Here is a 42807-nt window from a genome sequence, read left to right as displayed (position 1 = left end):
TCTATTTCATGGAAATGAACACCCGGCTGCAGGTCGAACACCCGATCACCGAAACCATTACCGGCGTCGACATCGTGCAGGAGCAGATCCGCATCGCCGACGGCCAGCCGCTGCAATACAGGCAGGAAGACATCGCGCACCGCGGCTACGCCATCGAATTCCGCATCAACGCCGAAGATCCGAAAAACGAATTCCTGCCCAGCCTCGGCCGCATCACGCGCTACTATTCGCCGGGCGGCCCCGGCGTGCGCGTCGACGCGGCGATCTACACCGACTACGTGATTCCGCCCTATTTCGATTCGATGTGCGCCAAGCTCACGGTGTGGAACCTGAACTGGGAGGCGACCGTCGAGCGCGGCCGCCGCGCGCTCGCCGACATGCTGGTGTACGGCGTGAAGACGACGATTCCCTACTACCAGGAAATTTTGAGAAACCCCGAGTTCCGCAGCGGGCGCTTCAATACCGGCTTTGTGGACGAACATCCGGAACTCACCCAGTACACTGAAAAGAAACCGCCGGAAGTGATCGCCGCCGCCATCGCCGCCGCCATCGCCGCTCATCAAGGGTTGTAAAAATGACCAAAGTATTCGTTACCGATCTCGTCCTGCGCGACGGCCACCAGTCGCTCATCGCCACCCGCATGCAGACTGCCGACATGCTGCCGATCTGCGGCAAGCTGGATCAAGTGGGCTTCTGGTCGCTGGAAGCCTGGGGCGGCGCCACCTTCGACGCCTGCGTGCGTTTTCTGCGCGAAGACCCGTGGGAACGCCTGCGCAAGCTCAGGAAGGCCCTGCCCAACACGCGCATCCAGATGCTGTTGCGCGGGCAGAACCTGCTCGGCTACCGCAATTACTCCGACGACGTGGTGCGCGCCTTCGTGCAGCAATCCGCCGACAACGGCGTCGACGTGTTCCGCGTGTTCGACGCGATGAACGACCTGCGCAACCTGCAGGTGTCGATCGAAGCGGTCAAGGCGGCCGGCAGGCACGCCGAAGGCGCGATCTGCTACACCACCAGCCCGGTGCACGACATCCCCCACTTCGTCGAGCTGGCCAAGGGGCTGGCCGAGATGGGCTGCGACACCATCGCGATCAAGGACATGGCGGGCCTGCTCACGCCCTACTCCGCGTTCGAGCTGGTGCAGGCGATCCGCGCCGCGACCCAGCTGCCGATCCACACGCACAGCCATGCGACCTCGGGCCTGGCGCACATGACGCACCTGAAGGCGGTGGAAGCCGGCGCCAGCATCATCGACACCTGCGTCGGCGCGTTTGCCGAAGGCGCCAGCCATCCCACCACGCAAAGCCTGGTCGCCGCATTGGCGGGCACCGAATACGACACCGGCCTGTCGCTGCCGCTGATCGAGGAGATCTCGGCCTATTTCAAGGAGGTGCGCAAGAAATACTGGCAGTTCGAATCGGCCTTCACCGGCACCGACACCCGCGTGCTGATCAACCAGGTACCCGGCGGGATGATTTCCAATCTCGCCAACCAATTGAAGGAGCAGGGCGCGATCGACAGGATGGACGCCGTGCTCGAAGAAATTCCACACGTGCGCGAAGACCTCGGCTACCCGCCGCTGGTCACCCCCACCTCGCAGATCGTCGGCACCCAGGCGGCGTTGAACGTGCTCACCGGCGCACGCTACAAATCGATCACCAATGAAGTGAAGCTCTACCTGCAGGGCCGCTATGGCAAGGCGCCCGGGCATATCAACGAAGAAGTGCGCAAAATCGCCATCGGCGACCTCGACGTCACCGCCTGCCGGCCCGCCGATCTGCTGGCCGACGAGCTCGACAAGCTGCGCGGCGAAATCGAGGGCCTGGCCAAGTCGGACGAGGACGTGCTGACCTATGCCATGTTCCCCGAAATCGGCAAGACCTGGCTGCAGGAGCGCGCGGCGGGCACCCTCAAGCCCGAAGCGCTGCCGCCGCCGGGCGCCGCGCAACAGGACAGCGCGCCGCGTTATGCAGCCGACGAATTCAAGATTACGCTGCACGGCGAGACCTACCACATCAAGTTGTCGGGCAGCGGCCGCAGCGACGCCTCGCAACGGCCTTACTTCGTGTCGGTGGACGGCATCTCGGAAGAGGTGCTGGTCGAGCCGCTGAACGAAGTCGCCGTGGCCGGCAGCGACAGCGCCCAGCGAAAAACCGCGGCCGCGCCCGGCGCATCCGGGCAGAAACCGCGTCCCAGCCACCCCGGCCACGTCACCGCAGACATGCCCGGCACCATCGTCGACGTGCTGGTGAGCATCGGCCAGGCGGTCAAGGCAGGCGACGGCGTGCTGGTGATCGAGGCGATGAAGATGGAAAACGAAGTGCAGGCGCCGATCGCCGGCATCGTCATCAGCGTCTTCGCGAAAAAAGGCGACGCGGTGACGCCCGACATGGCGCTGCTCGAGATCCAGCCGGAATGACGCTGGTCCTCGCATCCACCTCGCGCTACCGGCGCGAGCTGCTGTCGCGCCTGGAGATCCCGTTCGAAGTGCTGGCGCCCGACATCGACGAAACGCCGCTGCCCGGCGAAACCCCCGCGGCCACCGCCCTGCGGCTGTCGGTGCAGAAAGCGCAGGCCGCCGCTGCGGTTTATCCCGACGCGCTCATCATCGGTTCGGATCAGGTATTGATGCTGGACAGCGAGCAGCTTGGCAAGCCCGGCGATTTCGACAAGGCCTTCGCCCAGCTGAAAAAAATGCAGGGCCGCGCCATGGTGTTCCATACCGCGCTCACGCTGCTAAACAGCCGCAGCGGCCGCATCCAGACGCGCGACGTGCCGACTGTGGTGCATATCCGCGCGCTCACCGACGCGCAGATCACCGCCTATCTGCACAAGGAGCAGCCCTACGACTGCGCCGGCTCGGCCAAGAGCGAAGCGCTCGGCATCGCCCTGATGGAACGCATGGACAGCCCCGACCCCACCGCCCTGATCGGCCTGCCGCTGATGGCGCTGACCGAAATGCTGATGGACGAAGGCATCGACGTCCTGACATGGCACGCGGTGTGACTTGACGTGGCCACCCTCTACCTGATCCCGGTTCCGCTGGGGCCGGTCAGCCCCGAAGCCTGCCTGCCGCCCGACACCCTCGCGGTCGCGCGCCGGCTCGACCGCTTCGTCGTCGAACGTGCCAAGACTGCGCGCGCGCACCTGAAAGCCATGGGCCATCCGCAGCCGCTCCAGGCGCTGCAGATCGAGGAGCTCAACGAGCATACGCCGGCGGCCGCCATCGAATCGCTGCTGGCGCCGCTGAAGGCCGGGCACGACGTCGGCCTGCTGTCCGAGGCGGGCTGTCCCGCCGTGGCCGATCCCGGCGCTGCCCTCGTCATGGCCGCGCATCGCGCGAATATCCGGGTGGTTCCGCTGATCGGCCCATCGTCGATCCTGCTGGCGCTGATGGCCTCGGGCCTGGGCGGCCAGCGCTTCGCCTTCCACGGCTACCTGCCCGCCAAGGAGCCGGAGCGCAGTCAGGCCATCCGCGCGCTGGAAAAAACCGCGCGCACGGAAAAAGCCACCCAGTTGTTCATCGAAACGCCCTACCGCAGCGCCGCCTTGCTGGACGCGCTGGTCAATGCCGTGAACCCGGATACGCTGATCAGCGTCGGCGCCGATTTGAGCCTGCCCAGCCAGTTGATTCAGACCGGGCGCGCACGCGACTGGAAAGACAGAACAGACCGGGTGAAAGACCGGCTGGTGGTGTTCGGCATCGCCACCTGACACCCCGTCCGAGACGGCGTTAAAACGTCAGGGCATCCAGCCTCAAGGTCAGCATTGCGCCCGATTCGGTTTGCGCATCGAGCCATTCCGCGCCAGCGCGGGTGTACACATCGAGCGGCAGCAGACGCTGCCTCGCGCCGTCCACCCCCAGTTCCAGCCACTGCCGCGTGAGCGCGGCAAACTCCAGCCGCTCGTGGTCGGCACAGGCGATCGGCCGGTAGTCGCTCAACGCAGCCTGACGCCGGCTTGCTCGAACGGCATCAGCGCCTTGCCCACGGATGCGCCCAGGCGGCTGGCGAGGCGTGCAGCCAGACCTTCGCGCTGGGTGTAATCGACGATGTCTTCAGCCTTGATCACGTCGCGCGCGACCGACTCGACATTGCCCAGCGCGTCGGCAAGGCCGAGCTGGATGCTTTTTTCGCCGCTCCACACCAGGCCGCTGAACATCTCGGGGGTTTCCTGCAGGCGCTTGCCGCGGCCTTCCCGCACCACGCCGATGAACTGGCCGTGGATTTCCTCGAGCATCTGCTTGGCGAACGCCGCCTGCTTGGGGTCCACCGGCGAGAACGGATCGAGAAAACCCTTGTTTTCGCCCGCGGTGAGCAAGCGGCGCTCGACGCCGAGCTTCTGCATGGTCTGGGTGAAGCCGAAACCGTCCATCAGCACGCCGATGGAGCCGACGATGCTGGCCTTGTCGACGAAGATCTTGTCGGCGCCGACGGCGACGTAATACCCCCCCGAGGCGCAGATGTCGTCGACCACGGCGTAGAGCGGGATTTTCGGATGCAGTGCGCGCAGGCGCCTGATCTCGTCGTAGATCTGCCCCGCCTGCACCGGGCTGCCGCCGGGGCTGTTGATGCGCAGGATCACGCCCTTGGTTTTCTTGTCCTCGAACGCGCCCTGCAGGCTGCCGATCACCGAATCGGCGCTGGCCTGATCGGAGGCGATCACGCCCTGCAGATCGACCAGCGCGGTGTGCTCCTTGATGGACACTCCGTCGGAACCGAACCATCCGGCCGCCAGGAACAATACGATGAAGAGATACAGGAAGCCGAGCGTCTTGAACAGAATGCTCCAGTGGCGGCTGCGGCGCTGCTCCTGAATTGCCGACAGCGCCAGTTTTTCCAGCACGCTTCGTTCCCAGTTGGCCGGGGCGGGTTTGTCTTGGTCGCTCATCGTTCTTCCATCAGGCTGTTTCAATCACATACACTTGGCCGTCGCGCTCGACGACCGGGACCGGGATCAGGCCGCGTCCCGCGCAGCGTCCACCGACGCAAGACCCGCTTGCCGGGTGGTAAAGCGCGCCGTGGGTAGAGCAGATCAAGTATAACCGCGTGCAATCGAAGAATTCGCCTTCCTGCCAGTCGAGTTCAACCGGTACGTGGCCGCACTGGTTGAGGAAGGCACGCAACTGGCCGTCGAAACGCACCACGAAAGCCGGTTGCGATTTTCCAAGGCGTTCCAGTTCGAACCGTACGCCTCGCCCCAGTTCAACCAGTTCGCTGGCGGCGCAGATCAGGCGTTCGCGTTCAGCCACGCATGCACCTCGGCAAAACTGTTCATCAGGGCCAGCGGCGCATGCGGATACAGATCGTCCGCTTCATGCGCGCCGTAGGTCACGCCGAGGCTGGCGACGCCGGCATTCGACGCCATCAGCAGGTCGTGGCTGGTATCGCCGATCACCAGGGTGCGCGCGGGGTCGGCATCCAGTTCGGCCATCAGTTCCAGCACCATCGCCGGATGCGGCTTGGAATGCGTCTGGTCGGCGCAGCGGGTGGCGGCGAAGCGGGCCTCCAGCCCGCTGGTTTCGAGCGCGCGGGACAGGCCGAGGCGGCTTTTTCCGGTGGCCACCGCCAACTGGAACCCGCTTGCATGCAACTGGCAGATCCCTGTATCGACACCCTCAAACAGCGGAATCTGGGTGTCGCGGCCCAGATAATGATGGCGGTAGCGTTCGACCAGCCGCGGGTAGGCGTCGGCCGGCAGGTCCGGCAGCAGGGTTTGCAGCGCCTGGACCAGGCCGAGGCCGATGATCTGCCGCGACGCGCGCTCGCCCGGCGTCGGCAGGCCGATATCCTCGCAGGCACGCTGGATCGAATCGACGATCACCCCGGCGGAATCCATCAGGGTGCCGTCCCAGTCGAAAATCAGTAAATCAAATTGCTTGGGCATTGAGGTTTTCCTGAAATCCAGCCAAATCAACGGGCAGCGGCGCTTCGATCAGCATGCGCTCGCCCGAAACGGGATGCTCGAACACCAGCCTGGCGGCATGCAGGAACATGCGCTTGAGTCCCTGCCTGGCCAGCCGCCGGTTGAGTTCGAAGTCGCCGTATTTGTCGTCCCCCGCGATCGGAAATCCCAGATGCGAGGTATGCACGCGTATCTGATGGGTGCGCCCGGTCTTCAGTTCCGCTTCCAGCAGGGTGAAATTCTGGAATACCTGCAGGCGGCGGAAGATGGTGTGCGCGGTCTGGCCCTCGTCGCGCACCGTGACGCGCTTTTCGCCGTCGTCGGTGACCCGCTTGTGCAGCGGCAGCTTCACATGCTGGACCGGATTCGGCCAGCGTCCCGCCACCAGCGTGAGGTAGCGCTTTTCGATCCTGCCGTCGCGCATCGCCGCGTGCAGGCCGGTGAGCGCGCGCCGCTTCAGCGCGATCAGCAGCACCCCCGAGGTTTCGCGGTCGAGCCGGTGCACCAGCTCCATGTAGCGGCATTCCGGCAGTTCCAGCCGCATCTGCTCGATCACCCCGCGCGAAATGCCGCTGCCACCGTGCACCGCCATGCCGGACGGCTTGTTCAGCGCAATCAGCGCGTCGTCGCGGTACAGGATATGCGGCAGCAGGCGGATGCCGCCTTGCGGCAAATGGGTGGCGGGGGTGATCACCGGCACCGCCAGGCGCACCGGCGGGATGCGCACTTCGTCGCCCAGCTTCAGCCGGTAGCCGACCTCGGTCCGGCCGCCGTTGACCCGCACCTCGCCGCCTCGCACCAGCTTGTAGATGCGGCTTTTCGGCACGCCTTTCAGCCGCGCCAGCAGAAAGTTGTCCAGACGCTGGTTATCCGCGCTGTCGTCTATCCTCAATCGCCGGACCGAATCTTTCTCTAAGTCATTCTTTTTCATATACACTACCGCCGGTTCGGGCAGGATTTTGCCTGACCTTTTGCCCGGCATGCATGCCGGGAATTTTAGAGATCACGCCGGTTAATTTCGCTCACCGGCCGCCGCCAGCCCGGCCCGTCTGGATTCCTGCCGCCCAGCCAACCTTCAGTTTGGCGCGGCCAGTCGAAGCCACCCGCCCCGCGCAATCGGCAAAGCAGCGATGTTATCAATGACGCGACAACAAGCATACGAAATCAGCATTCACGCTCGGCCCACGCCAGCGGGAATCGGGAAGACGATCCCGGCCTAGCCGGCGACACGCCCCAGGAACAGGACACCTTAATCCCCATGCCTTTTCACCTAATTCAACACGTGATCGCATGAGCCGCCCGCTCTAGGCGGCAGTCTGGCCTGTCCCGTATGCGCGCGCGCGGGAGTAAACAATGAAGCGCATGCTTTTCAATGCAACCCAGGCGGAAGAACTCCGGGTTGCCATCGTCGACGGGCAGAAGCTCGTCGACCTTGACATCGAGTCCGCCAGCAAGGAGCAACGCAAGGGCAACATCTACAAGGGTGTCGTCACCCGCGTCGAGCCCAGCCTGGAAGCCGCGTTCGTCGACTACGGCTGCGACCGCCACGGTTTCCTGCCGTTCAAGGAAATCGCCCGTTCCTGCCTGCCCGGCAACGGCAAGGTTCCGGAAAACCTGAAGGAAGGCCAGGAACTCCTGGTCCAGGTGGAAAAGGACGAGCGTGGCAACAAGGGCGCCGCCCTCACCACCTACGTCTCGCTGGCCGGTCGCTACGTCGTGCTGATGCCGACCAACCCGCGCGGCGGCGGCGTGTCGCGCCGCATCGAGGGCGAGGAGCGCAACGAGCTGCGCGACACCCTGGCGCAGCTCGACATCCCCGAAGGCATGAGCCTGATCGCGCGCACCGCCGGCATCGGCCGTTCCGCCGAGGAATTCCAGTGGGACCTCAACTACCTGCTGAGCCTGTGGAAAGCCATCGACGGCGCGTCGACCTCGATGTCCGGCGCCTTCCTGATCTATCAGGAGGGCAGCCTGGTGATCCGCGCCATCCGCGACTATTTCTCTGCGGACATCGGCGAAATCCTGATCGACACCGAAGACATCTTCGAGCAGGCGCAGCAGTTCATGGCGCACGTGATGCCGGCCAACGTCAACAAGGTGAAGCTCTACCGCGACGACGTGCCGCTGTTCTCGCGCTTCCAGATCGAGCACCAGATCGAATCGGCATTCTCGCGCCAGGTCAACCTGCCGTCGGGCGGCGCCATCGTGATCGACCATACCGAAGCGCTGGTGTCGGTCGACGTCAACTCGGCGCGCGCCACCAAGGGCAGCGACGTCGAGCAGACCGCCTACAACACCAACCTCGAAGCGGCCGACGAAATCGCCCGCCAGATGCGGCTGCGCGACCTCGGCGGGCTGATCGTGATCGATTTCATCGACATGGAAAACCCCAAGCATCAGCGCGAAGTGGAAAACCGCCTGCGCGATGCCCTGCATCACGACCGCGCCCGCGTGCAGACCGGCAAGATCTCGCGCTTCGGCCTCCTCGAAATGTCGCGCCAGCGGCTGCAGCCCTCCCTCGGCGAGACCAGCTACAACCCCTGCCCGCGCTGCCACGGCACCGGCCACATCCGCGGCACCGAATCGTCGGCGCTGCACATCCTGCGCATCCTGCAGGAGGATGCGATGAAGGAAAACACCGGCGCGGTGCATATACAGCTGCCGGTCGACGTGGCGACCTTCCTGCTGAACGAGAAACGCGTCGACATCCACACCATCGAATCGCGCCTCAAGGTCAATGTGGTGTTGATCCCCAACATCCACATGGAAACCCCGCACTACACCATCACCCGGCTGCGCCACGACGAGCTGAACCAGCGCGACGCCAGCGAGCCGAGCTACAAGATGGCAACCCTACCGGAGGCCGAAGCCGTCTACCAGACCGCCCAGTCCGCCGCGCCGGCGCGCCAGGAAGCCGCGGTCAAGTCGATCGCGCCGCCGCAGCCGGTGCCGGCCGCGCGCCCGGCCGTGCCGGCCGTCGCGCCGGCCCAGGGCGGTCTGTTCGAGCGCATCTTCGGCTGGTTCAAGAAACTCGGCGAAGAAGCGCCTGCCGCCGCAGCCACCCCGGCGGTTGCCGAACCGGTTGCCGCCATTGCACGCAACGAACGCCCGAGCGAGCGCCGTGAACGCAAGCCCGGCCAGCGCCGCAGCCGCGGCGAAGGGCGTGGCGAAGCCCGCAACGGCGAAGCCCGCCAGCCGGAATCGCGCCAGGCCGAGCCGCGCCAGAGCGAGGGCCGTGCCGAACCGCGCAACGGCGAATCGGCAAAGCCCGCCCGCCCGCCGCGCCAGCCCAAACCGCGCCCCGAGGCGGAAGCCGCACCGCGCATGGCAGAGCCGGCGGAAGCCCCGCGTGAGGCCGGCAGCGAGGAAAAACGCGAACCGCGCAGCCGTCGCGGCCGCGGCAATCGCCGCCCGCGTGAAACCCGTCCGGAAACCGCGGCCGGCAATGGCGGAAGCACACCGCAGGCCATCATCGAAATCGCCGGTTTCCACGCAATCGTCGAAATCGCGGGCAAGCCCAAGGCGGCGGCCCCTGCCGCCCCCGCGCAGCAGGCCTTGCAACTGGAAACGGCCGCCCTGCCGAATGCCGCGCCAGCCGATAGCGTCACCGCCTCCCCTGCCGCCATCCTGGCGGATCTGGCGGCCAGCACTGCCAGCCTGCAGCAGGTGGAAACCCAGGCCGCAGCGGCAGGCACGAGTGAAACCGGCGAGCCGGGCCGTCCGCGCCGCCGTCGCCGCCCCGCAGCCAAGCCGGCGGACAGCGACAGCGTCGGCCTGATGCAGGTCGAGACCAGCGCGCCGGCCGTCGAGGTTGCCGCGGCATCCACGCCGGCCGCAGCCCCCCACCCCACACGCCGGCGTGCACGTCCGCAGGCGAGTGCGGCAGAGGGCCCGCTGGTGCAGGTGGAAACCCAGGCGGAATAAAGCCTGCGCCACAACAACAAGGGCCGCTTGAAGCGGCCCTTGTTGTTTGCTGCGAACGGCAGAAGCGATCAGCTACCTGAACGCATTTTCACCTGGGTGTCGCCGGTGATTTCCCGGATCAAGCCCTGCACCGCATCTTCGATCATGTCGAGGTTTTCCTCGAATCCCTGTGTGCCGCCGTAATACGGGTCGACCACGTCGAGATTGGGGTACTTGCGGCTGAACGACAGCAGTCGCCGGATCTTGCCATGGTGGTGCGCCGGCGCACGCTGGATCAGCCTGTTGTAATTGTCGCCGTCCATGACCAGGATGTAATCGAAGCGCTCGAAGTCATCGTCCGCCACCTTGCGCCCGCGCAGTCCGCTGATGTCCGCCCCGCGCTGCCGCGCCGCCTGCCGCGCGCGCGGATCGGGCGCCGAGCCGATATGGTAGGCGTGGGTCCCGGCGGAATCCGTCTCCACATCCCGGTCCAGTCCGGCGTCCTGGATGGCCTTGCGGAACATGCCTTCCGCCATCGGCGATCGGCAGATATTGCCCATGCATACGAAAAGTACTTTAGTCATGAATCGTGTTCTTCCACTCCGAATAATACCTGCTTGAGTGCCTTCAACTGGTCGCGAAGTTCCGCAGCCTTCTCGAATTCCAGGTTCTTCGCCGCATCGAGCATGGCCTTTTCCAGCTTCTTGACCTTCCTGGTCAGCGTCTTTTCATCCTGTACCTTGTATTCGGCCACCGTCTGCGCGGCCTTGAGTTCCTGACGCGTGGCGTCGGCGTCGTAGACGCCGTCGATGATGTCCTTGATGCGTTTGACCACGCCGCGCGGGACGATGCCGTGCGCGCTGTTGAAGGCGAGCTGCTTGTTGCGGCGCCGCTCGGTCTCGTCCATCGCCCGTTTCATCGAGTCGGTGATGCGGTCGGCATAGAGGATCGCGGTGCCGTTGAGGTGGCGCGCGGCGCGGCCGATGGTCTGGATCAGCGAGCGCTCGGAGCGCAGGAAGCCTTCCTTGTCGGCGTCGAGAATCGCCACCAGCGACACTTCCGGGATGTCCAGCCCTTCGCGCAGCAGGTTGATGCCGACCAGCACGTCGAACTCGCCCAGCCGCAGGTCGCGGATGATCTCGACGCGCTCGACGGTGTCGATGTCCGAGTGCAGGTAGCGCACTTTCACGCCGTGCTCGGCGAGGTAGTCGGTGAGGTCTTCCGCCATGCGCTTGGTCAGCGTGGTGACAAGAACTCTTTCGCCGACGGCGATGCGCTTGCCCGCCTCGCTCATCAGGTCGTCGACCTGGGTCGCTACCGGCCTCACCTCGACCAGCGGATCGACCAGTCCGGTCGGGCGCACCACCTGTTCGACCACCTGCCCCGCGTGCTCTGCCTCGTACTTGGCCGGCGTCGCCGAGACGAACACGGTCTGCGGCATCAGCGCCTCGAATTCCTCGAACTTCAAAGGCCGGTTGTCGAGCGCCGACGGCAGGCGGAAGCCATAGTCGACCAGGTTTTCCTTGCGCGAGCGGTCGCCCTTGTACATGCCGCCGACCTGGGTCACGGTGACGTGCGATTCGTCGATGAACATCAGCGCGTCCTTCGCCAGGTAGTCGATCAGCGTCGGCGGCGGCTCGCCCGCTTTGCGCCCAGACAGATGGCGCGAGTAGTTCTCGATGCCCTTGCAGAAGCCCAGCTCGACCATCATTTCGAGGTCGAAGCGGGTACGCTGCTCCAGCCGTTGCGCCTCCACCAGCTTGCCGTTGGCGTAGTACCACTCCAGCCGCTCGCGCAGTTCGACCTTGATCTGCTCGATGGCGCGCAGCGTGGTCTCGCGCGGCGTCACGTAATGGCTCGACGGGAACACGGTGAAGCGCGCCACCTTCTGCAGGACCTGCCCGGTGAGCGGGTCGAACAGGTGCAGGGTTTCCACCACGTCGTCGAACAGCTCGACGCGGATCGCGGTCTCGGCGTGTTCCGCCGGGAAGATGTCGATGACGTCGCCGCGCACGCGGAACACGCCGCGCTTGAATTCGATGTCGTTGCGGTCGTACTGCATCTGCGTCAGCCGCGCGATGACCTCGCGCTGGCTCATCTTCTCGTTCTCGCGCAGGAGCAGGATCATGCTGTGGTAGTCGGACGGGTCGCCGATACCGTAGATCGCCGACACGGTGCAGACGATCACGGTGTCGCGCCGCTCCAGCAGCGACTTGGTCGCACTCAAGCGCATCTGCTCGATGTGCTCGTTGATGCTGGAGTCCTTCTCGATGAACAGGTCGCGCGCCGGCACGTAGGCCTCGGGCTGGTAGTAGTCGTAGTAGGAGACGAAATATTCGACCGCGTTTTCCGGGAAGAACTCGCGCATCTCGGCGTAAAGCTGCGCCGCCAGCGTCTTGTTCGGCGCCATGATCAGCGCCGGCCGGCCGGTTTGCGCGATGACGTTGGCCATGGTGAACGTCTTGCCGGAGCCGGTAACGCCGAGCAGGGTCTGGAACGACAGGCCGTCCTCGATCCCCTCGACCAGCCGGGCGATCGCATTCGGCTGGTCGCCGGCCGGCGGAAACGGCTGGAACAGACGGAAGGGACTATTGGGGAAGGTGACGAACACAGGTAAAATCGCGCGGCTAAAACTTGTCGATAGTAGCATCCCGCCGGGGTGCATGAAGGAACCATAGTGGAACTCTCCCGCCGCGTACAGGCCATCAAACCCTCGCCCACCCTGGCCGTCACCGCCCGCGCCGCCGCGCTCAAGGCATCCGGCCGCGACATTGTCGGCCTCGGCGCCGGCGAGCCCGACTTCGACACCCCGCAGCACATCAAGGACGCGGCGATCGCAGCGATCAACGGCGGCTTCACCAAGTACACCGCAGTCGACGGTACCCCCGGCCTGAAGGCGGCGATCGTCGCCAAGTTCAAGCGCGACAACGGGCTGGACTACACACCCAGGCAGATCCTGGTGTCGTGCGGCGGCAAGCAGAGCTTCTTCAACCTGGTGCAGGCGGTGATCAACCCCGGCGACGAGGTCATCGTCCCCGCGCCGTTCTGGGTCTCCTACCCCGACATCGTCATCCTCGCCGACGGCAAGCCGGTGATCGTCGAGGCCGGCATCGAGCAGGGCTTCAAGATCACCCCGGCGCAGCTGGAAGCGGCGATCACGCCGAAAACCCGGCTGGTCGTCATCAACAGCCCGTCCAACCCCACCGGCGCGGTCTACAGCGGCGACGAACTGGCCGCGCTCGGCGCGGTGCTGCGCAAGCATCCGCAGGTGCTGATCGCCAGCGACGACATGTACGAGCACATCCGCCTCGACGGTGCGCCCTTCGTCAACATCCTCAATGTCTGCCCCGACCTGTACGACCGCACCCTGGTGCTGAACGGCGTGTCCAAGGCCTATTCGATGACCGGCTGGCGCATCGGCTACGCTGCCGGCCCGGAAGCCATCCTGCGCGCGATGACCAACGTGCAGTCGCAGTCGACCTCCAACCCCACCTCGATCTCGCAGGTCGCCGCCGAGGCCGCCTTGAACGGCGACCAGGGCTGCATCACCCCGATGCTCGACGCCTTCAAGGCGCGCCACCGCTACGTCGTCGACGCGCTCAACGCCATCCCCGGCTTCCATTGCGTCGACAGCGGCGGCGCCTTCTACGCCTTCCCCGACGTCCGTCCCGCAATCCAGAACCTGCTGGCGCGCGACGTCATCGAGCAGGGCACCGACATCGCGTTTTCCGAATACCTGCTGGAGTCGGCCGACGTCGCCGTCGTCCCCGGCTCGGCCTTCGGCGCCGAAGGCTACATCCGCCTGTCCTTCGCCACCTCGCAGGCCAACCTCGAAAAGGCGCTCAAGCGCATCGCCCAGGCGATGGCCTGAGCGCGGCACCCGGGCGCGGGCAGGCCATGTTCCAGAAACTCGCCGCCCTGCCCCCTGCCCGCGGCACGCTGAGCTGGCTGCTCCAGCTTGCCTACACCACCTGGCGCCTGTTCGGCCAGAACGGGCTGCAGAACCACGCCGCGGCGACGGCGTTCTACTTCCTGCTGTCGGCCACTCCGCTGCTGCTGCTGCTGAGCTACGCCCTGCAACTGCTGGGCCATGTTGCCGAGAATTCGATACCGGCCACCATCCTGATGGCCGCGCTCTACGATCAGATGCAACTGGACAGCCTCACCGCGCTCGGCTTCATCCCGCGGCAAACCCAGCTCGCGGCCGGCGGCGTCGGCCTCGTCACCCTGGTGCTGTCGTCGCGCGGGCTGGTCAACACGATGCAGGGAGCTTTCCGCATCATTTTTCCCGACCGGAGCAAACGCAATCTGGTGGTGTCGTGGGTGCTGCCGCTGATCATCCTGCCGGTGCTGTTCCTGCTGATGGGGGTGGCCGCGCTGGCCCAGGTCACGCTGTCGTTCCTGGCGCAGAATGACATCATCGGCGCGGGCAACGCGCAGGCACTGCGGACGCTCAACTCGCTGTTCGCCTTCGCCATGGTGTGGGCGCTGCTGTTCGCCGCCTACTGGCGGCTGCCGCGGCGGCATCCGCGCGCGCGCGACGCGGCGGTGTTCGCGCTCGCTGCCACCGTGAGCCTGGGCCTGCTGTTGCTGCTGTTCGGCGCCTTCTTCAAGCTGGAGAACTACCGCAGCCTGTACGGCACGCTCGGCGGCGTGGTGTTCGTGCTGATCGGCGGCTATTTCGCCTTCCTGCTGCTGTACCTGTGGGCACAGGCGCTGTACGCCTACGGCAAGGCCGACATTACCGCGCTGGAAAAACTGTTCCTCGGCGGTAGCGGCGAGGGCGCCGGCAAGCTCGAAGGCTACGTCTTCAGCGACAGCCACCGCCTGCTGGAAAAATACGGCCAGGTGCACCCCGCCGGCCACGCGCTGATCGAGGAAGGCGACGACTCGAAAACCGCCTATTTCCTCTACGCCGGCCGCGCCGCGGTATACAAGAACACCGACGGCGGGCGGCGCCGCCTGGGCGAACTCGGCGAAGGCCAGCTGTTCGGCGAAATGGCCTATCTGCTGAACGAGAAGCGCACCGCCTCGGTCGTCGCCGACGGCGAGATCACCGTGCTGGCGCTGCCGCCGCAGACGCTGGAAGAACTGATGCGCCATTCCGCCCCGCTGTCGCGCCGCATCATCGACATCCTGTGCCAGCGGCTGGAAAGGATGAACCTGGCGAACCCGGGCTGAATTGATTGAACATGGTGTATGGATATACACTATGTTCAACATCCGTCGTCGCCCCGGAAAAACCGGGCGACGACGGCGTGTTCCCCCGGAGCACCCCATGGCCCTGCATTCGCTTTACGTCGACCTCAATTCCTTCTTCGCCTCGGTCGAGCAGCAACTGCGGCCCGAACTGCGCGACCGCCCGCTCGGCGTGCTGCCGGTGATGGCCGACACCACCTGCTGCATCGCCGCCAGCATCGACGCCAAGCGTTTCGGCATCCGCACCGGCACCCCAGTGTGGCAAGCCCGCAAGCTGTGCCGCGACATCGTTTTCGTGCAGGCACGGCCGTCGACCTACGTGGAAATCCACCACCGCATCGTCGCCACCGTGGAATCGTGCACCCCGGTCGGCGCCGTGCTGTCGATCGACGAAATGGCCTGCGACCTGCTGGGCAGCGACCGCGAGGAAGCCAAGGCCATCCGGCTCGGAAAACAAATCAAGCAGGCGATCTACGATCAGGTCGGCGAGGTGCTGCACAGCTCGGTCGGCATCGCGCCCAACCGCTTCCTCGCCAAGACCGCATCCAACATGCAGAAACCGGACGGGCTGGTGGTGATCCGTCAGCACGAGTTGCCACAGCGCCTGTACGGCCTCAAGCTCGGCGCCCTGACCGGCATCGGCCGCGCCATGGAACAGCGCTTCAACCGGCTCGGCATCCACACCGTCGAGCAACTCTGCGCCGCCAGCCGCGACACCCTGCGCCATGCCTGGGGCGGCATCGAGGGCGAGCGCTACTACGCCAAACTGCGCGGCGAAAACCTCGCCCCTGCCCCCACCCAGCGCTCCAGCGTCGGCCATTCGCACGTGCTGGCGCCCGAGCTGCGCGATCCCGATTCCGCCATTGCCGTGCTCTACCGCCTGCTGCACAAGGCCGCGATGCGGCTGCGCCACTACGGCTACTGCGCCGGCGGCCTCGGCCTGCACCTGCACTACATGAAGACCGCCGCCGGCCACCCCCGCTGGGGCGACCAGGCGCGCTTCGCGCCGCACGCCGACACCCTCCGCTTCAACCCCGTGCTGGCCGAACTGTGGCAGCGCCGCCCGCCCGACCCCGGCCCCCTCCTCAAGGTCGGCGTCACCCTCACCGACCTCGTCGAGCACAGCCAGGCCACGCGCGACCTGTTCGACCCCGACGACCACCACGCGGCCCTCAACGGCGTGCTCGACCGGATCAACCAGCGCTACGGCCCCAACACCCTGTACTTCGGCGGCGCCCACCATGGCCGCGGCGCCGCGCCAATGCGCATCGCCTTCAGCCATGTGCCCGAATTGCAGGTGGAAAAAGACGGCTAAGGGTTGACCGAATCGCGCGTCATCACTAGAATGCGCGCTTCCCATTCCCCGATAGCTCAGTCGGTAGAGCGACGGACTGTTAATCCGCAGGTCCCTGGTTCGAGCCCAGGTCGGGGAGCCAGACACAGCAAGGCCCGCAGCGATGCGGGCCTTGTTCATTTCCGGGTTTTGTAGACGGAATTGTAGACAGTTGTCTAATAAACCGCTCCAGGCGCGCTGATCAACACGTCAAAGGAATCGAGATGCAGACAGACCAAATCCTAAGCCACCTGAAAAAGCATGGGCAGTTGCTCGATCTGGAGATCGCGTCGGCAACCGGGATTGCACTGGTTCAAGTACGCAAGTCACTGGCTGATTTGACGGCACGCGGCGAAATCTCCCAGTGCAGCGTCACCCACTTCAATGGCGACAAGCGTGTTGATGGTTTTCAGTGCAGGATTTCGGGCTATGTGCCGCCCGCCGCGCCAGGCCGAAAGGCCGGGCCTACCAAAAGCGTCGCGTCAGACTAGAAACGGGACAGCCATTGAAGAACAGCTCAGAGTGATGTCCTGGCGGTCCAGGAGTCCAGCGGGAGATCCCTTCAGCGAGGGGTGATCCCAGTGGGTTTCAACCAATATCATGGAGCAATACCAGTGACCAACGCACAACGCCGGGCAGCATTGCTCGCCAGCCGCAAGGCCGAAATGGATTCGTCAAGCAACGACAGCAAGCCAGCGCCCAAGCCCGGCAGCGCATTCCACCCCCATGAGGCTAGCGCGTATTACCTTGCTGACGTGAATACGGTCGGCACGTTCAAGATGTTCGCCAGGGACCGCACGCCGCCCGTTTACACCTACGACATCATTACCGTTCACTTTGAATTGAATCCCGACACCGGCACATGGATCTGGTTTGACGGCAAGAAAAACCAATTCCCGCGCAAGACCCAGGATGGCTGGCGTCTTGGCAGCAGAAAGCTGCACGACACCCGCGAAGGCGCAGAAGCCGAGCTTCAGCACGCGATGGCCAAGAACGGCGACCGGGTGACCAAGGTGCATGACCTGCCCGACGATATGACTGCGCTGAAAAAGATCCGTAGCGCCCACCATCCGGACCGCAACCCCGCTGCCGACCAGGACCTCTATCAGGCGGTAGTCGAGAAGTTGGACAGGATGCGCGCGCAAGCCCAGTGAACCATAACGAAGCCTGGCAGAACCTAAACCACATAATTCCTAATATGCCGGCTTTTCGAGAATTGGAAGCTGGACTTGTTCAGGGCTTCCCCGGCGTCTCGGTGTAGCGCGCCAGGATCAGCGAACCGGCAGCCTCCGCCGCGAGTGGCGGCGAGAAACGGTAGCCCTGCACCTTGCGGCAGCCCAGCGCGATCACGCGTTCGAGCTGCCCGTCGTTCTCCACCCCTTCGGCGATCACGCCCATGTTGAAGTTGCGGGCGATGGCGATGATCGTCGACACCATCTCCACGTCCTCGATCCCCGGGGTCAGGCGATTGACGAAGGCGCGGTCGATCTTCAGCGCATCGAAGGGGAAGTTCTGCAGATAGCTCAGCGATGAATAGCCGGTGCCGAAGTCGTCGACATAAAGATGCAGTCCGCGCGCCTTGAGATCGAGCAGGATTTTGTGCGCGGTTTCGCGATTGTGCACCAGCACGCTTTCGGTGATTTCCAGAGCAAGGCAATGCGGATCGACCCCGGTTGCGGCGATCGCCGCGTCGATCCGCTCCACCAGGTTCGGCTGCAGGAACTGCTTGGCGGACAGATTGACGCTCATATACAGATCCGGCCGCTGGGGAAAATCCCGGCGCCACGCCTGGAGTTGGCGGCAAGCCTCCGTCAGCACCCAATGGCCGATGTCGTTGATGAGCCCGGTTTCTTCCGCCAGCGGGATGAATTCGGCCGGCGAAACCAGGCCACGATCGGGGTGGGCCCAGCGCGCCAGGGCCTCGAAGCCGAGCACCTCGCCGCGGATTGCGTCGACGATGGGCTGGTAATGGACGCGCAGTTCTCCGCGTTCCACTGCCCGCCGCAGTTCCGATTCCAGCGTCAGTTGCGCCACGGCGCGCAGATGCATGCGTTCGTCGAACAAGACCGTGTGCCCCGTGCCCGTGGATTTGGCGCGGTACATCGCGGTGTCGGCGTCGCGCAGCAGGTCGGCGGCGTTGTGGTCGCCCTGTGCGCCGACAACGATGCCGATGCTCACGGAAACAAATATCTCGCGGCCTTCGAGCATGATCGGCGGCTGCAACACAGTATGCAACCGGTCGGCTACGCGCAGCGCGTCGGCGGGTTCCGCCACATCTTTGAGCAGAATCGTGAACTCGTCGCCGCCCATGCGGGCGATCGTGTCCTCGGGCCGCATGCAGGCGTGGATGCGCTCGCCCACTTCGAGCAGCAGTTGATCCCCCAGCGTATGGCCGAGGCTGTCGTTGACTGTCTTGAAGCGGTCGATATCCAGGTAGAGCACGGCGCAGCGCAGCGCCGGGTGCCGCTCGCCGTGGCGCAGGCGCTGTTCCAGGCGGTCCATGAACAGGGTCCGGTTCGGCATCCGGGTCAGGCCATCGTGATAGGCGTGGTAGCGCAGCTGCTGTTCGGCCTGGTGCTGCTGGATCATGCCGCCGACGGCATGCGCGGCGGCAGTGATGAACTGCAGTTCCGCCGGCGTCTGCCGATGGTGTGCGTCCACATAGAGATTCAGCACGCCCAGCAGCTTCTCGTCGAACAGGATGGGCGCGCAATAGTGCCCGTGCTCCGACATGCCGGGATAATGGACCTCGTGCCGGTCATCGACGCAATCGACGAACAGCAATTCCTGGGTCGCCGCCGCCCGCCCGCACAGGCAATGGCCCATCTCGACGGTATCGCAGGCCTGCACGATGTTCGCGGACAATTTGTGCCGAGCGGCCATGCGCAGCTTTCCGGATGCCGCGTCGGCCAGGAAGATGCTGCCGGTACCGTGCAGGGACAGCCAGGGCGTCGAGAGAATCAGCTCCAGCGCAAACTGCAGGCGCTGCTCGAAGGGCGCCGGACGCATCGAGGTTTCCAGCAATTCCGCCAGAACCCGCTGCGTGTGATAGTCCCGGTTGATCTTGTCCTCCGCCGCCTTGCGCTCGCTGATGTCGCGCACACAGGCGCTGAAGCAGGGCGTCCCGGCGACACTGATGCGGGCGATGAAGACTTCGATGGGAAACTCGTGGCCGTCGCGGTGCAGGCCGGTCAGTTCGACGCGGCGGCCGATCAGTATTGCCGCATCGTTCTCCAGGCTGCGCTGCAGGCCCGTTTCGTGCTGGACGCGGAAGCGCTCCGGGATGATGGTTTCCGAAAGAGAGCGGCCCAGCACCTGGGTGCGCGGCCAGCCGAAGGTCTGCTCGGCCTGGAAATTCCAGTCGATGATCTCGTTTCTGGCATTGATCGCGACAATGCCGTCGAGCGAGGCGTCGAGGATTGCGCGCGTGCGCTCCTCGTGCTCTTCCAGCGCATCGTGGACAGCGCCGTTCTCGTCGATCCGGCGCCGCAGCTGGCGGGCAGCGGCGCCGATGCCGACCAGGCCAAACAGCCAGAGCCCGCCATGACCGGCCACCAGCGCGTTGACGCGCCGGTCGGCGGCGGCATTGAGCGGAGCAAGCGGCACCGACACACTGACGCCGCCGGCCAGATCGCCTTCCCGATATCCCTGCTGAATATGGCAGGCGAGGCACTTTCCCCCCATCCTCATCGGCCGGATCAGGCGCAGATAGGGGGCTGCGTCGATTGCGGCGATTCCCGTGACTTCCTCGACCCCCTGCTGGAACTGCGCCAGCGCTTTCGCTTCCCAGGGGTCGGGCCGGTTCTGCGGATTGATCGGCCTGAGACCGCTCAGATGGCCGCGCACACGATGGTGCTCGGCTGCGAGTTCGTTGAACTGGCGCACCATCAGCGCCGGATTGATGAGCGTCAGCACGCGCCCGGAGGGCGTGCGCACATCGCGCTCCGGAAAATTGGTCCCATAGGGGTCGACCGGATTCTCCGGGGTGACGGGCACATACACGCCGCCATGCCGGGAGGCCCAGTTGCGGAAGGCCCAGTCCTTGAAAAAATTCGCCCGCAGCTCGACCCTGGCCTGTTCGAGCACCAGTTCGCGCACCTGCACGATGTTCCACGCCAGGGACAGCACGGCTACCAGCGTCCAGAACGCCGCCAGCACGATCGCCCACGGCACCACCGGCACCCCGCCGGTGCGGATCGCCGCGGCACGACCGCCGTTGTCCGTTAGCGCTACGTCCATCGTCCAGTGCCCAGTCGCTAGATTGATTCCCCTATTGCGACAAAAACACCGATGACTTTAAGGTCTTGCAAACCGCCCCGCGGCAGCATGCGCCCGCACAACCGGTCTTGTTCAGGCCCAGTACTTCGCCTTGTCCGGCAGCACCCAGCGCACCCCGCCGCGCGGGTCTTCCTTGTCGCCGCGGTAGCGCGGGATCAGGTGGATATGCAGATGCGGCACGGTCTGCCCGCCGGCCAGGCCATGGTTGATGCCGATGTTGTAGCCGTCCGGCTGGTGGTGCTTGTCCAGCAGGTCTTTCGCCTGCGCCATCGCCTTCAGCAAGGCGGCCTGCTCGGCTTCGCTGGCCTCGAACAGGGTGGCGAAATGGCGGCGCGGGATGACGACGGTGTGGCCGAGCGAAACCGGGAAGCCGTCCCGGTAGGCGACGACAAGCTCGTCCTCGACAAGGATGCGGCGGGGGTCAAGCGTGCAAAAGGGACAGGGTTTGGGATTGGATGGGGACATGCTTTGGGTGTGCTCGTCTTGCGGTCGGAAAATGGGCAACGGGCCGGGCGCGTTGCCTGCCCGGCCGGAAGTGCGGCCGGGCGCCTCTTCTGAACCGAGTGTAACCGATGCGGCTGGCCGGTTCAGCCGCTGGCTAGGCAGGCCACGGCAGCTTGCCCGTCACCTGAAACACGCCGAGCGGGAAATCATGGATATCCCGGCCGCGGGCCGCGCGAAACCGGACGCGTTCGCCGGTAAGCTCGCACAGCCAGACCTCCTGGGAAACCGGTTCGGGTTTTGCCAAGGCACGGGGCGTAAACAGCGCCAGGTTGATGCCACCCTCCGGATCGCGTGCAGAAAAGAATTCGAACGCTTCGATGCCGGCCGCGCGCATGCCGGATCCGAGCGCCTGACTTGCACGGTAATCCGATGGGCCGCTGAGCGCATCCCGATACCGGGCAAAAGGCGACGCTTGCAGTCGCAGGCCGGCGGCCGTCCGGTATTCCGCCCCGAACAGGGTGTGCTGGGTGTCGAGTTTGCCCGCGGGCGGCGTGGCCATGCCGAACCAGAAGACAAAGCGGTAGTAGGCTGCTTCGGCAAGCACTGTTCGGGTGTCCAGCGAACCGTAAAACAGGCTGGGCTCGCTGCGTGCACCGAAACGGGAGCCGTGCTTCAGCGGGGGGTAACGGAACGGGGTCGCCAGCAGGTAGTGAAGCTGCGCGGTTCCCTTGCGCAGAGGCGGCTTGGTGGCTTCCAGCATGTCTTCCAGCGCGGCCTGCCGTTCGAGTGAACTAACCAGCTGGCTGGTCGCTATCTGTTCCTGGCTTTCCACCAGGCGCAACAGCACACCCGACAGTTCGACTGTCCTGGCGCTTGCCAGACAGTCCACCCAATCCACCACTTACAGCTTGCCCCGCATGGCATCCAGATATTCCAGCACGGCGGTCAGTCCCTGCACGGTTTTCAACTGATCGGCCGGGATGCCGCCGGTATGAAGGTTTTCGGTCTGCATCCAGTGCCGCATCTGCTGGGGATTGCCGCCCGCCAGCACGTAGAGCGCGCGGTAGCAGCGGATGAACAGCAGCGCCAGTTCGCCGGCCTTGCTGCCGGGATCGATGCGGCCGCGGCTGATGGCGGTGCGGTCCTTGCCGATGATGGCGCCGAGGTCGGCCTGGCTCATGCCCAGTTGCTTGCCCGCATTCACTAAGGCTTCTGACAGGACACCGGCTTGGTCGACGTCGGGGACGACTGCGAGGCTCACGGGATACTCCTTAAGTCACGACGCATGTTTATATTGAGCATTTTATGCAGTATTTGTTTATTTTGCACAATTTATTTTTCCTGCCTGACCCACACTTCGTCACGATTGACGCCTGCCTACCTAAGATCAAAATGCAAATGGAGGATTTCATCATGTTCGCCAATCGCCACCAGGCTGCCGACCGGCTCGCTGACGCCCTGCAGGCCTACCAGGGCCGGCATCCGCTGATCCTCGCCATCCCGCGCGGCGCGGTGCCGATGGGACTGCGGCTGGCCCAGGCGCTGGACGGCGAACTCGATGTGGTGCTGGTGCGCAAGCTGCGCGCGCCGTTCAATCCGGAATTCGCCATCGGCTCGATCGACGAGTCGGGCTGGAGCTACATTGCCGACTACGCCGAATCCGTCGGCGGCACGCCGGCCTACCTGGCCCGGGAAAAGCAGGCCCAGCTCGACACCATCAGAAAACGGCGCGCGCAGTACACCCCGCTCAGGCCGCCGATCGACCCGGCCGGGCGCACCGTCATCGTGATCGACGACGGACTGGCCACCGGGGCAACGATGATTTCCGCGCTGCATGCGCTGCGCGCGCAGCAGCCGGCAAAGCTGATCTGCGCGGTGCCGGTGGCGCCGCCGGACACGCTGGAGAAGATCCGCTCCTACGCCGACGAGGTGGTGTGCCTGTCGACGCCGATGCAGTTCCAGGCAGTGGGGCAGTTCTATGCGGATTTCCCGCAGGTCGAGGATGCGGAGGTCGAAGCGATTTTGAAGCAGGCCACAGCTAGCGCGGCTTCACCCGCACGCCGTCCTTGATCGTCTCGTCGGGGTGCGCCACCACCCGGTCGCCGGCCTTGAGTCCTGCCGCCACCTGGGTGGCGAGCCCGGCGCGCTGACCGATCCCGACCGGCACCAGGCGCGCGCGGCGGCCGTCCAGCACGAACGCCGCCCAGCCCTCGCCCTGCCGGAACAGCGCGCTGGTCGGCAGCTGCAGCACGTCCCGGCCTTCCCACAGCACGAAGCGCGCCTCCACCCGGTAGCCGTCGCCGAGCCGCGCCCACGCCTCGCGCGGCGAACTGAAATCGACGATGACGCGCACCCGCTGCTCCTCGACGCCGAGCGCTGAAATCTTGGTGAAGCCGCTCGGCTCGACCACCCGCACGCGGCCTTCGAGCGGCCGCTCGCCGCCCCAGCGGTCGAGGATGACTTTCGAGCCGGGCGCGATCTTCACCGCGTGGGCGGACAGCACCTCGACCTCGACTTCCAGGCTGGCGGGGTCGCCGATTTCGAGCAGCGGTTGGCCGGTTGCCACCGCGCCCTCGCTTTCGTGCAGCAGCTTCAATACGTGGGCGGCGACCGGCGCCCGCACCTGCACCTGCTCGGCCGTGCCGCCGGCCTGCAGACGGGCGGTGCCGGCGACGGCCGCACGCGCGGTCGCCAGGTCGAAGTGCGCCACTCGCACCGCATGCTGCGCAGCGGCTTCGGCGGCGCGGGCGCGGGTTTCCGCGGTGCGCGCGGCGTCGAGCGCCTGGGCGGAGAGGAAATTCGATTGCCGCAGCGATTCGGCGCGGGCGCGCTCCTGCTGCGTCAGCTGCGCCGCAGCGCGGGCGGCGCGGACGTTTTCCTGCGCCGCGGCGAGCGCGGCCTGGGCGGCGCTCGCCTGCGCCTGCGCCTGGGCGCGGGCGCGCGGATCGAGCGCCGCCGCACGCGCCGGTTCGATCACCGCGATCGCCTGCCCGGCGGCGACGGCGTCGCCGGCCTTGAGGCCGATGCGGCGCACAAAACCCGCCACCGGCGCCGACACGGTGTAGCGCTCGCGCACCCGCGTCTTGCCCTCCTCCTCCACCGTCACCGCGAGCGGCGCGCGCTTCACTTCGGCGAGGTCGACCAGCACGGCGCGCGGCATGAAACCGTAGGCCAGCCCCGCCACCACCACGGCAGCGGTTGCCAGCATTCCGATTTTTGCGCGCAGCCGCATGTTTCCCCGTTGCCCTATTCGCGAGTTTTCAATACCGCCACCAGATCGAGCCGGCCGAGGCGATGCCACAGCAGCAGCCCGGACAGCAGCGCGGAGACGATGACGACGGAAGCGCCCATGGCATAGTTTTCCGGCGTCAGGATCAGCGGCAGCCGGTACAGCTCGCTCTGGAACGCCACCACCAGGATGCCGACCAGGCCGATGCCGACCACGAAGCCGGCCGGAATCGCCGCCAGCGTCAGCAGCGCCAGTTCCCCCAGCAGGATATAGGCGATCTCGCCGCGGGTGAAGCCCAGCACGCGCAGGCTGGCAAGCTCGCGGCCGCGCTCGGAAAGGCCGATGCGCGCGCTGTTGTAGACCACGCCGAAGCCGATGGCGCCGGCCAGCAGGGTCGCCACCAGGTTGTAGAACAGGATGAACTCGCCGATGGTGGCGTAGAAGCTCTGGATCGCCGCCCGGTTGGCGACCATGCCGAGCACGCGCGGGCGCGCGTGCAGCTTTGCGTAGAGTTCGGCCTCGCTGCCGGGCCGCACCGCCAGATAGGCGCCCGACACCGCGCCGCCCTCGCGCATCAGGGCATTCAACGAATCCTGCTGCATGTAGGCCGACACCCCGAGAAACTGTCTGGTGATGCCGAGCACCGGCACCTGCCGCACCGGGCGGCTGCCTTCGAGGATTTCCACCGTCAGCAGGTCGCCCGGCTTGACGTGCAGGATCGCGTTGGCCAGGTGGTCGGTGAGCACCACGCCGCCCGGCGGCACCGCCACCGGCTGCAGCTTGCGGTCGAGCGAGCGGTGCAGCTGGCCCTCGGGCTGGATGCCGAAGATCGCGCCGCGGTGACGGTACTGCCCGAAGCGCAGGATCGCCGGCACGTCGCGAAAACCCTCGACGAAATCGACGCCCGGCAGCGCCGCCAGCTCGTGCAGCGCACGGCCGGAAGTCGGCTCGATGAAGGAGAGCGCCAGATCCTCGCGCGAGGCCTGGCGGAACTGCACGTCGACCATGAAATCGATCGCGCCCTTCTGGTAGTTGCCCACCATCATCAGACCGCAGGCGCAGGCGATGCCGAGCACGGTCAGCAGCGACTTCAGCGGATGGCGCCCGATGTGGCGCAGCACCATGCGCGTCGGCGCGGCAAGCCAGCGCGCAGGGCCGATGCGCTCGACCAGCGAGGTACGGTAGGCCACCGGCATTTCCGGACGCATGCCCTCGGCCGGCGGCAGCCGCACCGCGCGCACCACCGAGAGCAGCGTGCCGCTGACCGCCGCCAGGCAGCTGACCCCCAGAGCGATCAGAATCACCCCGGCATTGAGCCGGTAGTCGAGATAGGGAAAGCGGAACGTCGTTTCGGTGTAGACGTGCGACAGCCCCTGGCCGAACCAGGCGCCGAGCGCCACCCCCGCCGCCACGCCGAGCAGCGCCATCATGAGCACCAGCTTGACGAAGTGGCCGCCGATCGCCGCATAGCCGTAGCCGAAGGCCTTGAGGATGGCGATCTGATCGCGCTGCAGCGCGATCAGCCGGCCCAGCACCACGTTGAGCAGGAAGGCGGCGACGCCGAGGAAAATGGCCGGGAACACGACGGCCATGGTGCGCAGCTGCTTCAGCTCCTCGCGCAGGAAACGGTTGGAGAACTGGTCGCGGCGGCCGTAGGCGCCGGTGCCGCCGTAGTCCGCCAGGATGGCATCGACGCGGTCGATCACGTCCTGTTCGCGGGCATCGCGCGCCAGCGTCAGGCTGACCTGGTTGAACGCGCCCTCCATGTCGTAGGCGGCGGCGAGCGCGCTGCGTCCCATCCACAGCACGCCGTAGCGCTTGAAGTCGGGGAACATGGCGCCGGGCGCGATCTGGTAGACGTATTCCGGCGACACCGCGACGCCGACCACGGTGAGCCGCTTGCGCTTGCCGTTGATGATCGCGGCGAGGGTGTCGCCCGGCTGCAGGCCGTGGGCGTCGGCGAAGGTGTCGGACAGCACCGCCTCGTCCGCACTCCATGGCTGCACGCTGCGTCCGCGCTTGAGATACAGCCGGTTGAGCTGCGCCGCACCGACGTCCGGCAGCGACAGCAGCTGGCCGGTGACGGGATCGGAAAACCCTGCCACCTCCAGCTTCACTCCGGCCTTCACCCGCGTCTCCATGCGCTCCACCCCGGGAATCGCGGCGATCCGCTCGGCCACCGGCTCGGGCGCGCGCTTGAGGCTTTCGAACACGTCGGCGAAACGGTATTCAGCATAGAAGCGGTCGCGCGTAGCGACCAGCGAATCGTAAGTCGAGAGCGACATCGCCATGGTGGCGACGCCGCCCATGATCACCGCGGCGATCGCCAGCACCTGGCCGCGCAGATGCCACAGATCGCGGAAGAGTTTGCGGTCGAGGGCCTTCACGCCGTCAGCGGGCCGCGCGCGCGTCCCAGCTCCGGTAAAACACGCGCTTCATCGCGTACACGGCGAACAGGTAGGCGGCCGCGATGCCTGCGAGCACGGCGTAGAACGCGGCCGGCGGCGGGACGAATCCCAGCTGCGCGCCGAGGCGCGTCAGGGGCAGCGCGATCGCCACCGCGACCACCAGCAGGGACAGCGCGGCCAGCGCCGGATGCGGCCGGCTGGCGAACGGGTTGCCGCGGGTGCGGATGACGAAGATCACCAGCACCTGGGTCACCACCGACTCGACGAACCAGCCGGTGTGGAACAGCGCCTCGCCGGCATGGAATACACCGAGCATGACGTAGAACGTCAGGAAATCGAACACGGAGCTGACCGGCCCCAGGGTGAGCATGAAGTTGCGGATGAAATGCATGTCCCAGGTTCGCGGCCTGGCCAGCGCCGCTTCATCGACGCTGTCGAGCGGAATGGCGATTTCGGACAGATCGTAGAGGAAGTTGTTGAGCAGAATCTGGAGCGGCAGCATGGGCAGGAACGGCAGCAGCAGCGTCGCGCCGGCCATGCTGAACATGTTGCCGAAGTTGGAGCTGGTTCCCATCATGATGTACTTGGTGACGTTGCCGAAGGTGCGCCGCCCCTCCCGCACCCCCGCATGCAACACCTGCAGGTCGTGCTCCAGCATGATCAGGTCGGCAGCCTCCTTCGCCACGTCCACCGCGCTGTCCACCGAGATGCCGACGTCCGCCGTGTGCAGCGCGGGCGCATCGTTGATGCCGTCGCCGAGGAAGCCGACCACGTGGCCGCGTGCGCGCAGCGCGGCCAGGACACGGGTCTTCTGCGCCGGCGTGATGCGGCAGAATAGATTGGCGCCCTGCGCCCGCGCCTGCAGCGCCGCATCGTCGAGCTGCGCGATCTCGCCGCCGGTCAGCACGCCGCTGACCGCCACGCCGAGCTGCGCGCAGATGTAGCGGGCGACGAACTCGTTGTCGCCGCTGACGATCTTCAGCGCGATGCCGTCCTGCGCCAGCGCGGCCAGGGCCGGCGCGGCGCTGGCCTTGGGCGGGTCGAGGAAGGCGGCAAAGCCGCTGAACACCAGATCCGCCTCGTCGCCGAGGACGGCATGATCGTGCTGCGGCGGCTCGCTGCGCCAGGCGATGCCGAGCACGCGGAAGCCGTCGCGGCTCAGCGATTCGAACAGGGCCTGGATGCGGGCGCGGGCGGCGGCGTCCAGCGCATGCTGCCGGCCGTCCGCTTCGTAGCCGGTGCACAGGCGCAGGATGTCTTCCGGCGAGCCCTTGACCGCCAGGGTGCGCTGGCCGCCCTGCTCCAGCAGCACCGACACCCGGCGCCGCTCGAAATCGAACGGCACCTCGTCGATCTTGCGCCAGCTGCCGACGTCGACGTGGCGGTGGGCGAGGATGGCGTCGTCGAGCGGGCTCCTGATGCCGGTTTCGAAATAGCTGTTGAGATAGGCAAGTTCCAGCACCCGGCCGCTGTCCCTGCCGGCGGCATCGACGTGCCGCTCCAGCCGGATGCGGCCCTCGGTGAGGGTGCCGGTCTTGTCGGTGCACAGCACGTCGATGCCGCCCAGATCCTGTACCGCCGACAGCCGTTTGACGATGACGCGGCTGCGCGCCAGCCGCATGGCGCCCTGCGACAGGGTGACCGACACCACCATCGGCAGCAGTTCCGGCGTCAGCCCCACCGCCAGGGCGACGGCGAACAGGAAGGACTCCAGCAGCGGACGCTGGAACAGCGCATTCACCAGCAGTACGAACAGCACCAGCAGCAGGGTCAGGCGCAGGATCAGGTTGCCGAAGTCCCGGGTGCCCCGCTCGAAGGCGGTGCGCGGCGGCCGCCGCGCCAGGGTGTCGGCGATCTCCCCCAGTGCCGTATCCGATCCGGTGCGCGCCAGCACGACCCGGGCGGAGCCGCTGACGATCGACGTGCCCATGAAAACGGCGTTGGTCGCCGCCGCGATGCCGCCGTCGGGGTCGCGCTCCGGTTCGAGGTCCGCCGCATGCTTTTCCACCGGATAGGATTCGCCGGTCAGCAGCGCCTGGTTGACGAACAAGTCGCGCGCCTCCAGCACCCGGGCGTCGGCGGGGACCAGATCGCCGGCCGCCAGCAGCACCACGTCGCCCGGGACCAGATCGGCCACCGCCGCCTCGTGCGTCTGCCCGTCCCGCACGACGCTGGCGCGCAGGGCGACCTGGCGTTTGAGGCGATCGACGGCGCGGCCGGCGCGGTATTCCTGGACGAAGTCGAGCGTCACGCTCATCAGCACGATGACGTCGATGACGACGAAGCTGCGCATGTCGCCGAGGAAGCCGGCGATGGCGCTCGCCGCCAGCAGCACCAGCACCAGCGGATTGCGGAAGCGGGCGAAGAACGCCAGCAGCCAGGCCCGCTCGGCCCGCGGGCGCAGCAGATTCGGGCCGCTGCGGGCCAGACGGGCGGCGGCTTCGGCAGCGTCCAGGCCTTCGGGCCGGGTGTTCAGCGCGGCCAGGAGTTCGGCCAGAGGCTGCTGCCAGAGACGCTCGGGAGGCTGTCTGTCCGGCGTTGGCATGGCGTTACCAGCTCAATTCGCGTGCCGCCTTCTTCGCGGCGTTGCTGCGAATATCGGCAATGCGGCCGTCCGACAGGCGGATCACGCGGTCGGCCATGTCGGCGATGCCGGCGTTGTGGGTGATCAGCACGGTCAGCGTGCCGAGTTCGCGGTTCACCTTTTCCAGCACCTCCAGCACCACCACGCCGGTGGCCGAATCGAGCGCGCCGGTCGGCTCGTCGCACAAGAGCACCGCCGGATTCTTGGCGATGGCGCGGGCGATCGCCACCCGCTGCTGCTCGCCGCCAGACAGCTGCGCCGGGAAGTGATCGAGCCGTTGGCCCAGCCCCACCAGCGCCAGCGCGTCTTCGGGGCGCATCGGCGCGGTGGCGATCTCGGTCACCGCGGCGACGTTTTCGCGCGCGGTGAGGCTGGGGATCAGGTTGTAGAACTGGAACACGAAGCCGACGTGTTCGCGGCGGAAGCGGGTGAGATCGGCCTCGGACGCGCCGGTCAGCTTGTGGTCGAGGTAGTAGACCTCGCCGCCGGAGGGCGCGTCGAGCCCGCCGAGGATGTTCAAGAGCGTCGACTTGCCGCTGCCCGAGGCGCCGAGCAGCACCACCAGCTCGCCGCGATAGAGCGTGATGTCGATGCCGCGCAGCGCCTGCACCTCGACCTCGCCCATGCGGTAGACCTTGGTGAGGCCGCGGGCGGCGAAAACGGCGTTGGCTGGGTCGGCAGGCATGCGGCTCATCTTGCCATGGCTCATGAAAGCGGTGTGGGAGTACCCGCAGGGGGTAGGCCGTGCTTGTAAGCCGCTGAAGCGGCAACAATCACGCTCGCCCGCCCCGCGCCGATGCCGTAAAGAGTGCCCGTGTGCGAAATTCGGGGCGCGTACCCATGGGGCATCAAGGCGCCCCTCCTAGCGGGAGCGTTGCTGCGCCGGCAGATGCTCCGCGAACCAGGCTGCGGCCTGGCGCGCCACCGCCTCCAGCGTGCCGGCCTCCTCGAACAGGTGGCTGGCGCCGGGAACGATCGCCAGTTCCTTTTCGCATTGCAGCTGGTCATAGGCCTGCCGGTTGAGTTCGATCACGCCGTCGTCGAGGCCGCCCACCAGCAGCAGGGTCGGCGCTGTCACGCTCCCCAGAGCTGCGCGGTCCGCCAGATCGGGGCGGCCGCCGCGCGAGACCACGGCGCGCGCCTGGCCGCCCAGAACGGCGGCGGCTTCGAGCGCAGCGGCGGCGCCGGTGCTGGCGCCAAAGAAACCGAGCGGCAGTTCGCGGGCGGCGGGCTGCGAAACCGCCCAGTGCGCCGCTTGCAGCAGGCGTCGGGTCAGCAGCGCGATGTCGAAGCGCCGCGAATAATCGCGGTCTTCTTCTGCCGTCAGCAAATCCATCAACAGGGTGCCGACGCCGGCCTGCCGCAGCACGCCGGCCACCTGGTTGTTGCGCGGCGAATGGCGCGACGAGCCGCTGCCGTGGGCGAACAGCACCAGCCCGACGGCGGCGTTGGGAATCTCCAGCATGCCGTCGACGGTCGCGTTGCCGGCCGGGATGCGGACCAGGCTGGCAGCGCTCATGCGCGGTCCTCGCGGTGCATGGCGACCGGGATGCGGCGGTTGCCGAAGGGATGGCCGAACGCGCCGAAACGGCCGGCGATGGCGCTGCCGCAATGCGGGCAATCGCCGTCGGGGGTGAGTTTGTAATCGTCGATGCGATACCAGTCGCGCACGATCAGCGGCGCATGGCAGCCGGGGCAGTACGTGGTGCCGCCCGTGGTGTCGTGCACGTTGCCGGTATAGGCGTAATGCAGACCGGCCTGCAGCGCGATGTCGCGCGCGCGGGTCAGCGTGGCGGCCGGCGTCGGCGGCACGTCGCGCATCTTCCAGTCGGGGTGGAAGGCGGAGAAGTGCAGCGGCACGTCGGGCCCGAGCTCGCGCAGGATCCACCGGCTCATCGCCTCGATCTCGGCGTCGGAATCGTTGTGGCCGGGGATCAGGAGCGTGGTGATCTCGAACCACGTATCCGTCTCGCGCTTCAGGTACGTCAGCGTGTCGAGCACCGGCTGCAGATGGGCGCCGGTCAGCTGGACGTAGAAATCGTCGGTGAAGGCCTTGAGGTCGACGTTGGCCGCGTCCATTTTCGCGAAGAACTCGCGGCGCGCTTCCTCGGTGATGTAGCCGGCGGTGACCGCCACGGTCTTGAGGCCGCGCGCATGGCAGGCGTCGGCCACGTCCATCGCGTACTCGGCGAAGATGACCGGATCGTTGTAGGTGAAGGCCACGCTCTTGCAGCCGCTCTTTTCGGCCGCGGCGGCGATCTCGTCCGGCGAAGCCCGGTCCATCAGCGTGTCGGTCTCGCGCGATTTGGAGATGTCCCAGTTCTGGCAGAACTTGCAGGCCAGATTGCAGCCGGCGGTGCCGAAGGAGAACACCGAGCTGCCGGGATAGAAGTGGTTGAGCGGCTTCTTCTCGATGGGATCGACGCAGAAACCGGACGAGCGGCCGTAGGTGGTGAGCACCATCTTGCCGCCTTCCATCTTGCGCACGAAGCACAGCCCGCGCTGGCCCTCGTGCAGCTTGCAGAAGCGCGGGCAGAGGTCGCATTCGATGCGGCCGTCCGGCAGCACGCGCCACCAGCGCGCGGGGTAATGCGATTCAGGAATGCTCATGGCGTCGCGTCTCCTCCTTCCACTTCGTGACGCTGTAGCGCGCCAGGCGCACGCTTTCGGACCAGAAATCCGCGGGCAGCCCGGCCTTGCGCTTGAGTTGGGCCAGAAAATCGGCGGGCTCGGGCAACTGTTCCCATACCTGCGGCAGGAAAGTGCTTCTGAAATGCCGGAACTCCAACACCACGCCGTCGACGTGCGGCCGCAACGCGGCCAGCGCCGAGGCTTCATCGCTCACCGCCAGCGTTTCGGCCGGCGACAGCAGCGACACCTCGACCCGGATTTCCTCGAACTCGTCGCGGCCCAGCGGCATGAAGCGCGGGTCGCGGAACGCCGCCGCCGCCGCATTCTCGCGCACGTCGATTTCCAGCGGGCGGTGCGCTTCCAGGGTGCCGATGCAGCCGCGCAACTCGCCCTGCCGGGTCAGGGTGACGAAGCTCGCGCCCGGTTCCTGCAGCCAGGCGGCCTTGACGGGATTCGCCGTCGCCCGCCCCAGCCGGGAGGCAATTTCCGAACGCGCCAGCTTCAGCAAGGCCGAGCCTTTTTCCGCATCCGGCCGGTCGGTGCCGGCTGCGGGCTCGAACGCGAAGGCGGCATAGCCGACCACCCGCTCGGGATCGCCGGCGGCGTCGCTGGAATTGCGCACGTCCAGCTTGACCGCATGCAGGCCATGCTTCCTGGCCGCCAGCAGCAGGCCGTTGATCGGCGTGGCCCCGCAGGCCTGTTCGTGATCGAGCTGCGTATCCAGCGCCAGGATCGCGTCCACGGTCTCGCCGTCCGCCTTGCGGGCGGCCGCATCGGGCAGAAAATGCGACAGGTCGGAACTGACCACGATCAGCGTCTCGTCGCCGCCCCATGCCCGTTCCAGCACCTCGGCCACCTCGGCCGCGGTCGCCGCGCCCACCACCAGCGGCAGCAGCAGGAAATCGCCCAGCACCTGCTGCAGGAAAGGCAGCTGCACTTCCAGCGAATGCTCCATCCGGTGCGCCGCGGCGCTTGCGCCCACCTGCGGCAGATCGGCGAGGCGCCGCATGCCCTCGCGATCCAGCAGGATTTCGCCGAGCGGAGTGGCAAAGCGCTCCGCCTCGGGCAGCGCCAGCCCGCGCACGTAGACGCGGTGGGCGGGGCCGAGCAGCACCACCCGGCGAATACGCCCGCGCCCATCGCCCAGGCGCGCATAGGCGCTGGCGGCGACGGCGCCGGAATACAGGTAGCCGGCGTGCGGCACGATCAAGGCCTTGGGCGCTCGCGGCGCCGCGCCCGACCGGGCATGCGCCAGCAGTTCGGCAAGCGTTTGCCGGAGCGCGACGGGGTTATCCGGATAGAACGATCCCGCAACGGCGGCAGGGCGGGTGGTGTGCATACGCAATCCTTCCAACTACCAGTTTAGTCAATGCGGGGAAACCGGCGGAATTTCAAGCCCGGCTGCCGGAAATCCGCGCCATCCGGTAACCTTGCCGGGAACCCGGGAATTCTCGCCATAATGGCGTGGGCGAGGCAGCCCGGATCGCCATTGTTTCGATCATCAGGAGGGATATGGGCTCACCCAGGCAAGCGACCGACGAAGGCGCGCTGTTGAAGGCGATCCTGCAGGAATCGGCCACCGAGCTTATGGTATTCGACGCGGACACCCTGCAGATCGTCCAGGCCAACCCGTCCGCGGCACACAACCTGCAGTATCCGCTCAAGTCCTTGCAGAAGCTGACGCCGCTGGACGTGCTGGCGCCCGAGGACACGCAGACGTTCCACACCCTGCTTGCCCTGCTGAAAAGCGGGAAGAAGCGCCGCATCGCGCTGAATGCGCACTGCCGCCGCCGCGACGGCAGCCGCTACCCGGTCGAGGCCCGGTTATCCTGCGCGACCCATCGCGGCCAGCCGGTTTTCATCTGCATTGCCGACGACATCAGCCAGCGCGAAGCAACGCGGCAGGCGCTGGCGCACTCGGCCTCCGACCTGCGCGCGATCGTGGCGCATATCCCCGGCATGGCCTATCAGGTGCTGCGCAAGCACGACGGCACCACCTCGCTGCGCTACGTCAGCGAGCAATCCGCGCAGCTGCTCGGCATCAAGGCGCCTGCCCTGCGCGCCCATCCGGAACGCTTCGCCGGGCTGATCCTGGAGGAAGACAAGGCCGATTACCTGGCCCGGCTGGCCGCAGCAGGCGGCAGCCACATGACCTTCAACTGGGAAGGCCGCATCTGGATGGAAGCCTGGAAGGACGTGAAATGGGTCAACCTCCGCGTCAGCCGGCGCGAAGCGCCGGACGGCCTGATCTGGGACGGCATCATGCTGAACGTGACGCACAGCAAACAGGCCGAGGCGGAAATCCGGCGTTCTCGGGCGCAGCTGAGTGCGCTGGCCGCGCACGTCGAGGCGGTCAAGGAACAGGAGCGCCTGCACCTTGCCCGCGAGGTGCACGACGACCTCGGCGGCAATCTCACCGCGATCAAGATCGGCCTCTCCTGGCTCAAGCGGCATCTGCCGCCCGGCGAGGCCGGCCTGATCGAACGCACCGCCTATCTGGACAACGTGGTCGACCAGACCATCGAAGCAACGCACCGCATCGCGTCCAACCTGCGCCCCGCCATGCTGGATTTCGGCATCGTGTCGGCCATCGACTGGCAGCTGCAGCGGTTCAGCCACAACACCGACATCGCCCATGAATTCAGCGCCCCCGACGCGGCCATTCCGCTCGATCCGGAGCTTGCCATCGCCGTGTTCCGCATCGTCCAGGAAGCGCTGACCAATGTGGCCAAGCACGCCCGCGCCAGCAAAGTCAAAGTCAGCCTGGTCCGCGATCGCGACAGCCTGCGGGTAAGCGTCACCGACGACGGCCAAGGCATCCAGCCGTGCCGCGGCAAAAGCGGCAAGCACGGCTTCGGCGTCCTCGGCATGCGCGAACGCGCCGCGGCGCTCGGCGGCGAATTCAGCGTGCAGCCCGCGCGGCGCCGCGGCACCCAGGTCAGCCTGCGCATCCCCCTGCCCGCCGCCCCGCCCGCCACGCCAAAATGACGGCATAATCCCCCCATACCGCCTGTAAACTCGAAAAACCGTTCAAACCGTGGCCGCCGTCAAACCCTACCGCATCCTCATCGTCGACGACCATGCCATCGTCCGCGAAGGACTCAAGCAAATCCTCGCCGAAGTCGACGACATCGAAGTCGCCGGCGAGGCCGACTGCGCGAGAAACGCCCTGCAGATGGCCCGGCGGGAGCCCTGGGACCTGGTGCTGATGGACATTTCCATGCCCGACCGCAGCGGCCTGGAAACCCTGGAACTGCTGAAGAGCGAACATCCCGGCATCAAGGTGCTGATGCTCTCGATGCACCGCGAGACCCAGTACGCGGTGCGTGCGCTGAAGACCGGCGCCGCCGGCTACCTCAACAAGCAGAGCGCGCCGGATCAACTGATCGACGCCATCCGCCTGGTCGCCTCGGGCAAGAAATACATCAGCGCCGAAGTCGCCCAGGAACTCGCCAGCGAAATCAGCGGCGAACGCACCGGCCTGCCGCACGAAGGCCTCTCCAACCGCGAATACCAGACCCTGTGCATGATCGCCTCCGGGCTGACCGTCAGCCTCATCGCCGACCAGCTGGCGCTGTCGGTCAAGACCATCAGCATGTACCGCGCCCGCCTGCTGAAGAAAATGCAGCTCAAGAACAACGCCGAGCTGACGCATTACGCGATCAAGCAAGGGCTGCTTGACTGAGATGCAAGATGCGAGTTGCAAGTTACAAGTTACAAGTTACAAGTTACAAGGTTCAAGGTTCAAGGTTCAAGGTTCAAGGTTCAAGGTTCAAGGTTCAAGCGGCTAGGTTTTCCTTGCAACTTGTAACTTGAATCTTGCACCTGTCTTCGGAATTGCCGGGGTTTTCCTGCCCTAATCCGTCCTTCAGCCCCCTTCCGCCCGCCTTAACATGCGAGGCAGAGCGTGATTGTTGCCGGTTCGCCGGCTTTGCAAATCACGGCCTGCCCCTTGCGGGCATAGCGAATTGCCCTTTCCGGGTCTGAGTGCCGACATGGCCGAGCCAACCGTCAAAATCAATCTTGCCAATCCGACCGAAGTCGCGCGTGAAACCTTGCGCCGCCTTGCGCTGCGCCGGATCGCGCCGACCCCGGACAACTACCAGACCCTGTACGAGGAAATCGCCGGCGCGCCCGGCATGGCGGCGACGACGGCCATCGCCGCCACCGCCGCCAGCGCGCTGTCCGGCCTGGTCATGGACCTCAGCCTGCACCATCCCGAACTGGCGGGCCCGGTGGAAATCCTCGACCGGGCCATCCGCAAAGGCGACTGGGCGCAATGCCGCAAGCAGCTGAGCCAGATCGCGCTGCAGCTCAAGCAGCGGACGGATGGCAGCGGCAGCGAGGAAGACCTGGCCCTGCTGCGCGACCTGCTCGCCAAAACCCTGGAATTCGGCCTCATCCCCCAGTTGTCGCACCACCCCACGCTGGCGGACAGGGCGCAACAGCTGGCCGCCGCCGTGCGCGAAGCCAGCAGCGCCAGCGCCCTGCGCAATGCCGCAGCCAGCCTGAAATCGCTGTGGATCGATATCGATCAGCACGCCTCGCACCTCCACGACCGGCAGGAAACGTTCCGGCGCATTCTGCTGCTGGTGGAAAACATCGGCGAACTGCTCGACGACGACACCTGGCTGCGCGGCCAGCTCGACATGGTGCAGGAAATCGTCGCCGGCCCGCTCAGGCTGCAGTCGCTGCAGGAAGCGGAAAAACGGCTCAAGGAAGTGATCTTCAAGCAAAGCCTGGTCAAGCACGGCCTGCGCGAAGCCACCGCCACGCTGAAAGCCACCATGACCACCTTCGTCAGCCGCATGCGCGACGCCGTGGCGGCCAACGACGAGTACCAGGGAAAAATCGCCTCCCACATCGAACGCATCGGCAGCACCGAAGACGTGCGGGAACTGAACCGCATCCTCGAAAGCCTGCTGGAAGAAACCCGCACCGCGCAGTCGGACACCCGCCGCGCCCACAGCCAGCTGATCCAGGAGCGCGACGCCGCCCTGCAGGCCGAAAGCCGCATCCGCCAACTGGAAACCCAGCTCGCCGAAATGAGCGCCCTGGTGCGCGAGGATCCGCTCACCCGCAGCCTCAACCGGCGCGGCCTCGACGACGAATTCGCACGCGAAGCCTCGCGCGCCGACCGCTATGCCTCGCCGTTCTGCATCGCCGTGCTGGACGTCGACAACTTCAAGGCACTCAACGACAAACGCGGCCACCAGACCGGCGACGAGGCGCTGATCCATCTGGTCAAGATCGCCAAGGAAGAACTGCGCCTCACCGACCACATCGCGCGCATGGGCGGCGAGGAATTCCTCATCCTGCTGCCCAACACGCCGCTCGACGAGGCCATGAGTATCGTCACCCGGCTGCAGCGCAGCCTCACCAAGAAATACTTCCTCGACAACAACGAGCGCGTGCTGATCACTTTCAGCGCCGGCGTCGCCGCGCGCGCCCCTGGCGAATCGCAGGAAGCCGCCATCGCCCGCGCCGACGCCGCCATGTACGAAGCCAAGCGCGCCGGCAAGAACCGGGTTTCCCGGGCGGCGGATGTTCCCGGTGAGGCCGGCTAAATCCAATGGTCCGCAATCTGCGTGTAGATATCCGTTGTTTTCAGGCCATCGGCCCGGGGGCGGGCCTCCTACAGCTTCGGCCTGAGCGCCTTCCTGTGGGAGCGGCGCCCCGCCGCGATTTTCGTGCCGCCGCAACCCCCGCGGCATCGGGCGCCTACAAGGGGCGCTTGGTGCATGCCCCGCGCTTACGAATGCTCGCCATGAAGTTTTTTGCAACGCAGCCTCAACTTTCTCCCACCTCCGACGATTCCTCTTTGTCGCGCCGCGGACGAGGCGTGAAACGCGTGCATATTTTTGATTCCAAAGCCTTAACTTTCTCGGCGACCCGACGATTCCTCTCACAACGGCGGTTCATGTAGCCCCAGCGGCCAAGACCCACGTTGACGGCACCAGAGCAGCCCCTTGGGGCATAAAGCCGGAACCATCGATCCACACAAGGAGAAATATCATGGCAGCAGTAATCAATACCAACATCGCTTCGCTCAACACGCAGCGCAACCTCGGTACCTCGCAGTCCGCGCTCAACACCTCGATCCAGCGCCTGTCTTCCGGCCTGCGCGTGAACAGCGCCAAGGACGATGCCGCCGGCCTGGCGATTTCCGAGCGCATGACGTCGCAGATCCGCGGCCTCAACGTCGCCGCCCGCAACGCCAACGACGGCATTTCGCTGGCGCAGACCGCCGAAGGCGCGCTCGGCAAGATCGGCGACATGTTGCAGCGGGTGCGCGAACTGTCCGTGCAGTCCGCCAACGCCAGCAACAGCGCCGACGACCGCAAGGCGCTCAACGCCGAGGCCGGCCAGCTGCTGTCCGAAATCGACCGCGTCGCCAAGCAGACCGAATTCAACGGCCTGAAACTGCTCGACGGCAGCTTCACCCTGCAAGCCTTCCAGGTCGGCGCCAACGCCGGCGAGACCATCAACGTCGCCGGCATCGCCAACGCCCAGATCTCGGCGCTCGGCAGCTGGACCAGCGTCGACACCGCGGCCGCGCCGGTTACCGGCGCCGCACCGGTGGGCGCGGGCTACGTCGCCGCCGTGCCGGGGACGCCGGCAACGCCGACCGCTTCCGCGGTTTCCGGCGCCTATGTCCAGGCCGCATCCGACAATGCCGCCGACGCCTTCCAGGTCAAGATCGACGGCGCGGTCGCCTCCGACCGCTTGGTCGGCAATGCCTCCGCCGCCAACCTGCAAACCGACATCGCCGCTTTTGTCGCAGCCAGCGGCGGCGCCTATACCCTGGCTGGCACGGTCGCCGGCGGCGACCTGGTGATCACCAAGGCCGACGGCACCGACATGGCCATCACCACGTCGTTCTCCGACGCCGTCGGCTCGACAGTTGCGGCGGCAGGCACCACATCCGACGGCACCTTCGGCGCCGGCTTCGTCGCCAACCACACCGGCGGCACCCCGGCAACCGGCGGCACCCCCGCCACCCCCGGCACCTTCTCGGCCCTGTCCGGCGCGGCCTTCACCATCAACGGCGAGAACATCGAAGTCGGCGCCGCTGCCGATGCCGCCACCCGCCTGACCGACCTGACCACCGCGATCAATGCCAAGACCGGCACCACCGGCGTCCAGGCATCGGTTTCCGGCGGCGCGCTGACCCTGACCTCGATCGGCGGCTCCGGCAACATCGACATCGCCGGTACCGGCAACGTGACCGAGCAGACCGGCCTGACCGCGGGCGCCAACGCCGCCACGCCCGGCAGCGCCCAGACCGGCTTCGCCACGCTCGACATTTCCAGCGTCGCCGGCGCCAACAACGCCATGAAGGCGATGGATGCGGCGATCAACTCGGTGAACAGCGCGCGCGGCACCCTGGGCGCGGTGCAGAGCCGCTTCGAGAACGCCATCGGCAACATCCAGGTGACCGCCGAGAACCTGCAGGGCGCGCGCAGCCGCATCATCGATGCCGACTTCGCCGCCGAGACCGCCTCGCTGACGCGCGGCCAGATCCTGCAGCAGGCCGGTACCGCGATGCTGGCGCAGGCCAACTCGCTGCCGAACAACGTGCTCTCGCTGCTGCGCGGCTAAGTTTGGAAAGTGCATCACAACGGGCGCGTTCGGGTTCAGTCAAACCCGGCCGCCCGGGCGAAGCGGCGGAGCGGGATTTTCCCGGCTCCGCCTTTGCCGCTTAATTGAGGGGAATCATCATGTCCATTGGAAAAGTCGATTCAGTTGATCTTGCCGCGCTGCGGCAGGCCCCCGCACCCGCCCCCGTCACCCCCGCGCAGCGCGCCACGCTCGACAACCCCGTTTTCGCGCCCGCGCAGCCCGCCACCCAGGAAGCGGTTGCAGCCGCCGTGCAGTCGGCCAATGCGTACGTGCAGTCGGTCTCGTCCAGCATCCAGTTTTCGCTCGACCAGGACAGCGGACGCACCGTCGTCAAGATGGTCGACACCGAAACCGCGGAGGTGCTGCGCCAGTTTCCCAGCGAGGAAATGCTGGCCATTTCCAAATCCATAGACCGCATGCAGGGTCTGTTGATCAACCGCGAAGCCTGAGGAGCCGGCCATGGTTTCAGCTGCAGGGATCGGATCGGGGCTCGACGTCAACGGCATCGTCGAACAGTTGATGCTGTCGGAACGCAAGCCGCTTGCCGCCTTGACCAAGCAGGAGCTGGCGCACACCCAGAAGCTGTCCGCTTTCGGCCAGCTGCGCGGCGCGCTCGCCGGCTTCCAGACCGCGCTGAAGGATCTCGGCAGCGGCAGCAAATTCCAGGCGCTGAGCGCCGTCTCGTCCGACACCAAGGTGCTCGGCGCCAGCGCCGGCGGCAAGGCCATCCCGGCCAGCTACCAGATCGAGGTCAAGCAGCTGGCGCAGCAGCATAAACTGGCGTCCGCCGGCTACGCTTCGACCGACGACGTCGTCGGCTCGGGCACGCTGACGATCCAGTTCGGCAGCTACGACAGCGTTTCGAACAGCTTTACCGCCAATGCCGGCAAGGCCGTGAAAAGCATCAGCATCGACCCGGCCAACAACACGCTGGCCGGCGTGCGCGATGCGATCAATGCCGCCAATGCGGGCGTCACCGCCACCATCGTCAACGACGGCGGCGCCGCCGGCAACCGCCTGGTGCTCACCGCCGCCGACAGTGGCGCGGCCAACAGCCTGAAAATCAGCGTGGCCGACGGCGACGGCAACGGCCTCGACGGCGGCGGCCTGTCGGCGCTGGCCTATGATCCGACGGCTGCCGCCGGCAGCGGCAAAAACCTCAGCCAGAAGGCCGCGGCGCGCGACGCCCTGCTGGAAATCGACGGCATCGCGGTGACGCAGCCCACCAACACCGTCAAGAACGCCATCGAGGGCGTCACCCTGAACCTGGTCCAGGCGAATGCCGGCGAAAAACTGACGCTGGCCGTCAGCCGCGACACCAGGGCCGTCACCGCTGCGGTCGAAGCCTTCGTCAAGGCCTACAACAACGCCAGCGGAACGCTCAAGAACCTCACCGCCTTCAATGGCCCCGGCGCGCAGAACGGCGCGCTGCTGGGCGATTCCACCGCGCGCGCGATCCAGGTGGAGATGCGCAGCCTGCTGAATGGCTCGGTCGACAGCGGCGGCGCGCTCACCACCCTGTCGCAGATCGGCGTCGGCTTTACCCGCGACGGCACGCTGGCGCTCGACAACGCCAAGCTCAATACCGCCATCGACAAGAATTTCGACGACATCGCGGCGCTGTTCGCCAAGATGGGGAAAACCAGCGACAGCCTGGTCAACTACAGCGCCAGCACCGCCAAGACCGTTCCCGGCAGCTACGCCGTCAACGTCACCCAGCTGGCGACGCGCGGCGCCACCCAGGGCAGCCAGGCGGCGGCCCTGAGCGTGCAGGCCGGCGTCAACGACCGGCTCGACCTGACGGTCGACGGCAAGGCGGTCAGCATTGTCCTCGCTGCCGCCGAATACGCCGACGCCGACGCGCTGGCCGCCGAGATCCAGAGCAAGATCAATGGCGCGACCGGCGCCGCCGGCAGCGTGCTGGTGAGCCACAGCGGCGGCGTGCTCAACATCGCCTCGGCGCTGTACGGCAGCGCTTCGCAAGCCAAGGTCACCGGCGGCAGCGGCATGGCCGGCCTGTTCGGCGCCGCCCCTGTCGTCACCGCCGGCGTCGATGTCGCCGGCACGATCAATGGCGTCGCGGCCGGCGGCAGCGGACAGACGCTGACCGGCGCCATCGGCAACGCCAGCGAAGGCCTGGCGCTGCGCATCGCCGGCGGCGCGCTCGGCGCGCGCGGCAACGTCACGTTCAGCCAGGGCTATGCGTCGCGGATCGGCCAGTATCTCGACTCCGTGCTGGGCGACGAGGGCAGCCTGAAGACCCGCACCGACGGCATCGACAGCAGCATCAAGAATCTGGACCGGCGCCAGGAGCAGATGGAAGCGCGCCTGGTGCAGATCGAGAAACGCTACCGCGCGCAGTTTTCCGCGCTCGATTCCATGCTCGCGAGCATGAACAGCACCAGCAGCTTTCTGACCCAGCAACTGGCCAACCTGCCCGGCAGCAGCCGGAACAAATAAACGAGGAGACAGACGTGTACACCAATACGAGAAGCGCCGCGCATGCCTACGCCAGTGTCGGCCTGGAAACCGGCGTCGTCGCGGCCAGCCCGCACCAGCTCATCGTCATGCTGTACGAAGGCGCCGAACTGGCGGTGCGGATGGCGATCAAGCACCTGGCCGATGGCGACATGGCGAAGAAATCCGCCGCCATCAGCAAGGCCAGCAACATCATCCTGGACGGCCTGCGTGCCGCGCTCGATCCGCAGCAGGGCAGCGACATCGCGCTGCAACTGGATGCGCTGTACGACTACATGAACCAGCGCCTGATGCTCGCCCACGTCAACAACCAGGCCGCCCCGCTCGAAGAAGTGCTGGGCCTGCTGCACGAACTGCACGGCGCCTGGCAGCAGATCGGCGCCAGCGGGCAGCCCGCCTCTTCCGCCAGACAGCACGTTGCCGCCTGAACCGAACCGGAGCCCATGATGACCAGCAACGAAATGCTCACCACCTACGAATCGCTCTCCGCACTCACCGGCACCATGCTGGACGCCGCCAGCCAGGGCGAATGGGATCATCTGGCCGCGCTGGAGCAGCGCTGCCAGGGCTACGTCGGCAGCCTGATGCAGGCCGCGCCGGTGCCGCTGAACGAAACCGAACAGCGCGCCAAGGTGGCGATCATCCGCACCATCCTGCAGAACGACGCCAAGATCCGCGCGCTCACCGAGCCGCGCCTGCACGAGCTGCAGCAGCGCCTGAGCATGGCGCGCACCGGCCAGCGCAGCGTCGACGCTTACGGAGCGCAGCGGGCGTAAGGCCCGCCCCGCATGTA

The 42807-nt window shown here is 66.5% G+C and carries 36 protein-coding genes, 1 tRNA gene and 1 pseudogene; 20 read left to right on the top strand and 18 right to left on the bottom strand.

The window, feature by feature from the left end:
• The 4 genes and pseudogenes from BGO62_RS15740 to BGO62_RS15725 form a co-directional block, all read left to right on the top strand.
• A pseudogene (locus tag BGO62_RS15740) lies at positions 1-572 on the top strand (acetyl-CoA carboxylase biotin carboxylase subunit); the annotation flags it as partial.
• A 2-nt stretch (positions 573-574) separates the two neighbouring features.
• Positions 575-2419, top strand: coding sequence for a sodium-extruding oxaloacetate decarboxylase subunit alpha (gene oadA / locus BGO62_RS15735; RefSeq protein ID WP_296644279.1), 1845 nt, complete (start codon positions 575-577; stop codon positions 2417-2419).
• The gene (locus tag BGO62_RS15730) at positions 2416-3006 is read left to right on the top strand and encodes a Maf family nucleotide pyrophosphatase (RefSeq protein ID WP_296644277.1); all 591 of its coding nucleotides are present in this window, start codon (positions 2416-2418) and stop codon (positions 3004-3006) included. The genes oadA and BGO62_RS15730 overlap by 4 nt, the downstream gene beginning before the upstream one ends.
• A 6-nt stretch (positions 3007-3012) precedes the next feature.
• Complete coding sequence (locus tag BGO62_RS15725) at positions 3013-3714, top strand: SAM-dependent methyltransferase (RefSeq protein WP_296644275.1); 702 nt, start codon at positions 3013-3015, stop codon at positions 3712-3714.
• A gap of 19 nt (positions 3715-3733) precedes the next feature.
• Here the strand turns inward: BGO62_RS15725 and BGO62_RS15720 are convergent, their stop codons facing one another.
• Genes BGO62_RS15720 through BGO62_RS15700 form a run of 5 tightly spaced genes read right to left on the bottom strand, consistent with a single transcriptional unit; the run spans position 3734 to position 6835 of the window.
• Positions 3734-3943, bottom strand: a complete 210-nt coding sequence (locus tag BGO62_RS15720) for a transcriptional antiterminator, Rof (protein WP_296644273.1) — start codon at positions 3941-3943, stop codon at positions 3734-3736.
• Positions 3940-4890 (bottom strand): S49 family peptidase, encoded by a 951-nt coding sequence (locus BGO62_RS15715; RefSeq protein ID WP_296644271.1) that lies wholly within the window; start codon positions 4888-4890, stop codon positions 3940-3942. Before BGO62_RS15715 ends, BGO62_RS15720 begins: the two co-directional genes overlap by 4 nt.
• A gap of 10 nt (positions 4891-4900) precedes the next feature.
• Positions 4901-5251, bottom strand: coding sequence for a Rieske 2Fe-2S domain-containing protein (locus BGO62_RS15710; protein WP_296644270.1), 351 nt, complete (start codon positions 5249-5251; stop codon positions 4901-4903).
• A complete protein-coding gene (locus tag BGO62_RS15705) occupies positions 5230-5886 on the bottom strand; it encodes an HAD-IA family hydrolase (protein ID WP_296644268.1) in 657 nt (218 codons plus the stop codon). Before BGO62_RS15705 ends, BGO62_RS15710 begins: the two co-directional genes overlap by 22 nt.
• Complete coding sequence (locus tag BGO62_RS15700) at positions 5870-6835, bottom strand: RluA family pseudouridine synthase (protein ID WP_296644267.1); 966 nt, start codon at positions 6833-6835, stop codon at positions 5870-5872. The genes BGO62_RS15705 and BGO62_RS15700 overlap by 17 nt, the downstream gene beginning before the upstream one ends.
• A gap of 422 nt (positions 6836-7257) precedes the next feature.
• On the opposite strand from BGO62_RS15700, the gene BGO62_RS15695 reads away from it, so the two are divergent.
• Complete coding sequence (locus BGO62_RS15695; RefSeq protein WP_296644266.1) at positions 7258-9828, top strand: Rne/Rng family ribonuclease; 2571 nt, start codon at positions 7258-7260, stop codon at positions 9826-9828.
• A gap of 68 nt (positions 9829-9896) precedes the next feature.
• On the opposite strand, the gene BGO62_RS15690 is transcribed toward BGO62_RS15695, so the two are convergent.
• Positions 9897-10391 (bottom strand): low molecular weight protein-tyrosine-phosphatase, encoded by a 495-nt coding sequence (locus BGO62_RS15690; RefSeq protein WP_296644265.1) that lies wholly within the window; start codon positions 10389-10391, stop codon positions 9897-9899.
• The gene (gene uvrB, locus BGO62_RS15685) at positions 10388-12418 is read right to left on the bottom strand and encodes an excinuclease ABC subunit UvrB (RefSeq protein WP_296644264.1); all 2031 of its coding nucleotides are present in this window, start codon (positions 12416-12418) and stop codon (positions 10388-10390) included. The genes BGO62_RS15690 and uvrB overlap by 4 nt, the downstream gene beginning before the upstream one ends.
• A 66-nt stretch (positions 12419-12484) precedes the next feature.
• On the opposite strand from uvrB, the gene BGO62_RS15680 reads away from it, so the two are divergent.
• The 6 genes from BGO62_RS15680 to BGO62_RS15655 all read left to right on the top strand — a co-directional run bounded on the left by BGO62_RS15680 (position 12485) and on the right by BGO62_RS15655 (position 17493).
• The gene (locus BGO62_RS15680; protein WP_296644263.1) at positions 12485-13678 is read left to right on the top strand and encodes a pyridoxal phosphate-dependent aminotransferase; all 1194 of its coding nucleotides are present in this window, start codon (positions 12485-12487) and stop codon (positions 13676-13678) included.
• A 26-nt stretch (positions 13679-13704) separates the two neighbouring features.
• Entirely contained in the window at positions 13705-14988 is a 1284-nt protein-coding gene (locus BGO62_RS15675) for a YhjD/YihY/BrkB family envelope integrity protein (RefSeq protein WP_296644262.1), read from the top strand.
• Positions 14989-15085: 97 nt separating this feature from the next.
• Positions 15086-16321 carry a DNA polymerase gene (locus BGO62_RS15670; protein WP_296644261.1) on the top strand — a complete coding sequence of 412 codons (1236 nt, stop codon included), beginning with the start codon at positions 15086-15088 and terminating at the stop codon, positions 16319-16321.
• A 45-nt stretch (positions 16322-16366) separates the two neighbouring features.
• A tRNA-Asn gene (locus BGO62_RS15665) sits at positions 16367-16442 on the top strand.
• Between the two features lie 121 nt (positions 16443-16563).
• On the top strand, positions 16564-16830 hold the full coding sequence (locus BGO62_RS15660; protein WP_296644260.1) for a FaeA/PapI family transcriptional regulator: 267 nt from the start codon (positions 16564-16566) through the stop codon (positions 16828-16830).
• Between the two features lie 123 nt (positions 16831-16953).
• On the top strand, positions 16954-17493 hold the full coding sequence (locus tag BGO62_RS15655; protein WP_296644259.1) for a hypothetical protein: 540 nt from the start codon (positions 16954-16956) through the stop codon (positions 17491-17493).
• 79 nt (positions 17494-17572) lie between these two features.
• Here the strand turns inward: BGO62_RS15655 and BGO62_RS15650 are convergent, their stop codons facing one another.
• From BGO62_RS15650 to BGO62_RS15635, 4 genes are all read right to left on the bottom strand, one after another.
• On the bottom strand, positions 17573-20578 hold the full coding sequence (locus BGO62_RS15650; RefSeq protein WP_296644258.1) for an EAL domain-containing protein: 3006 nt from the start codon (positions 20576-20578) through the stop codon (positions 17573-17575).
• A 111-nt stretch (positions 20579-20689) separates the two neighbouring features.
• Positions 20690-21082, bottom strand: a complete 393-nt coding sequence (locus BGO62_RS15645) for an HIT family protein (RefSeq protein WP_296644257.1) — start codon at positions 21080-21082, stop codon at positions 20690-20692.
• A 133-nt stretch (positions 21083-21215) separates the two neighbouring features.
• Positions 21216-21908 carry an RES family NAD+ phosphorylase gene (locus tag BGO62_RS15640; protein WP_296644256.1) on the bottom strand — a complete coding sequence of 231 codons (693 nt, stop codon included), beginning with the start codon at positions 21906-21908 and terminating at the stop codon, positions 21216-21218.
• A 54-nt stretch (positions 21909-21962) separates the two neighbouring features.
• Positions 21963-22322, bottom strand: a complete 360-nt coding sequence (locus tag BGO62_RS15635; protein ID WP_296644255.1) for an XRE family transcriptional regulator — start codon at positions 22320-22322, stop codon at positions 21963-21965.
• Positions 22323-22471: 149 nt separating this feature from the next.
• Between BGO62_RS15635 and BGO62_RS15630 the strand changes: the two genes are divergently transcribed.
• Positions 22472-23131, top strand: a complete 660-nt coding sequence (locus BGO62_RS15630; RefSeq protein ID WP_296644281.1) for a phosphoribosyltransferase family protein — start codon at positions 22472-22474, stop codon at positions 23129-23131.
• Here BGO62_RS15630 and BGO62_RS15625 read toward each other — a convergent pair.
• The 7 genes from BGO62_RS15625 to amrB form a co-directional block, all read right to left on the bottom strand.
• Complete coding sequence (locus BGO62_RS15625) at positions 23100-24269, bottom strand: HlyD family efflux transporter periplasmic adaptor subunit (protein ID WP_296644254.1); 1170 nt, start codon at positions 24267-24269, stop codon at positions 23100-23102. The two genes, BGO62_RS15630 and BGO62_RS15625, sit on opposite strands and share 32 nt — an antisense overlap.
• 38 nt (positions 24270-24307) lie before the next feature.
• On the bottom strand, positions 24308-26677 hold the full coding sequence (locus tag BGO62_RS15620) for an ABC transporter permease (protein ID WP_296644253.1): 2370 nt from the start codon (positions 26675-26677) through the stop codon (positions 24308-24310).
• Between the two features lie 4 nt (positions 26678-26681).
• Positions 26682-29243 carry a magnesium-translocating P-type ATPase gene (gene mgtA, locus BGO62_RS15615; RefSeq protein WP_296644252.1) on the bottom strand — a complete coding sequence of 854 codons (2562 nt, stop codon included), beginning with the start codon at positions 29241-29243 and terminating at the stop codon, positions 26682-26684.
• Between the two features lie 4 nt (positions 29244-29247).
• Positions 29248-29967, bottom strand: coding sequence for an ABC transporter ATP-binding protein (locus tag BGO62_RS15610; RefSeq protein ID WP_363924513.1), 720 nt, complete (start codon positions 29965-29967; stop codon positions 29248-29250).
• A gap of 177 nt (positions 29968-30144) precedes the next feature.
• Positions 30145-30801 carry an alpha/beta hydrolase gene (locus tag BGO62_RS15605; RefSeq protein ID WP_296644250.1) on the bottom strand — a complete coding sequence of 219 codons (657 nt, stop codon included), beginning with the start codon at positions 30799-30801 and terminating at the stop codon, positions 30145-30147.
• On the bottom strand, positions 30798-31892 hold the full coding sequence (gene amrS / locus BGO62_RS15600) for an AmmeMemoRadiSam system radical SAM enzyme (protein ID WP_296644249.1): 1095 nt from the start codon (positions 31890-31892) through the stop codon (positions 30798-30800). The genes BGO62_RS15605 and amrS overlap by 4 nt, the downstream gene beginning before the upstream one ends.
• The gene (amrB, locus tag BGO62_RS15595) at positions 31879-33252 is read right to left on the bottom strand and encodes an AmmeMemoRadiSam system protein B (RefSeq protein ID WP_296644248.1); all 1374 of its coding nucleotides are present in this window, start codon (positions 33250-33252) and stop codon (positions 31879-31881) included. The genes amrS and amrB overlap by 14 nt, the downstream gene beginning before the upstream one ends.
• Positions 33253-33425: 173 nt before the next feature.
• On the opposite strand from amrB, the gene BGO62_RS15590 reads away from it, so the two are divergent.
• From BGO62_RS15590 to BGO62_RS15555, 8 genes are all read left to right on the top strand, one after another.
• Positions 33426-34901: an ATP-binding protein gene (locus BGO62_RS15590; protein ID WP_296644245.1), complete on the top strand. Its 1476-nt coding sequence runs from the start codon at positions 33426-33428 to the stop codon at positions 34899-34901.
• A 49-nt stretch (positions 34902-34950) separates the two neighbouring features.
• Positions 34951-35598: a response regulator transcription factor gene (locus BGO62_RS15585; RefSeq protein WP_296644243.1), complete on the top strand. Its 648-nt coding sequence runs from the start codon at positions 34951-34953 to the stop codon at positions 35596-35598.
• Between the two features lie 310 nt (positions 35599-35908).
• Positions 35909-37480 (top strand): GGDEF domain-containing protein, encoded by a 1572-nt coding sequence (locus tag BGO62_RS15580; RefSeq protein ID WP_296644240.1) that lies wholly within the window; start codon positions 35909-35911, stop codon positions 37478-37480.
• A gap of 448 nt (positions 37481-37928) precedes the next feature.
• Positions 37929-39515 (top strand): flagellin, encoded by a 1587-nt coding sequence (locus tag BGO62_RS15575; protein ID WP_296644238.1) that lies wholly within the window; start codon positions 37929-37931, stop codon positions 39513-39515.
• Between the two features lie 119 nt (positions 39516-39634).
• Positions 39635-39985, top strand: coding sequence for a flagellar protein FlaG (locus BGO62_RS15570; RefSeq protein ID WP_296644235.1), 351 nt, complete (start codon positions 39635-39637; stop codon positions 39983-39985).
• 10 nt (positions 39986-39995) lie between these two features.
• Entirely contained in the window at positions 39996-41996 is a 2001-nt protein-coding gene (gene fliD / locus BGO62_RS15565; protein WP_296644232.1) for a flagellar filament capping protein FliD, read from the top strand.
• 14 nt (positions 41997-42010) lie between these two features.
• Entirely contained in the window at positions 42011-42442 is a 432-nt protein-coding gene (fliS, locus tag BGO62_RS15560) for a flagellar export chaperone FliS (protein WP_296644228.1), read from the top strand.
• 15 nt (positions 42443-42457) lie between these two features.
• Positions 42458-42790, top strand: coding sequence for a flagellar protein FliT (locus BGO62_RS15555; RefSeq protein WP_296644225.1), 333 nt, complete (start codon positions 42458-42460; stop codon positions 42788-42790).
• Positions 42791-42807 lie beyond the last annotated feature (17 nt).

The organism is Thiobacillus sp. 65-1402, from assembly GCF_001897685.1.
In the GTDB taxonomy this organism is placed as follows: Bacteria; Pseudomonadota; Gammaproteobacteria; order Burkholderiales; family Thiobacillaceae; genus Thiobacillus.
The sequence above is the reverse complement of the archived record's forward strand: the minus strand, read 5'-3'. Positions and strand labels throughout refer to the sequence as shown.

Bases quoted from the DNA above. Each gene is read 5' to 3' on its own strand.
- BGO62_RS15555 (WP_296644225.1), top strand. From the start codon at position 42,458: ATGATGACCAGCAACGAAATGCTCACCACCTACGAATCGCTCTCCGCA.
- BGO62_RS15730 (WP_296644277.1), top strand. From the start codon at position 2,416: ATGACGCTGGTCCTCGCATCCACCTCGCGCTACCGGCGCGAGCTGCTG.
- fliD (WP_296644232.1), top strand. From the start codon at position 39,996: ATGGTTTCAGCTGCAGGGATCGGATCGGGGCTCGACGTCAACGGCATC.
- BGO62_RS15690 (WP_296644265.1), bottom strand. From the start codon at position 10,391: ATGACTAAAGTACTTTTCGTATGCATGGGCAATATCTGCCGATCGCCG.
- BGO62_RS15700 (WP_296644267.1), bottom strand. From the start codon at position 6,835: ATGAAAAAGAATGACTTAGAGAAAGATTCGGTCCGGCGATTGAGGATA.
- oadA (WP_296644279.1), top strand. From the start codon at position 575: ATGACCAAAGTATTCGTTACCGATCTCGTCCTGCGCGACGGCCACCAG.
- amrB (WP_296644248.1), bottom strand. From the start codon at position 33,252: ATGCACACCACCCGCCCTGCCGCCGTTGCGGGATCGTTCTATCCGGAT.
- BGO62_RS15715 (WP_296644271.1), bottom strand. From the start codon at position 4,890: ATGAGCGACCAAGACAAACCCGCCCCGGCCAACTGGGAACGAAGCGTG.
- BGO62_RS15660 (WP_296644260.1), top strand. From the start codon at position 16,564: ATGCAGACAGACCAAATCCTAAGCCACCTGAAAAAGCATGGGCAGTTG.
- BGO62_RS15605 (WP_296644250.1), bottom strand. From the start codon at position 30,801: ATGAGCGCTGCCAGCCTGGTCCGCATCCCGGCCGGCAACGCGACCGTC.
- BGO62_RS15610 (WP_363924513.1), bottom strand. From the start codon at position 29,967: ATGCCTGCCGACCCAGCCAACGCCGTTTTCGCCGCCCGCGGCCTCACC.
- amrS (WP_296644249.1), bottom strand. From the start codon at position 31,892: ATGAGCATTCCTGAATCGCATTACCCCGCGCGCTGGTGGCGCGTGCTG.
- BGO62_RS15590 (WP_296644245.1), top strand. From the start codon at position 33,426: ATGGGCTCACCCAGGCAAGCGACCGACGAAGGCGCGCTGTTGAAGGCG.
- BGO62_RS15670 (WP_296644261.1), top strand. From the start codon at position 15,086: ATGGCCCTGCATTCGCTTTACGTCGACCTCAATTCCTTCTTCGCCTCG.
- BGO62_RS15650 (WP_296644258.1), bottom strand. From the start codon at position 20,578: ATGGACGTAGCGCTAACGGACAACGGCGGTCGTGCCGCGGCGATCCGC.
- BGO62_RS15675 (WP_296644262.1), top strand. From the start codon at position 13,705: ATGTTCCAGAAACTCGCCGCCCTGCCCCCTGCCCGCGGCACGCTGAGC.
- BGO62_RS15570 (WP_296644235.1), top strand. From the start codon at position 39,635: ATGTCCATTGGAAAAGTCGATTCAGTTGATCTTGCCGCGCTGCGGCAG.
- BGO62_RS15695 (WP_296644266.1), top strand. From the start codon at position 7,258: ATGAAGCGCATGCTTTTCAATGCAACCCAGGCGGAAGAACTCCGGGTT.
- BGO62_RS15645 (WP_296644257.1), bottom strand. From the start codon at position 21,082: ATGTCCCCATCCAATCCCAAACCCTGTCCCTTTTGCACGCTTGACCCC.
- mgtA (WP_296644252.1), bottom strand. From the start codon at position 29,243: ATGCCAACGCCGGACAGACAGCCTCCCGAGCGTCTCTGGCAGCAGCCT.
- BGO62_RS15575 (WP_296644238.1), top strand. From the start codon at position 37,929: ATGGCAGCAGTAATCAATACCAACATCGCTTCGCTCAACACGCAGCGC.
- BGO62_RS15625 (WP_296644254.1), bottom strand. From the start codon at position 24,269: ATGCTGGCAACCGCTGCCGTGGTGGTGGCGGGGCTGGCCTACGGTTTC.
- BGO62_RS15705 (WP_296644268.1), bottom strand. From the start codon at position 5,886: ATGCCCAAGCAATTTGATTTACTGATTTTCGACTGGGACGGCACCCTG.
- BGO62_RS15580 (WP_296644240.1), top strand. From the start codon at position 35,909: ATGGCCGAGCCAACCGTCAAAATCAATCTTGCCAATCCGACCGAAGTC.